Below are 57,479 nucleotides of genomic sequence, written 5' to 3'. Positions count from 1 at the left end.
CAGAAGCCGGTGCGGTACTTGACGTCGACGCCGTAGGCGGAGGTGTCCTGGCTGATGACGAGCAGCTCCTTCACGCCGCCCTCGAACAGCGCACGGGCCTCGTTCAGCACATCGCCGATCGGCCGCGAGACGAGGTCGCCGCGCATCGACGGGATGATGCAGAACGAGCAGCGGTGGTTGCAGCCCTCGCTGATCTTCAGGTAGGCGTAGTGCTTCGGGGTCAGCTTGATGCCGGCGGCGGGCACGAGATCGATGAAGGGGTCGTGCGGCTTGGGCACGTGCAGGTGGACGGCGTCCATCACTTCCTGCGTCGCGTGCGGGCCGGTGACGGCGAGCACGCTGGGGTGCATCTGGCGCACGAGGTTGCCGCCGTCGCCGCCGGTCTTGGCGCCGAGGCAGCCGGTGACGATGACCTTGCCGTTGGCCGCGAGCGCTTCGCCGATGGTGTCGAGGCTTTCGCGCACGGCATCGTCGATGAAGCCGCAGGTGTTGACGATCACCAGATCAGCGCCCTGGAAGGTCTTGCTGGTGGCGTAGCCTTCGGCGCTGAGCTGGGTCAGGATCAGCTCGGAGTCGGTGAGCGCCTTCGGGCAGCCGAGCGAGACGAAGCCGATGCGCGGAGCGTGGTCTTGCATGGGGGTGTTTTGCATGGGCGACATTGTGCCGCCACCACCGCCCTCGTGCGCCGCCGCAAGGAGCAGCCCGCCCCCTTATCGGGCCTGACTGGCGGCAGCTTCCGCCGCGGTCTTCGAATAGCGCTCGGCGCCGGTGAGCTAGCGCACCCAGCTCCTGAACGGAACGATGCTTTCCGCGGTGCGCTGCACGGCGCCGATGGCAGAGTTTTCTGCCGCCTCGGTGCCGCGGTCGCTCAGCGGAGACAGGGTGATCGGGCGACCTCGGGCGCCGTCCGGTGGACACCGCCGCCACGCCCACCCTCAGACGATATGATCAAACCACGCCTGCAGCGGTCTGACCGTCCGCTTCACGACTGATCCTCTATCAAGAATCTTGTTCCGCGCCATGCCCCAGCCGCCGGGCGTTTCGCCTCGCCGGGTGAACGCCTCCGCTCCCTCCAGATCCCGCTACAGCGCCACCCTGACCGGAGGCCCGCTGATGCTGCCCGAGAGCCGGCGCATCGCGGCGCTGCGGCTGCAGTCGCCCACGCTGGCCGAGTGGCGCCAGGCGATCGGGCCGGACAACCTGCTGCAGAAGAACAGTCCCGCCACGGCCGTGCGGCTGGCCGGTCTGATCCGTGACCGGCTGGACACCCTGCCCCGTGTCGCCTGGGACATCGTCGCCACCGGCTCGCAGGAGGCCGCGACCCAGACGCTGCTGGTGGCGGCACTTTTTCACAGTGCGTTGCTGGCCGATTTCATGCACGACGTGCTCCTCGCGCACCATCGACGCTTCGACAACACCTTGTCGCGGCGGGCGTGGGAGCCATTTCTGGCGGACTGCGCAGCGCGTGACACAGGCGTCGACGTCTGGACCTCCGCGACCCGCGCCAAGCTGTGGCAGGTGATCGTGCGGATCCTGGTCGAAGCGCGCTACCTCGACGCGCCTCGGACGTTGCGCTTGCGCACGCCCGGCGTCCATCCGGACCTCGCTCGCCTGCTCAAGTCCCTGGGAGAGAACAAGATGATTGACCTGCTGGAACTGCAGCCTCTGCATGCGCGCGCATGAGCATGACCTTTGACGAGCGGCTCAACCGCATCCTGCCCCGCATCACCTCCGACGACTTCCTGCTCAACCGCGGCATGGGCAATGAAATCGGCTTCTGGATCTTCGACTACCCGCCCGAGGACGAAGTCGCAATGCGCGCCTTCGTGCGCGAGGTGATCGAGCCGGCGCTGGCGCGGCAGTCACCGCCGCTGCGCTTCAAGACCATCGACCTGTTCGCGCTGATGATCGAGGTGCTGCGCGAGCGGGGTCTGCTGGACAAGGTGATCCAGATGCAGGCCGACAAAGGTGCCGAGGCCACGCTGCCGGGCCTGCGCTCGGTGCTGCGTGAAGACAAGGTGGCTCAGCGCATCGCGGCTGAAACCGATGTCGAGACGATCGACCTGCTGATGTTGACGGGCGTCGGTGCCGCCTATCCGGTGCTGCGCAGCCACACGCTGCTGTCGGCGCTGCATCCGCTGGTGGGCAACAAGCCGGTGCTGATGTTCTTTCCGGGCAGCTACAACGGGTTCTCGCTCAGCCTGTTCGACCGGCCGATCCACCAGGACGGCGACCACTACTACCGCGCCTTCCGGCTGGTGGATTGACGCCTCCTGCAGCGGCTGCCCGCTGCGCTGGTGCCGCCGCAACACCCACACACAACAACATCCCAGGGGAGTCCACACCCATGCAGATCCGCGACCTGTTCCTCAAGCCGATCGACCGCCCGATCAACGGCGTCATCAAGGCCGACCAGCGCGACGCCGCCAGCATCTGGCAGGAACTCGACGAATACGTCCTCACGACGCAGCTCGTCGGGTATTTCCGCAAGTTCTTCGACGCCTATCTGGCAGCAGCAGACAACCCCAATGACCCGGTGCTGGCAGCGCGCATGGGCGTGTGGGTGTCGGGCTTCTTCGGCTCGGGCAAGTCGCACTTCATCAAGATCCTGTCCTACCTGCTGGAGAACCTCGAAGCGCACGACCCTGTGACGGGCACCACCCGGCGTGCCGCCAGCTTCTTCGACGCGAACAAGATCAAGGATCCGATGCTGCTGGCCGACGTGCAGCGCGCCACGCGCGGCAGCGCCGACGTGATGCTGTTCAACATCGACGCGAAGGCCACCGGGAAGTCGGAACGCGACGTGATCCTGCAAGTCTTCCTGCGCGTGTTCAACGAGCGCCTGGGCTACTCGGAGGAGCCGCACATCGCCCAGCTCGAACGCCACCTCGTGGCACAGGGCGCCTACGACACCTTCCAGGCCGAATTCCTGGCACGCAAGGGTTCCGCATGGAGCAAAGAGCGGGACTCCGTCGATTTCCTCCGTGACGATGTCGTGGCGTCGCTGGCGGTTGCGCTGGGCATGCGCGAGGAGTCCGCGGCGGCCTGGTTCGACAACGCGCGCGACAACTACAAGATCAGCATCGAGGGGCTGGCCACGCTGATCCGCGACTACCTGGAGACCCGGCCGGCGGGGCACCGCGTGGTGTTCCTGGTGGACGAGATCGGGCAGTTCATCGGCGCCAACACGCAACTGATGCTGACGCTGCAGACCATCACGGAGCAGCTCGGCACCTTGTGCAAGGGCCGCGCCTGGGTCATCGTCACCAGCCAGGAGGACATCGACGCGGCCCTCGGTGACGCCAACAAGGCGCGCAGCCAGGACTTCTCGAAGATCCAGGGCCGCTTCCACACCCGGCTGTCGCTGGCCAGCTCCAACACCGACGAGGTGATCGGCGAGCGGCTGCTGGCCAAGACCGAGGACGCGCACCGGGCCTTGCGCGGCGTGTTCGAACGCCAGAGCGACATCATCAACAACCAACTCTCCTTCGTCGGCGCGACGATGAGCCTGCGCGGCTACCGGGACGCGGCCGAGTTCGTGGCGATGTACCCGTATGCGCCCTACCAGTTCGCGCTGCTGCAGAAGGTGTTCGAGTCGATCCGCCGGGTCGGCGCCACGGGCAAGCACCTGTCGCGGGGGGAGCGCTCCCTGCTCGACGCCTTCCAGTCGGCCACGCGGCGCAATGAACTTCGGGGCATCGACGCGCTGGTGCCGCTGCAGGACTTCTATCCGTCGATCGAGAGCTTCCTGGACACCTCCGTGAAGCGCGCCATCGACCAGGCTGGTGACAACCGCGCGCTGCAGTTGCCCGGTGATCTGGACCTGCTCAAGGCGCTGTTCCTGATCCGCTACGTGGCCGAGGTGCTCAAGCCGACGCTGGACAACCTCGCCACGCTGAGCCTGGACCGCATCGACGCCGACAAGCTCGCCTTGAAGCGGCGGCTGCAGGCCAGCCTGGAGCGGCTGGAGGCGGAAAAGCTCGTGAGCCGCAATGGCGACCAGTGGTTCTTCCTGACCAATGAGGAGCGCGATGTGGCCCGCGAGATCGGCCATGTCGAGGTGTCGGCGGCGGAGAAGGCACGGCTGCTGGGCGAGATGGTGTTCGACGAGGTGCTGGCCGGGCAGACCCGCGTGCGCCACCGCGACACCAAGGGCGACTACGACTTCAACCGATTGCTGGACGGGGCGCCGTACAAGGCGGCGCACCATGTCCTGAGCGTCGAGGTGCTGACGCCGCTGGGCGACGACTACGAGCGGCTGTCGGAGAGCTACTGCCTGCTGCGCAGCGGGGAAGGCGAAGGCCGGGCGCTGATCCGGCTCGACGAGGGGCAGCGGCTGGACGTGGAGCTGACGCTGTACCTGCAGATCGAGAAGTTCGTCGAAGGGCCGAAGGCGGGCACGGCGACGCCCTCGCTGCGCAAGATCATGGCTGAGCGCAAGGACGAGAACCGCGAGCGCCGCACCCGGCTGGTCGGTCAGCTCGCCGGGCTGATGACGGGCGGCACCTTCTACGCCAAGGGCCAGTCGCTCACCAGCCGCGCCGCCAGCCCCGGCACGCTGCTCGACGAGCTGGTGAACTACCTGATCACCAACACCTTCCATAAGCTGAAACTGCTGAAGGTGCGCCAGAACGACCCGGTGGCGGAGATCCGGGCGGTGCTGGCGGCCGACGACGTGACGCAGCGCGGTCTGGCGCTGGGCGGCGAGGCGGGCAATCCGCAGGCGCTGGCCGATGTGCGTGAGTACCTGACGCTCAAGGCCCGGGACACCCGTGTGCTGCTGGCCGATGTGGTGGACCGCTACAGCGGCGTGCCGTATGGGTGGAAGCCGGACTGGGAGACGGTGCTGATCGTGGCGCGGCTGTTCATGGCCGGCGAGGTGAAGCTGATGCTCGAAGGGGCGGACCTGACGCCGGCTGCGGCGGTCGAGGTGCTGACCAAGCCGGCGCGGTTCAAGCAGGTGAGCATCCTCAAGCGCAAGCAGGCGGACGCGGGCAGCGTCAAGCGGGCACGGGAGCTGTACAAGGAGCTGTTCGCCGAGCTGGCGCGGGAGGACGCCGACGCGCTGGTGGCGGACTGGCGCGGCCAGCTCGACGGCTGGGCGCTGCGGCTGCGGCAGTTCAAGGCGCTGGCGGCGCAGAAGCACCATCCGGGGCTGAAGACACTGGAGGCCCTGCTCGCGCAGGTGCAGGCGCAGCAGGCGATCCGCGATGCCTACGAGTTCATCGAGGCGCTGCACCGGGGTCGGGACGACTGGCGCGACGCGGGCGAGGACATGGCCGACCTGGGCGCCTTCTATGAGCAGCAGTTGCCGACCTGGCGCCGGCTGCTGGAGGCGCTGGCAACCTTCGAGGACAACCGCGAAGCGCTGGCGAAGGAGACCAAGGCGGGCGAGGCGCTGAAGGCGATGGAAGCCTTGCGCGACGACGCGGCGCCGTACAGCAAGATCGCCCGCATCGAGCCGCTGGTCGCCACGGTGCAGACGGTGAACGACGCGTTGGCCGGGGCGCAGCGCGAGGCGGCGCTGGGGTCGATCGACGCGCGGATTGCGGAGGTGCAGGAGGCGCTGAACCAGATCGGTGCGGCGCCTGCGCTGTGCAACCGGGCCTTGCAGCCGCTGCAGACGCTCAAGGTAAAGGTGGCCGGGCTGGTGAGCCTGCCGCAGATCGCGTATCTGCAGGGACAGGCGGGGGATCGGCTGGACGAGGCGATGGCGGTGATCCGGCTGTCGGTGGCACCGCCGCCGCCACCGCCGCCGCCCGTGCCGGGCAAGCCGCCCGTGGTCGTTCCACCGCCGCCGGCCGCGCCCAAGGAAAGCAAGACGGTGCAGGCGTCGGCGCTGCTCAAGCGCAGCTACCTGGAGTCCGAGGCGGAGATCGACGAGTACCTCGGGCGGCTGCGGGCGAGGCTGGTGGACGTGGTGAAGGCGGGGCAGCGGGTGCGGGTGCAGTGAGGTGGGGAGGTTGGCTGACCCCGAAGCCCCCCTCCCCAACCCTCCCCCCGCTGGGGGGAGGGAGCCGGACCGGTGATGGCTGAGGACCGGGCTTCTTGCTCCTCCCCCCAGCGGGGGGAGGTTGGGAGGGGGGCCTCGGGGTCAGCCGACCAGAACGACAAACGAGACGAAAGTAGAACGACCATGAACAAGACTTCCCTGAAGCGATACGCCCCGCAGGCACGGCGTGATTTCATCCAGGCGGTGACGACGCGCTCGCAGTTGCTGGGCATCCGGTTGAACCTGGGCCGGGTGGAGGCGGAGCCGTGCGAGGTGCGCGGGGACGTGGCGATGATCGGCGGGCGGGCGTGGCCGGCGGGGGTGAAGGGGCTGCGCGAGGCGCTGGTGGAGCGGATGCGGCGCGAGGGGTATTTCTCGACGCTGGAGGCGATTGCCTACACGTGGTTCAACCGGCTGGCCGCGCTGCGCTACATGGAGCTGCACGATTACCTGGGGCATGGTCGGCGGGTGTTGTCGAACCCCGAGGGCGGGCCGCCGGAGGTGCTGGCGCACGCGATGGAGCTGGCGGAGTCGGGGGAGTTGCCGGGCTTGCGGGCAGAGCTGGTGCGGGAGCTGAAGCTGGCGAACCAGGATGGCGAGCTGTACCGGCGGGTGCTGGTGGCGCAGTGCAATGCGCTGCATGCGGCGATGCCGTTCCTGTTCGAGGCGATCGACGACGAGACGGAGCTGCTGCTGCCCGACAACCTGCTGCACAGCGATTCGGTGGTCGCCAAGCTGGTGGGCGAGATCGCGGAGGAGGACTGGGCGGAGGTGGAGGTGATCGGCTGGCTGTACCAGTTCTTCATCAGCGAGAAGAAGGACGAGGTGATCGGCAAGGTCGTCAAGAGCGAGGACATTCCGGCGGCGACGCAGTTGTTCACGCCGAACTGGATCGTGCAGTACCTGGTGCAGAACAGCGTGGGGCGGCTGTGGCTGATGGCGAATCCGTCGTCGGGGCTGGCGGCGGAGTGGCCGTATTACATCGCGCCGGCGGAGCAGACGCCGGAGGTGCAGGCGCAACTGGATGCGCTGATCCAGACGCGGATTGCGGAGGATGGCGACACGCTGAATCCGGAGTCGCTGACGGTGCTGGATCCGGCTTGTGGGTCGGGGCACATCCTGGTGGTGGCCTATGACGTGCTGAAGGCGATCTATCTGGAGCGGGGGTATCGGCTGCGGGATGTGCCGCGGTTGATTCTGGAGAAGAACCTGTACGGGCTGGACATCGACGGGCGGGCGGCGCAGTTGGCGGGGTTTGCGCTGCTGATGAAGGCGCGGGCGGACGATCGGCGCTTGTTCAGTGGCGAGGCGCCGAAGTTGAATGTGATTGCCTTGCGCGAGAGTGCGGGGTTGCCGCTGGATGAATTCGAGCGGCATCTGGGGCCGCATGGGGTGGAGCGGGCGACGTTGCGGCGGCTGCTGAACACGTTTGCGCTGACGCACACGACGGGGTCGCTGACGCGGGTTTCCAAGGAGTTGGCTAAAGAGCTGAAAGCACTGACGGCGGGTTTGTCGAAGGCGCTGGACAGTGGGGATCTGTACGCGCACGAGGCGGCCAAGGAGTTGTTGCCGCTGGTGATGCAGACAGCGATGCTGGCGATGCAGGTCGATGCGGTGGTGGCCAATCCGCCTTACATGGGCGGCAAGGGCATGAACCCGGCGCTGAAGGAATTCGCCAAGTCGAATTTCCCGGACAGCAAGGCCGATCTGTTCGCCATGTTCATGGAGCGCGGGTTTGAATGGTGCAAACCTACAGGACTTAACAATATGATAACCATGCAAAATTGGTTATTTATTTCTTCATTTGAGTCTATGCGACAAATGATAGTGGACCGTCGAAGCATATCAACCCTAATTCAAATTGGTTACAACAGTTTTCCAGAAATGAACTCAAAAGTTGCGCAGGCATCGGCAACATCCATCTTTTTCGCAAAAATTAACTATCTAGCCGGGCGATACATAAATTTAAACCTAGCACCCGAGTCATCAGACAAAAATCAAATATTTCTTAATAGATCACCATCAATGGTGCATGATGTTGCACAAGAAAAATTCAAAGATATATCAGGCACACCAATCATATATTGGATTGATGATGACCTGAGAAAAATTTTCTCGGACGCACCCAACTTGAAGTCCATTGCAGACGTAAAACAGGGGCTAGCCACAGGCGACAATGATCGCTTCATCAGATTTTGGCCCGAGGTAGAAATATCGCGAACAGGCTTAGGCTTTGGCGCTCGCGAAAATGCCAAAAACTCCAATCGCAAATGGTTCCCATATTCAAAAGGAGGATCCTTCAGGAAATGGTATGGAAACAGGGAATGGCTAGTAAACTGGGAGAATGATGGGCAAGAAATACGTTCACTATGCGACAGCAATGGAAACATACTTTCCAGATATCGTGCAGGCGATTACTACTTTAAGGAGAATATCACCTGGACATTAATATCAAACACAACAACCGGATTCCGATACGAACCAGAGGGCAACATAGTAAGCCACAAGGGGCCAGGCATTTTCGGTAAAAAAGAAACAATACTGCAGTCACTCGCACTACTTAACTCGTGCGTCGCAGAAGAATTCTTAAAAATACTTTCGCCCAATATCGGGTTTGAAATAGGGCAAGTCGGGCAAATACCGATACTACAAGCCATCGAAGCAAATATTGAGCCCATCAATATATCAAAAAATGATTGGGACGCATTCGAGATATCATGGGACTTCGCAAAATCACCCCTTCTTGATTTCGATCAAATATCTCAAAGGATTTCCATCGAGTGGGAGAAATGGAAAATTAGTTGCGTCAATCGACTGCAAAAAATAAAGGCCATCGAAGAGGAAAACAATAAAATATTCATCAATGCGTACTCTCTTCAAAAATATTTATCCCCAGACGTCACTGAAAACCAGATAACTCTAGCCCGCGCCGACCGCGAAAAAGACTGCCAGCGCCTCGTGTCGTATGCCATCGGCTGCATGATGGGCCGCTACAGCCTGGACGAACCCGGCCTGATCTACGCCCACGCCGGCAACGAAGGCTTCGACCCCACCCGATACACCCAATTCCCCGCCGACGCCGACGGCATCCTCCCGCTGACGGACACGCATTGGTTCCCCGATGACACCGCCGCCCGCGTGCGCGAGTTCGTCCGCGCCGTCTGGGGCCCGGACACCCTCGAAGAAAACCTCGCCTGGCTCGCCGAAAGCCTCGGCCAGAAAACCGGCGAAACCCCCGACGAGACCCTGCGCCGCTACCTCGCCGACAAGTTCTTCAAGGACCACCTCCAGACCTACAAGAAGCGCCCCATCTACTGGCTCTTCTCCAGCGGCAAACAAGGCGCCTTCCAGTGCCTCGTCTACCTGCACCGCTACCACGCCGGCACCCTCGCCCGCCTGCGCGCCGACTACGTCCTGCCCCTGACCAGCAAGCTGGCCGCCCGCCTCGACAGCCTCGAAGCCGACATCCGCGCCGCCAGCTCCACAGCCGCCCGCACCCGCCTCACCAAGCAGCGCGACGCCCTGCGCAAACAGCAACACGAACTGCTCGCCTACGACGAGAAATTGCGACACTACGCCGACCAGCGCATCACCCTCGACCTCGACGACGGGGTGAAGGTGAACTACGGGAAGTTCGGGGATCTGCTGGCGGAGGTGAAGGCGGTGACTGGAGGAACGGGCGATGATTGAGCGGCTTATTTTCTCGAATTTTAAATCCCTGGCGAATGTCCAGTTTCCACTCGGAAACTTCAATTGCCTCATTGGGATGAATGGCGCGGGGAAAAGCACGCTGCTCCAGGCCATCGATTTTATGTCGCAACTGATGCACGGCCGCCTGGACGACTGGCTCGCCATGCGCGATTGGGAAATAAGCGATCTCAGCTCGAACCTTCGGCTCCGCCAACCGATCGGCCTTGGAATACGATATAAAACCCAGACTGGGGACAGTATTTTCTGGCATTCCGCCCTGAACAGAAATTCGCTTCACTGCGCGACTGAAAATATTGGCATCAACGGCCAACTGGCGTTGAGCGTCAAGACGGGAACTTTGACAACGCACGCGCCGTTCACAAGCAAAAACATCGACGGCCCCATCGGCTTCACCTACCAAGGCTCGATCCTGTCCCAACTGCGCGACGACGCCCTGCCCGCGCCCATCCTCGAAATGCGCGACGCGCTGCGCAACATCCGCTCCCTCGAACTGCTGGCCCCCAACCTGATGCGCCGCCCGACCAGCAAGGCCGACAGCGAAAAGGACATCGGTGCCGGCGGTGAAAAACTCTCCGCCTTCCTCCACGGCATCAAAGGCCCCCAGCGCGACCAGCTCCTGACCCTGATCCGCCAGTTCTACCCCCAGGTCACCGACTTCAAGATCACCAGCCAGAAATCCGGCTGGAAGAAACTCAGCGTCTTCGAACAATACGGCGACCACCGCATCGAAACCGAAGCCCGTCACCTCAACGACGGCCTGCTGCGCGTGCTCGCCATCCTCGCGCAGACGACCTCGGACAGATCCCTCGTCCTGCTCGATGAAATCGAGAACGGCATCAACCAGGAAATCGTCGAACCCCTCGTGGACGCCCTGGTCGCCAGCCCGCAGCAAACCATCGTCACGACCCACAGCCCGCTGATCCTGAACTACCTGAGCGACGACACCGCCCGGCAGGCCGTGCAGTTCATCTACAAGACTCCCCAGGGCGAAACCAAGGTGCGGCGTTTTTTCGACATCCCCCGCATCAACGAGAAACTGCGCTGCATGGGTCCGGGCGATGCCTTTGTAGACACTGACCTGCGCGCCCTGACCGAGGAATGCATCGCGCTTGATGCGGCAAAGCTCCCCTCCCCGCAAATACCGGGACTTGCCGCATGAAAATCCTGCTCAGCGGTGAAGGCCCGACCGACCTCGGCGCCTGCACCAACGCCCAAGGCCGTTGCAGCGGCGCCGACCTGCGCATCGGCCCGATGGCGGTGCTGCTGTCACAGCGCATGGCTGGCCGCCTCCGCTACGACGTGATCGACTACCCCGACACCCTGGACCTGATCACCGAAACGGCACTGTGCGACTACGCCAAAACCCACGCCACCGGCCGACTGCGCCCCGCACGCAGCCAGAAGCAGGCGGCGGAAACCGGCTACTACCGTGTCAATGCCCAGGCACTCGGCCATCTGGCCGGCTGCATGGAACGCGAAACCGACCAGCCCGTGCTGCCCGTGCTGTTCCGCGACAGTGATGGCACCCGCAGCAGCCCCTCTACCCTCTGGGACGACAAGTGGCACTCCATCCGCAGCGGGTTTGCCAGCGCGGGTTTCGTGGGCGGCGTACCGATGCTGCCGAAGCCGAAATCCGAGGCATGGCTCATCGCCGCCGCGTCGCCTGCCCTGCACGACTGCGCGCCCCTCGAATCCCTGCCGGGCAACGACCGCTCGCCCAACTCGGCCAAGGAACGGCTCGACGCCACCATGGGGCGGCACCTGGCGGGGGAAGAACTCGCCGACTGGCTCCGGGAACATCCCATCGACGACGCGCAAGCGACCCGCATGGACACCATGCCCAGCTTCCGCGCATTCTCCGACGCGCTGGACGAGGCGCTGTCCGGCGTCTTGTGTGACGACTGGCGAGCGCGCCACGCCAAGAGTTGAACCCCGAGAATGGCGCATGCAGCGACCGCCCGCCCATCCCACCCCGCGCAGGAGCCCGTGATGCTTGAATCCCTCGCCATCAAGAATTTCCGCTGCCTGCAGCACTTCGAGATCGACAAACTTGGCCGCGTCAACCTGATCGTCGGCAAGAACAACGCGGGCAAGAGCACGGTGCTGGAGGCGCTCAGGATCCACGCCGGCCACGCAAACAAGGCCGTGCTCGAAAGCATTGCTCAGGCGCATGACGAAACGCTTCAGGATCTGTTCACTGGGCGGCGCTTTCCGGCGGATGACGACTGGGAACACGCCATTCAGATTGGTGACCCGCTCAACCCGGCATCCAAGCTCTGCATCCTGCATGCGCATGTCTCGGACACCGAGGAACGCACGGAGGAAAACGGCGTCTCCACTGTCCGGCGTGTCACGAAAAGGGTTCCGAAAACAGACCTTGCCCATGTCGACGGACCGCTGGAGCAGGTGCTCTACGTCGTGCAGCAAGAGCGGGCCCTGCCAACCATTTTTCTGAACCCGGACCGATTCGTGCCGGACACCTTGCTCACCGTGCCCTGCGGTGTCGTCCAGACCCAATGGATGTCCATGGACGAGCTGGCCGGCGAGTGGGACCGGATCGTGTTCACCGAGCACGAGGACATCGTCCGCCGTGCCCTGAAGATCATCACGCCCGAGTTCGAGAACCTGACCTTCGTGCGCACGGATGAAGGTGTCTCCGATCGGCTTCCAGCCCGGCAAAAATTTCAGCGCAGCGCCAAGGTCAAGCTGTCGAACTCGCCCACCCCGGTAGCGCTGAAAAGCCTCGGCGACGGCATGCTGCGCATTCTTCAGATCGCGCTCAAACTGGTCGCGGCGCGAGGCGGCTTTCTGCTGATCGACGAGTTCGAAAATGGCCTGCACTACAGCGTGCAAGAAAAAGTCTGGACCTTGCTGTTCGAGATGGCCGCGCAACTCGACATCCAGATCTTTGCGACCACGCATAGCTGGGACTGCATCGACAGCTTTTCGAAGGTGGCCCTCGCCAAGCAGGACATCGACGGCGTGCTGTTCCGCGTGGGCCGCAGCGTGCGCACCAGCGACCGAGGCCGCGTCATCGCCACCGTGTTCGATGAAGAGGCGCTTTACAGCATCACGCAGTCCGACGTGGAGGTGCGCTGATGGCAGACCTCCCGAACATTCTGGTGGTTGAAGGCGAAGCGGATCAACGGTTCTTCAAATGCCTGTGCCACCGCCTCGATCTGGCCACCACCGTGAAAGTCGCATCACCCAGGTCATTCCAGCGCGGGGCCTACAACACCAAGCAAGGTGTTTTCAACTTCCTGCCGACCCTGCTGAAACAGCTCAGTGATGGCACGATTCTTCGCTTGGGCGTGGTGGTCGATGCCGACTCGCCACCCGACGGTGGCTTTGACCGCACCCAGGCGCTGGCCACCCGCACTCTGGCCCCGTTCGGCTACAGCCTGAAAACCGCTCAGCCCACAGGACTGGTGTACGCGCACGGCGACGGTCTGGCCGACATCGGCGTCTGGGTCATGCCGGACAACCAGAACACCGGCATGCTGGAAGACTGGGCGAAACAATGCCTGCACCCGCAGGAACTCGCGCTCTTCGCACACGCACTCGAATCCGTCCGGACCTTGCCTGCACCACCCAAGTTCAAGGAATTGCAGCGCAGCAAGGTGGAAGTGGCGACCTGGCTGGCCTGGCAGTCCCGGCCTGGACATGGCCTGGACCGCGCGATCGACGATGGCTTGCTCGATCCCGACAGCCACGGTTACCGACAACTGAGCGCCTGGCTGCAGCAGGTGTTTCCGGCAGAGGATCCGGCATGAAGATTCACGCGGACTTGCCGAGCCGGGCCCAACAGAAGACCTGACTGACTCGACAAGGGGAACCATGAGTTCAGAAAAACGCGTCGCGGACGCACTCTCGGCGGCGTTCAGCGCCTGCCCCAGTGTCTTCTGGCATGACACCGACGGCGAGTTCAGCGCCGTGCTGGACCAGCTCGCGCTGGGCGACCAGGTCCGCATCCTGCGGATCGACGAGCTGCCGGCCTTGCAGGTCAAGCTCGACCTTGAAGCCGACCTCGCGGCGCAGGGCGGCCAGCACTGGCTGCTCTACAGCAACCGCCCCGAGCCCCCGCTGGCCCAGGACTGGCTGCTGGACGTGCGCCTGCGCAGCAAGCCCTTCCACGCCGACGCGATCTCGATCGCCCGCGAAGACCTCGGCCTGAGCACGCTGTCGCTCATGCCGCACCTGAAGCTGCGCGCCAAGTTCCTGCGCTCGCGCGAGCGGCTAGAGCGCCTGAAGCGCCACGTCCTGCCCGACGACGATGCGGAGGCGATCGACCGCAAGATGATGGCGGTGCTGCTGCGCTGCGAGGAATCCGACGTGCTGGCGCTCGCGCTGCATCTGTTGATGGGCCTGTCGGTGCCGGGAGAAGCACGGCTGGCCGACGAGGTGCCGGGCTGGCAGGAACTGGTCGAGCAAGAACTGGCGCCCGCGTTCTGGCTGCTGATGGAGTTGAACCTCGGCTACAAGGAAGCAGAGCCGTCGCTGACCGATCTGCTGCGCCGCGTGCTGGTGACCGATTTCGCGCGCAACCTCGCCGTGCCCTGCCCAGCGGCGCTGGCTGCGCTGGTCCTGCCGAACCGGGTGCTGGCCGCCAACGCCTCGGTGCTGGCGGCCCGCTGGCGCAACGACCTGAACCGGCACCGGGCCTATGCCGACCTGTCAGACGCCGTGGCGGACGCGATCGACCTGCCCGCCCACCTGCACCTCCTGACGCCGGAGCATCTGGCCGACTGCACCACCTTCGCCGCCATCGAGCGCCATATCGTCCGGGTGCTCAAGGACCGGGTGACGGCCCAAGGTGGCGCCGTCCTCGACAACCTGCGGCCCCTGATCGCCCGCCGACGCGACGGGCCGTGGGTCAACCGCAACCTGGCCGGCACCCGCGAGGACACCCGCGCGCTGGCCGCGTGTTACGACGCGCTGGAAGCCGCGGCCGAGTTCTTCGCGCTGAAGGAGCGCCACGAGGCCGGCCTGAGCTTCACCGACGCCGCCGACGCCGTCGCCCGCTACCGGGGCGAGCTGTTCGGCTTCGACCAGCGTTACCGGCGCGTCCACCGCGCCGCAGCGCAAGTGGAGCCGATGGGCTGGGCGGTGCTGCATGGCCTGCGCGATGCCGTGGAGGCGGCCTACTCGGGCTGGTTCATGCCGCAGTTGTCGTCCGCCTGGGACCGGGTGATCGACGATCCCGCCACGGGGCTGCTGCAGCATTGGCAACTGGCCGAGCTGCCGCCGCAACAGCGCTTCTTCGACGACCGGGTGGCCGCTGCACTGGGCAACGGCGGGGTCAAGCGGGTGTTCGTGGTCATCTCGGACGCGCTGCGCTACGAAGCCGCCGAGGAACTGGCCCGCGAGATCAACGGCCGCAACCGCCTCACCGCCCGGCTGGACGCGATGCTCGGTGTGCTGCCGAGCTACACCTCGCTGGGCATGGCCGCGCTGCTGCCGCACACGACGCTCGACTACCGCGGCGCCAACGCCGAGGTGTACGCCGACGGCTTGCCGACGGCCACGCTGGAGGGCCGCCAGGCGGTGCTGGCGCGCTACAGCGGTCTGGCCATCAAGGCCGACGAGCTGCTCACGCTGGGCAAGGACAAGGGCCGCGAGCGGGTGAAAGAACACCGCGTGGTCTACGTCTACCACGACCGCATCGACATGCTCGGCGACAAGCAGGTCTCCGAGGGCCAGACCTTCGATGCCGTGGCCGACACGCTGGCGGAGCTGCAGGCCATCGTCGGCTTCATCGTCAACAATCTCAATGGCTCGACGGTGCTCATCACCGCCGACCACGGCTTCATCTACCAGGAGTCGGCACTGGATTCGGCGGACAAGGCGGCGCTGGGTGACAAGCCCGAGGGCACGCTCAAGGCCAAGAAGCGCTACCTGCTGGGCCGCGACCTGCCAGCCTCCGACAAGGCCTGGTGCGGCAACACGGCGGTGACGGCCGGCACAGTGCCGGGTGCAGGCAGTCTGGACTTCTGGGTGCCACGGGGCACGGCGCGGTTCCACTTCGCCGGGGGCGCCCGCTTCGTGCATGGCAGCGCGATGCCGCAGGAGGTCATCATCCCGGTGCTGACGGTGCGCGAGAACGAGTCCGCCAGCGGCAAGACACGCCCGGTCGATCTGACGATCCTGGGCGCATCGAACCGGGTGGTGAACAACTACCAGCGCTTCGAGTTCATCCAGATCGAGGCGGTGTCGGCACGGGTGCTGGCGCGCACGGTGCGGATCTCGCTGCGTGACGGGATGACGCCCATCAGCGACGAACCCTCGCTGACCTTCGACAGTGCCTCGGACCAAATGAACGAGCGCACCCGCTCCGTCTCGCTGACCGTGCGCTCGGGCCAGTACGACCGGCTGCGCGACTACCACCTGGTGGCGGTGGATGTGCAGACGAAGGTGGAGGTGCTGCGCCTGCCGGTGCGCATCGATCTGGCCTTCTCGAACGATTTCTGATCGCCTCCCCGACCGCCGCCCCGCTGGAACTCCATGACCGACCTCGACACGCTCCTCACCCAGCATTTCGCCGGCAAGGTGGTCCGCAAGGATCTGACCAAGCTGATCAAGGAAGGCGCCAACGTCCCGGTGTACGTGCTGGAGTACCTGCTCGGCATGTACTGCGCATCCAGCGACGAGGCCACGATCCGGCAGGGGCTGGACACCGTCAAGCGCATCCTGGCCGAGAACTACGTGCGCCCGGACGAGGCCGAGAAGGTCAAGTCCAAGATCCGCGAGCACGGCACCTACAAGGTGATCGACAAGGTCGGCGTGCGCCTCAATGAGAAGCGCGATGTCTACGAGGCGCTGCTGTCGAACTTGGGCGTCAAGAGCGCCGAGATCCCCGACCGCATCGTGCGCCAGTTCGAGAAGCTGCTGGTCGGTGGCATCTGGTGCATCGTGACGCTGCGCTACTCGTTCGAGGAGAACCAGAAGGGTTCGCCGTTCATCGTCGAGGATCTGAAGCCGATCCAGATGCCCAACATGGACATGCAGGCGCTGTTCGACGGGCGGCGGGCGTTCAGCGACGAGCAGTGGATCGACGCCCTGATCCGCTCCACCGGCATGGAGCCGACGGCGTTCAAGACCCGCGTCAAGTGGCACCTGCTGGCGCGCATGGTGCCGCTGGTCGAGAACAACTACAACTTCTGCGAACTCGGTCCCCGCGGAACCGGCAAGAGCCACATCTACAAGGAAATCAGCCCGAACAGCATCCTGGTCTCGGGCGGTCAGACGACGGTGGCCAACCTGTTCTACAACATGGCCGCCCGCAAGGTGGGGCTGGTCGGGCTGTGGGACTGCGTGGCGTTCGACGAGGTAGCCGGCATCCACTTCAAGGACTCGGACGGCGTCCAGATCATGAAAGACTACATGGCTTCGGGCTCGTTCAGCCGCGGACGGGAGTCGATCAACGCCAGCGCCTCGATGGTCTTCGTCGGCAACATCAACCAGAGCGTCGAGTCGCTGGTGAAGACCTCGCACCTGCTGGCCCCGTTCCCGGACGTGATGATCGACGCAGCTTTCTTCGACCGCTTCCACGCCTACGTGCCGGGCTGGGAGATCCCGAAGATGCGCCCGGAGTTCTTCACCGACCAGTTCGGCCTGATCGTCGACTACCTGGCCGAGGCCCTGCGTGAACTGCGAAAGACCAGCTTCGCCGATGCGGTGGACCGCTATTTCAAGCTCGGCAACAACCTGAACCAGCGCGACACGATCGCGGTGCGCCGCACGGTGTCCGGGCTGCTCAAGCTGCTGTGCCCGCACGGCGAGTACGGCAAGGAACAGGTGCGGGTGTGCCTGGAGTACGCGCTCGAAGCCCGCCGGCGGGTGAAGGAACAGCTCAAGAAGATCGGCGGCATGGAGTTCTATGACGTCCACTTCTCGTACATCGACCTCGAAGACCGGCAGGAGCGGTTCATCAGCGTGCCCGAGCAAGGTGGCGGAGCGCTGATTCCGGAGGGTCGCTTGAGTCCCGGCGTGCTGCACACGATCAGCCTGGGCGATGGCGGGATGCCGGGCACCTACCGCACCGAGATCCAGGCACTCGCAGGCACGGGCAAGCTCACCGTGTCGGGGGCACTGTCGCGCGAACCGGTCCGCATCGCCTTCGACTACTTCAAGGCGAATGCGTCACGGGTCAGCGCGTCGATCCGCCCGGCCGAGCGAGATCTGCATGTCCATCTGGTGGAACTGCAGAACAGCGGCGTGCCGGAGGCGATCACCCTGTCCAGCGTCATCGCGATGTGCTCGGCCGCGCTGGGCAAGCCGGTCCAGAGTCAGATGGTGGTGCTCGGCGACATGAGCCTAGGCGGCACCGTGACGCCGGCACGCAATCTGGCCGAAAGCCTGCAGGTCGCGTTCGACGCAGGGGCCAAACGCATCCTGTTGCCCATGTCGAGCGTGACCGACCTGCCGACCGTGCCGGGCGAGTTGTTCGCGAAGTTCCAGACCAGCTTTTACTCGGATGCCGTCGATGCGGTGTTCAAGGCGCTGGGGGTCGAGTAGGCGTGAGCTGTTCTTGCAGTTCGGCCACCTCATACCTGCAAGGGCCAGTGCTTTCAAGGTGACCCCAAAGCCCCAATGCATAACGTCGAGCCGAGCGGGCCGGAAGACTGAAATGGAGTCATGTCGTCAGCCCGCCGATGGACGATGCTTCGCGCCAACGGTGACTGAACGGTGACCAGGAACAGGTGTGAACCCCAGAAAGGCCAATGGGCTAGCTCCTTGTGAGAGCTAACCCATTGAATTCATTGGTCGGGACGGTGGGATTCGAACTCACGACCCCTTGCACCCCATGCAAGTGCGCTACCAGGCTGCGCTACGCCCCGACTGCTGAGAAAGAGATTGTATGCCGGAATTAATCAGTTCGTCCAGCCTCTGCGGCGGATATTTATCCGAGGACGATGTCCGGGACATGCGGCGACTCCGGATCGAGCAGCGCGCGGATCAGGAGCAGTTCCTCGCGCAGGCTGCGGGCGCCGCTGCGCACCAGCGCGTCGCGGGCGACCTGCGGCGTGGGGACGTCCGCATAGGTCACCCGGCCCGGCACCGGGGCAGCGAGCATCGGCGCTTGTGCTGTACCGGCCTGCGCCATCGGAGACGGCCCCCGCGTCGCCTCGACCCGGCCGCCGCCGAGGATCAGGTGCGGCGTGGAGAGGTCTTCTCCGGCCAGATCGTCGGCTTCGAGTGCGCGTGCGGCGGCCGGCCCCAGTTCGGCCAGCCGGTTGCGGGCGCCACTGATGGTGAAGCCCTGCTCGTACAGCAGGTCGCGGATGCGCCGGATCAGCAGCACTTCGTGGTGCTGGTAGTAGCGGCGGTTGCCGCGCCGCTTGACCGGGCGGAGCTGCGCGAACTCCTGCTCCCAGTAGCGCAGCACATGCGGCTTGACGCCACACAGCTCGCTCACCTCACCGATGGTGAAGTAGCGCTTGTCGGGGATCGCTGGAAGCAGGATTTCCATTGCAAATCAATGGGTTCGGAGAGTCGGACGGTTGATGCCGACTTTACTCGAAGTCACCTTCTGGCGGTATTTCGCCCTGCACCACCGCCTTGAGCTTGTGGCTGGCGTGGAAGGTGACGACGTTGCGGGCGCGGATCGGGATCGACTCGCCGGTGCGCGGGTTGCGGCCCGGCCGCGGGGCCTTGCGGCGCACCTGGAAGTTGCCGAAGCCCGACAGCTTCACGTCGTCCCCCTTGGCCAGCGACGCATGGACGAACTCGAAGAACGCCTCGACCATGTCCTTCGATTCGCGCTTGTTCAGGCCGAGCCGCTCGAAGAGCAGTTCGGCCAGTTCGGCCTTGGTGAGCGTGGGCGCATCGTCGTCGTCGGGCAGCAGGAAGTCGCGTTCTTCATCCATGGGCGGTGGCCGTGTGGTGGGTCAGGTCGTTCGATCGGTGCCGGGTCACGCGCCACGCAGGCGTGCGCCCAGGTCGCGCTGCACGGCGTCCAGGGCGGCCTTGACCGCCTCGTCGCTGCGGGCGTCGGTCAGCGGCGCGTCGTCGTCGAGCAGCTCCAGCCGGATCGCCAGACTGCGCTCCCCCGGCTCGAAACCGGCCGCACCCGCCGCCGGGCGGTAGACGTCGAACAGCTTCGCGCTGCGCAGCAGACCGCCGGTGGACGCCGCCAGCAGGCTGGCGATCACCGCGTCATGGCCGACCGCCTCGCCGACGATCACCGCGATGTCCCGCGTGACCGCCTGCTGGCGCGGCACCGCCTGGTAGGCCGGCACGTCGCGGGCCAGCAGCGCCGGCACGTCCAGCTCGAACAGCACCGGCGCGCCCTGCCCCGCCGGCAGCTCATACGCCTGGCGCCAGCGCGGATGCAGCTCGCCGACGAAGCCGATCGCCACGCCGTCCAGCTCGACGCGGGCACAGCGGCCCGGGTGCATCGCGGGATGCTCGGCGGCGACAAAACGGGCGGTGCGCGGGGCGACCAGCGCCTCGACATCGGCCTTCACGTCGAAGAAGTCGACCGAGCGCTCCTTCACGCCCCACTGCACCGGCTCCGCCGCGCCCCAGGCCAGACCGGCCACGCGCAGCGGCTGGTCGATGCCGACGACGCTCTGCTCGCTGGTCTGCACCGAGGCATCGCGCCGGAACACGCGGCCGAGTTCGAACACGCGGACCCGCGGCGCGCGGCGCGTCAGGTTGTGCCGGAGCACCTGCACGAGGCTGCCGATCAGGCTGGAGCGCATCACCGACAGGGGTGCTGCGATCGGGTTCAGCAGGCGGATCGGCTGGGTGTTGCCGGCGAGTTCGGTTTCCCAGCGCTCTTCGACGAAGGAGAAATTGATCGTTTCCTGGTAGTCGAGTGCGGCCACCGAACGGCGCAGCGCGTAGCTGCCGCGCTGGGCTTCCGGGCGCACGCGGGCGGTCACCGGGGCAACCGGCGCGGTCAGCGGGAGCTGGTCGAAGCCGATGACGCGGATGACTTCCTCGATCAGGTCTTCCTCGATCTCGATGTCGAAACGCCAGCTCGGCGGCGTCACCGTCAGCACGCCGTCCGACGCGGTGAACGACAGGCCCAGGCGCGTCAGCACCTCGCTGCACTGCGCTTGCGTGACTGGCATCCCGATCACCTTGGCGGCACGCGCCACGCGCAGCGCCACCGGCTTCTTCGCCGGCAGGTTCACGATGGCGTCCGTCACCGGGCCGCAGGCGGTGGCCTCGCCGCCACAGATCTGCTGGATCAGCGACGTGATGCGCTCGATGCGCTCGACGGTGTGGGCCGGATCGACGCCGCGCTCGTAGCGGTGGCCGGCGTCGGTGCTGAAGTTGTAGCGGCGCGAGCGGCCGGCGACGGCGTCCGGCCACCAGAAGGCGGCTTCGACATAGACGTTGGTCGTGTCGTCGCCCACCGAGGTCGCGTCACCGCCCATGATGCCGGCGAGCGATTCGACCGCCTGCGTGTCGGCGATGACCCCGACCTGCGCGTCGACCGTGATGGTGTTGCCGTTGAGCAGCTTGAGCGTTTCGCCCTGACCTTCCACGACTCGGCCCCAACGCACCGTCAGGCCGCCGTGGATCTTGTCGAGGTCGAAGATGTGCGTGGGCTGGCCGGTCTCGAACATGACGTAGTTCGAGATGTCCACCAGCGCGCTGACCGAGCGCTGGCCGCAGCGGGCCAGGCGGTCGACCATCCATGCGGGCGTCTTCGCCTTCGTGTCGATGCCGCGCACGATGCGGCCGGAGAAGCGGCCGCACAGATCGGGCGCATCGACGGTGACGGGCAGCGTCTCGTCCAGCGTCGGCACGACCGGCGTGGTCGGCAGCGGCTTCAGCGGCGCGCCGGTCAGCGCGGCGACTTCGCGGGCGACGCCGTAAACGCTCAGCGCGTGGCCGAGGTTGGGCGTGAGCTTGAGCGTGAACAGCGTGTCATCAAGGCTCAGGAACTGGCGGATGTCCTGGCCGACGGGGGCGTCGGCGGGGAGTTCCAGCAGGCCGCCGTGGTCCTCGGACAGCTTCAGCTCGCGCGCCGAGCACAGCATGCCCTGGCTCTCGACGCCGCGCAGCTTGCCCTTGCCGATCTTGAACGGCTTGCCGTCCTCGCCCGGGGGCAGTTCGGCGCCGACGGTGGCCAGCGGGATCTTGATGCCGGCGCGGGCGTTCGGCGCGCCGCAGACGATCTGCAGCGGGCCGTCCTTGCTGTGCGGGCCGGCGTCGACGGTGCAGACGCGCAGGCGGTCGGCGTTCGGGTGCTGTTCGGCGGTGAGGATCTCGGCGACGACGATGCCGGTGAACGGCGGCGCCACTGGCTGGAGTTCTTCCACTTCCATGCCGGACATGGTGAGCAGGTCGGCGAGCTGGGCGGTGGTCAGGTCAGGGTTGCAGTACGCGCGCAACCACGATTCGGGGAATTGCATCTCAGGAGTCCTTGTCCAGGCTTGGGCGGTGGCGACGGCGGATCAGCGGAACTGACCGAGGAAGCGCAGATCGCCCTCGAAGAACAGCCGCAGGTCGTTGACGCCGTAGCGCAGCATGGTCAGGCGGTCCGGCCCCATGCCGAAGGCGAAGCCGATGTAGCGCTCGGGGTCGAGCCCGTAGTTGCGTACCACGTTCGGATGCACCTGCCCGGAGCCGGCCACTTCCAGCCAGCGCCCCTTGAGCGGCCCGGACGAGAAGGCGATGTCCACCTCGGCCGACGGCTCGGTGAACGGGAAAAACGACGGACGGAAGCGCAGTTGCAGGTCGTCCGTCTCGAAGAAGGTGCGGAAGAAGTCGGTGAAGACAGCTTTCAGGTCCTTGAACGACACGTTCTCGCCGATCCACAGGCCTTCGCACTGGTGGAACATCGGCGAGTGGGTCGCGTCGCTGTCGACGCGGTAGGTGCGGCCCGGCGCGATGACGCGGATCTCGGGCATCGGGTCTTGCCCGGCGTGCGCGGCGGCATGCTGGCGGGCGTAGCGGACCTGCATCGGCGAGGTGTGCGGACGCAGGCAGAGCGGGCGGCCGGCCTCGTCGTTCATGTCGACGTAGAAGGTGTCCTGCATCGAACGCGCCGGGTGGTTTTCCGGGTTGTTCAGCGCGGTGAAGCTGTACCAGTCGGTCTCGATTTCCGGGCCATCGGCGACGTCGAAGCCCATGGAGCCGAAGATCTGCTCGATGCGCTCCAGCGTGCGCGACACCGGGTGCAGTCCGCCCACGCTGCGGCCACGGCCGGGCAGCGTCACGTCGAGCGCCTCGGCCTTCAACTGCGCCTGCAACTCCGCTTCGGCGAGCGCCTGGCGGCGGGCGGTGAGCGCGGCTTCGATGCGCTGCTTGGTCTCGTTGATCGCGGCGCCGCGGGTCTTCTTCTCTTCAGGCGACAGTTTCGCCATGCCCTTGAGCAGCTCGGTCACCTGGCCGGACTTGCCGGTGTAGCGCGCCTTGGCGTCTTCGAGCTGGGCGGGGGTGAGCGCGGCGGCAAAGTCGGCTTGCGCGGCCTGCACGAGTTGATCGAGATCGTTCATCGGGAGACTGGGGTAGACAGACAAGAAAAAAGGCCGAACGCAGTGTCGGCCTTTTTCGTGTGACGCGGGAGCCGGCTTGCACCGGCCCGACGCGTCAGGCTCAAGCGAGCTGGGCCTTCACCTTCTCGACGATGCTGCCGAATGCGGCAGGATCGTTGACAGCCAGATCGGCGAGCACCTTGCGGTCCACGTCGATGCGGGCCTTCTTCAGGCCGGCCATGAACTTGCTGTAGGTCAGGCCCAGTGCACGCGAACCGGCGTTGATACGCGCGATCCAGAGGCGGCGGAACACACGCTTCTTGGCACGGCGGTCACGGTACGCGTACTGACCCGCCTTCATCACCGCCTGTTTGGCGATCCGATAGACGTTCTTGCGGCGGCCGCGGAAACCCTTGGCAAGGGCGAGGACTTTCTTGTGACGAGCGCGGGCGGTAACACCACGTTTGACGCGAGGCATGTGATGACTCCTTCGTGTTGTGGTGGATTACAGACCGGCGAACGGCAGCATCTGTGCCATGTGACCCATATTGGTCTCATGCACAGCGGTCGTTCCACGCAGGTGGCGCTTGGTCTTGGTGGACTTCTTGGTCAGGATGTGACGCTTGAAGGCATGACCGCGCTTGACGGTGCCACCGGGACGGACGCGAAAACGCTTCTTCGCGCCACTCTTGGTCTTCATCTTGGGCATGACTGCTCCTTGGGGTAGTTCCTGCGAGGCGGCACGAAACGACTCGTGCTCTTCGGTGCCTGCGGGCACTGAGGGGCGCAGCGACCAAACCGCACCCTCTCAAATTGCTGACTTCTTGCTGCTTACTTCTTGCGCTTGGGCGCCAGCACCATGATCATCTGGCGGCCTTCGAGCTTGGGCATGTGCTCGACCAGCGACACATCGGTCAGCTCGTCGCGCACACGTTCCAGCAGGCGCATGCCGATGTCCTGGTGCGTGATCTCACGGCCACGGAACCGCAGGGTGACCTTGCCCTTGTCGCCATCTTCCAGGAAGCGGCGCAGGTTGCGCATCTTGATGTTGTAGTCGCCTTCGTCCGTACCGGGACGGAACTTGACTTCCTTGACATCGATGACGTGCTGCTTGGCCTTGGCCTCGGCCGCGCGCTTCTGTTCCTGGTACTTGAACTTGCCGTAGTCCATCAGGCGGCACACCGGCGGCTGGGCCGTCGGGGAGATTTCCACCAGATCGATGTCGCCCTCGGCCGCAAGACGCAGAGCTTCCTGGATGCTGACGATGCCCAGCGGCTCGTTCTCGGGTCCGTTCAGACGGACTTCCAGGGCGGTGATCTCGCGGTTCAGTCGATGCTTGCGTTCGGCATTCGGAGTACGGCGGTCAAGAAAGGTAGCGATGGTGAGATTCCTTCAGGGGCATGCAGCCCGACAACCAAAGATTCGCGCCCCGACAAAGGGAAAGAAGTCCGTCAACACCGAACCCGTCACCCGAGGGTGGAGAGATCGGCTGCGATCTTCTGGGAGAAGGCCTCCAGGGCCATCACCCCGAGGTCCTGATTGCCCCGGGCGCGCACTGCGACGGTTCCTGAGGCCCTTTCCTTGTCACCGACAACGAGCAGGTACGGAACCTTCTGCAAAGAATGCTCGCGGATTTTATACGTGATCTTTTCATTGCGCAAATCCAGTGACACCCTAAGTCCTTGTTTTTGCAGCGCTTTGACGACGTCGCGGGCGTAATCGGCCTGTGCATCGGTGATGTTGAGCACCGACACCTGCACCGGCGCCAGCCAGGCCGGCAGCGCGCCGGCGTGTTCCTCGATCAGGATGCCGATGAAACGCTCCAGGCTGCCCAGGATCGCGCGGTGCAGCATCACCGGGTAGTGGCGCTCGCCAGACTCGGCCACGTACTCCGCGCCCAGCCGCTCCGGCAACGAAAAATCGACCTGGATCGTGCCGCACTGCCAGTGACGGCCCAGCGCATCCTTCAGCGTGTACTCGATCTTCGGGCCGTAGAAGGCACCGTCGCCCGGCGAGATCTGGAAGTCGCAACCCGTGCGCTTCAGGCTGTCGATCAGCGCGGCCTCGGCCTTGTCCCACAGATCGTCGGAGCCGATGCGCTTCTCGGGCCGCGTCGCGACCTTGTAGAGAATCTCGGTGAACCCGAAATCAGCGTAGACCTTCTGCAGCAGCGCCGTGAAGTCGTCGCACTCGGCCAGGATCTGGTCCTCGGTGCAGAAGACGTGGCCATCGTCCTGCGTGAAGCCGCGCACGCGCATGATGCCGTGCAGCCCGCCGGTCGGCTCATTGCGGTGGCACTGGCCGAACTCGCCGTAGCGCAGCGGCAGGTCGCGGTAGCTCTTGATGCCCTGCTTGAAGATCAGGATGTGGCCGGGGCAGTTCATCGGCTTGAGCGCGTACTCGCGCTTCTCCGACTCGGTCACGAACATGTTGTCGCGGTACTTGTCCCAGTGGCCCGTCTTCTCCCACAGGCTCTTGTCGAGGATCTGCGGACCCTTGACTTCCTGGTAGCCGTTGTCGCGGTAGACCTGGCGCATGTACTGCTCGACCTGCTGCCACACCGTCCAGCCCTTGGGGTGCCAGAAGACCGTGCCGGGCGAGTGCTCGTCGAGGTGGAACAGGTCCAGCTCGCGGCCGAGGCGGCGGTGGTCGCGCTTCTCGGCTTCTTCCAGGCGCGTCAGGTACTTCTGCAGGTCGTCCTTGGTCGCCCAGGCCGTGCCGTAGATGCGCTGCAGCATCTCGTTGCGGTGGTCGCCGCGCCAGTAGGCGCCGGCCACCTTCATCAGCTTGAAGAACTTCAGCTTGCCCGTGGACGGCACGTGCGGGCCGCGGCACAGGTCGGTGAAGGCGCCTTCGGCATACAGCGACACGTCCTGATCGGCCGGGATGCTCTCGATGATCTCGGCCTTGTAGGCTTCACCGATCGACTTGAAATAGGCCACGGCCTCGTCACGCGCCAGCACGCTGCGCGTGACCGGCTCGTCCTTGGCGGCCAACTCGCCCATCTTCTTCTCGATGGCGACGAGGTCCTCGGGCGTGAACGGGCGCTTGTACGAGAAGTCGTAATAGAAGCCGTTCTCGATCACCGGGCCGATGGTGACCTGCGCCTCGGGGAACAGCGACTTGACGGCGTAGGCCAGCAGGTGGGCGGTCGAATGGCGGATGACCTCCAGACCGGCATCGTCCTTGGCGGTGATGATGGCGAGCGATGCGTCGGCCTCGATGCGGTGGCTGGTGTCGACCACGCGGGCGGCGTCGCCCGTGCCGATGCGGCCGGCGAGTGCCGCCTTGGCCAGACCGGCGCCGATGGAGGCGGCCACTTCGGCCACCGTCACCGGGCCGGGGAATTCACGTCGGGAACCGTCGGGGAGCTGGATGGAAATCATCGCGGGAAACCTTGAAAAACAAAAAGCGCGGGGACGCCGCGCTTTCCTTTGGGGGACTCGGTGGAAGAGCCGCGGCTGGCCTGTCAGACCTCGAAGGTCGGGGAGGTGGTAGTTCGCGGTGTCATAACCAGAGTGCCTTTCCCGTGTCTTGTACTGTCGATGAGGGGGCCAAGTTTAACCGATCGTTTCCCCGGCCATCCGCCGCCAATGCGCGAAAAAAATGCCCCGGAGTTTGCACTGCGGGGCATCTGAAGCATAAAACAGAACAGAACTCGAACTCCGTGACCGGAGCGGGCCGGGCTCACGCCCCCGGCCCCCGGCGATTCAGCTCAGCAGCTCAGTGGAACTGCTCTTCTTCGGTCGAGCCGGTCAGCGCCTTGACCGAGGACGAGCCGCCCTGGATCACGGTGGTGACGTCGTCGAAGTAGCCAGCGCCGACTTCCTGCTGGTGCGACACGAAGGTGTAGCCTTGTTCGCGGGCCTGGAATTCCGGCTCTTGCACCATGTTGACGTAGTGCTTCATGCCTTCGCCCTGGGCATAGGCGTGGGCGAACTGGAACGTGTTGTACCAGTTGATGTGGATGCCGGCCAGCGTGATGAACTGGTACTTGTAGCCCAGCGCGCTCAGCTCTTCCTGGAACGCAGCGATCTGGACGTCGTTCAGGTTCTTGCGCCAGTTGAACGACGGCGAGCAGTTGTACGACAGCAGCTTGCCCGGGCAGGCGCCGTGCACGGCTTGCGCGAATTCACGGGCGAAGCCGATGTCCGGCACGCCGGTTTCGCACCACACCAGGTCGGCGTAGGGGGCGTAGGCGATGCCGCGGCTGATGGCTTGTTCCAGACCGTTCTTGACGCGGTAGAAGCCTTCTTGCGTGCGCTCGCCGGTGACGAACGGCTGGTCGTTGGCGTCGCAGTCGCTGGTCAGCAGGTTGGCGGCTTCAGCGTCGGTGCGGGCCAGAACGATGGTGGGCACGCCCATCACGTCGGCGGCGAAACGCGCGGCGATCAGCTTTTCAACGGCTTCGCGGGTCGGGACCAGCACCTTGCCACCCATGTGACCGCACTTCTTGACCGCGGCGAGCTGGTCTTCGAAGTGAACGCCAGCGGCGCCCGAAGCGATCATGTTCTTCATCAGTTCGAACGCGTTCAGCACGCCGCCGAAACCGGCTTCCGCGTCAGCGACGATCGGCAGGAAGTAGTCGACGAAGCCTTCGTCGCCCGGGTTGATGCCACGGCCCCACTGGATTTCGTCGGCACGCTTGAACGTGTTGTTGATGCGGCGAACCATCGTCGGCACCGAGTCGTAGGCGTACAGCGACTGGTCCGGGTACATCGTTTCCGACGTGTTGCCGTCAGCGGCGACCTGCCAGCCCGACAGGTACACGGCTTCCAGACCGGCCTTGGCCTGCTGCATCGCCTGACCGGCGGTGATCGCGCCGAACGCGTTCACGTAGCCCTTCTTGGCGCCGCCGTTGACCTTGTCCCACAGCTTTTCGGCGCCGTTCTTGGCCAGCGTGTACTCGGGCTGCATGGAGCCGCGCAGACGCACGACGTCAGCCGCGCTGTAGCCGCGCTTCACCAGCTTCCAGCGGGGATTTTCAGCCCAGTCTTTTTCGAGGGCGGCGATTTGTTGTTCGCGGGTCAGTTTCGTCATGAAGCGCTCCGGTCTGCGGTGTTTGAAGAAGGTTCAACGGGGTCGTTGGATGCCTCCAGCTTAGTCGCTGTTGGTGGAAACGAGAAGACTTATGTCTTATATAAGACATCTTGCCGATACCAATTAAATCAATGACTTAGCGCACGTTCGCCACGATATGGAATTTGTTTTCTCACAATGGAAAATATTGCCGCAACGCAGCATGACAAAATTCCACAATGTGAAATCAACTTCAGGGTGATGAAAAACCGTCGCGGCCAGCCCTGCGGCACACTGCGGTCCCTGCCCGATCCGACTTCGCCGCGCAGCCGCGCCACGCCATGACCGACTTCGCCTTCCTCAGCGCCCACAGTTTCCTCAAGGTTCCGATGGGGCCGCAGGACCCCGTCGACCGCCCGTTCGGGCTGGCCGGCATCGCCTGGGACGGCAGCGTCACCAACCGCCCCGGCGCCCGCATGGCCCCGCGCGCCATCCGCGCAGCCAGCCACATGCTGTGCGATGGCACGCACCCGCTGTTCGACGTCTCGCCCGCCGACACCCTGTGCGACCTCGGCGACCTGCCCTTGCCCAACACCAGCCTGGAACGGATGCGCGCAGCGATGCAGCCGCAGGTCGCCGCCCTGCTCGCGCAGCAGCGCCACATGGTCTGGCTCGGCGGTGACCACTCGGTGACGCTGCCGCTGCTACGCGCCTACCGGCAGCACTTCGGCCAGCCGCTGGGCGTGCTGCACTTCGATGCGCACTGCGACACCTGGGAAGACCACTTCGGCGAGCCCAGCGGCCACGGCACCTGGGTGTACGAGGCCATCCAGGAAGGGCTGGTGCTGCCGCAAGCCTTCGCGCAGATCGGCATCCGCAGCGCCGGCCTGCGCGCAGCGCGCGAGTACGTGCGCGACCAGGGCGGCCTGATCTGGACCGCCCGCGAGCTGCGCGGACTGGAAAGCCCCGCGCAGCTCGACACCGTCCTGCAGACCCTGCGCCTGCGCTGGGCCTCCTGCGGCAACCCGCCGCTCTACCTGAGTTTCGACATCGACGCGCTCGATCCCGCCTTCGCCCCCGGCACCGGCACGCCCGAGCCGGGTGGCTTGACCACGAACCAGGCGCTGACCCTGATCGAGGAACTCGCGGGCGAGCGCTGGGTCGGCATGGACTGCGTCGAGGTGGCGCCGCCCTACGACCACGCGGAGCTGTCGAGCAACGTCGCCGCGAACCTTGTCTGGACCTACCTGTGCGGACAGGTGGCGCGCCGGCAGCGCCAGGCGACGGCCTCGTGATGCCCGCCGCTCACTGGCTGCTGCTGATCGCCGCGGCGTTCGGCGCGGGGGTGCTCAACGCCATTGCTGGCGGTGGCAGCTTCCTCACCTTCCCGGCGCTGGTCTTCACCGGTCTGCCGCCGATCATGGCCAACGCGACCAGTGCGGTGGCGGTGAGTCCGGGCTATCTGGGCAGCGCGCTGGGATTCCGGACCGAACTGGCCGCCCTGCCCCGCGAGCGTCTGGTGCGCGAGGGGCTGGTCTGCGCCTTGGGCGGCGTCTGCGGCGCGCTGCTCCTGCTGGTGACGCCGGCGAAGGTGTTCTCGGCCGCGGTACCGTGGCTGCTGCTGTTCGCCACGGTGCTGTTCGCGGTCGGGCCACGGCTGGTGGCTGCGCGGGCCCGGCGCGGGGCTGGCGAGGTGCATCCGGTGGCCCAGGGCCTCGGGCTGTTCGTGGTCGCCGTCTATGGCGGCTACTTCAATGGTGGCCTCGGCATCCTGCTGATGGCGCTCTACACGCTGACCGGCGAGAGCCGCGTCCACACCGCCAACGCGCTGAAGAACCTGAACTCGCTGGTGCTGTCGCTGCTGTCGGTGGCGGCATTCGCCTGGGCTGGCGCGATCCACTGGCCCAGCGCGCTGGTGATGATGGTGGCGGCCACGGTCGGCGGATTTGCCGGCGCCCGGCTCGCGCGGCGCCTGCCGGCCGCGACCGTGCGCGCCACGGTGGTGGTCACCGGGCTGGTGATGGCCGCGGTCTTCTTCCTGCGCCAGTGAGGCCGCGGCGGGTCGGCGGTAGCATGCGGGCATGACTTTCTCCGACACGCTCAAGACCCTTCCCGCCATCGACCACCTGGCGGGCCTGCAACTGCTGGATGCGGACAGCGCCGTCGTCGCCACGCTGGACAACCGCCCCGGACAGGCCGGCTCGGTCGCCGTCTACCACGCCCTCGCCCAGCGCCACGGCACGCTCAACGCCGCCGCGGCCCTCGACGGCCTGGCGCTCTACGCCGAACACACCGCGGATGCCCACGCCTTCCCCGGCAAACACCCGAACATCGACCGCCTCGTGGCGGTCGCGTCCGGCGCCCTCGGTCCGCTGACCGTCCAAGCTGTGCCCAAGGCCTGAGGGCTGGCGGCGGAAAGTATCCCCATGAAAACGTTCGTGCTGGTCCTGCTGGGTCTCGTGGCTGCCGTGTTGACCGGCGCGCGCTTCGGCCTGCTGAACGGCCAGCGGCCGAACGACCTCGGTGTCACCAACGGCCGCCTCAAGCCGCCCTCGCTGACACGCAACAGCGTCAGCAGCCAGGCGCGCCTGTTTCCCGGCCATCCGCAGCAGGCTTATGCGTCGATCGAGCCGCTGCCGCTGCGGAACGGCAGTGCGGCCGCGTCGATGCAGACGCTGGCCACCGTGCTGCAGGCCATGCCGGGGGTGGCCATCGTCGAGCAGCGCCCGGACTACCTCTACGCGCAGGCGCAGACCCGCTGGCTGCGCTTCGTGGACGATGTGGAGTTCTGGGTCGACCCGGCGGCCGGCGTCATCGAGCTGCGCAGCGCCAGCCGGCTCGGACGGGAAGACTTCGGCGTGAACCGGCAGCGGATCGACGCGGTGCGCGCCGCCTATCTCGCCGCGGCGGTGGCACTCAAATGACGAAGGCGTTCGGCGAGGCTTCGCCGACACGCCCGGCGACGCTGCCGCTCGTGCGCTGGCTGACGAAGGACACGAAGGTGTCGAAGGGCAGCGGCCGCCCGTAGCCGAAACCCTGCACCACGTCGCAGTGCATGCGGCGCAGCATGGCCATCTCGGCGTCGGTCTCGGCGCCTTCGGCCACCACGTCCATCGACAGGGCATGCGCCAAGCTCACCAAGCTGCGCACGATGGTCTTGCTGGCCGCCTTGGTGCACATGTCGCGCACGAAGGAGCGGTCGATCTTCAGCGTGCTCACCGGAAAACGGGCCAGGTAGGCGAACGAGGAATAGCCGGTGCCGAAGTCGTCGATGCTGATGCGCACGCCCAGCGCCGACAGCTCCGCCAGGACCCGGCCGCTCACCTCCACGTCGCGCATCAGCGCACCCTCGGGAATCTCGATCTCCAGCAGCGAGGACGGCACGCCCCAGCGCAGCAGCGCCGCCGACACATTGCCGGCCAGCTGCACATCCGCCAGCCCCTCGACCGACAGGTTGATGCTCATCGGCAGCTGGTGGCCGAGGTTCATCAGGTTGCGCTGCAGGCGCAGGGCCTCGTCGAGCACCCAGCGGTCCAGCTCCACCATCAGGCCGCATTCCTGCGCCATCGGCAGGAAGTCCGCTGGCGACAGCGGCCCGCGCTCGGCGTGGCGCCAGCGGATCAGCGCTTCGGCGCCCACCACATGGCCGTCCTTCAGGCGACCCTTCGGCTGCAATGCCAGCGCCAGCCCGTCGCTGTCGCCATGGCGCTGCAGGGCGGCGCGGAAGTCCCCTTCCAGCGCCATGCGCAGCCGGCCGGCCGCTTCCAGCCGGTCATCGAAGTGGACGATCTGCTCGCCCGCGCTGCGCTTGGCACAGCGCAGCGCCAGCGCGGCGCGGCGCAGCAGCACCTCGGGCGCATCGCCATGGTCCGGCGCACCGACCACACCAAAGGCCGCACCGAGCCGGAAATTCTGACCGCGCATCGTGATCGACTCGCCCAGCCGGGCCGCCAGCGCATCGGTGCGCTCCTGCAGCGCCTCGCCCGTCGCCGGGGTCAGCAGCACGAACTCCACGCCGTTGAGCCGGTACAGATGCTCCTGGTCCCGCGTGACCGACTGCAGGCGCGAGGCGATTTCCATCAGCGCCAGATCACCCTGGGAGTGGCCCAGCGAGTCGTTGATCGTGTTGAAGCGGCGCAGGCCGAACAGCACCAGCGAGAAGGACTCGTTGCGGTCGACCCGCGCCTTGATGTCCTGCTCCATGGCGCGCTGGTTGCCCACGCGGGTGAGCGGATCGCGCAGCGCTTCCTGCGCCAGCTGGAACTGGCGCACCACCGATTCGGTCGCATCGTTGGCCAGCGACATCATCCCGCCCTCGTGCGGGTAGACGCGGATCATCAGCCAGCGCTGCACCGCGGTCGAATAGCCGATGGCCATGCGCGGCTGGCCGTCGCGGCGGCAGGCCTCGATGGTCTCGAAGAAGATCGACCGGCGAAAACCAGGGTGGTAGTCGAAGGGCGTCTTGCCGATCACCTGCTCGGCGCGCAGACCCATGCCACGCAGGTAGACCTCGTTGCAGTACTTCACCACCCACTGCGCATCGACATGGACGATCGATTCGCCGACACCCTCCAGAAGTTGGGTCAGCTGACATCCCTTAGATACAAAATCACACAAACGCCGACTCGATTTCATCAATTCCAGCTCCTGCACAAGTCCAGCACACCCCACCCGGTCGGACATCGCGGACCGTGGTGTAGAACCCGGGCGTGTCCTCAACCCGGTGAGTCATCCACCCATGCCAACCGATTTCCATGACCTGACCGCCCGCCTGATCTCGGTCTACAGCAAGCGTCTGGCCTTGCGCCCGGTGTGTCTGTCCGACACCTGGCCCCTGTTCGACGCCACCCGGAATCCGGCTTTCAACCAGCACCTGCTCTGGGATCAACCGGGCAGTGAATGGGAGGTATATCGACGCGTGGAAGCCGTCATTGAAGCGACCCGTACGGGCAAGATGGCCTCGGTTTCGGCCGTACTCAAGGAGACCGGGGCGTGGGTTTCCCTGTTCCGGTTCCAGCCGGCGGGTGCGGGCGAGGCGGAAGGGACGCTGGAGATGGGCCTGTGGACCCATGCCCGCTACTGGCACGGGCGCATCAGCCTGGAGCTGGGGCGGATGTGTGTGGACGCGGCCTTCCAGCAGCCGGGGGTGGATCGGCTGATCGGGATCACCTCGACCGACAACCGCGCCTCGCAGCAGCTGATGGAGCTGGTCGGGCTGCACCTGCGTGGCGAGGCGCTGCGCGACAGCGAGTGCGGCACCACCCGCCCCTCGCTGGTGTTCGAGGTGGACCGCGCGACCTGGCAGCGCCAGCGGCGCGGTCAGGCCTTCGCCGCCTACGAGGACGCGGAGCCGTCGCCGGGCAGATCGACCAGCGTGGCCAGCGGCACGCCGTCCAGCGCCGCGTGGTGGGCGACGATGACGACGCGGCCGGTGGAGTCGGCGCAGTCGTCGAGCCTGTCGAGCACGTAGTCCGCCGAGCGGAGGTCCAGCGCGGCGAGCGGATCGTCGAACAGGGTCAGCGGCGCTCCGCTGGCCAGCCCGGCCGCCAGCCGCAGCTTGCGCCGCGTGCCGGTGGACAGCGCGTAAAGCGGCTTGTCCAGGTGCGGCAGCAGGCCGAGTGCCTCCAGATCCTCCGCCAGCACCGCCGCCTCCCAGGCCGGGTGCTGCGACTGGCGCAGGGCCAGATAGTCCCGCGCCCCCAGACCGTCCAGCGCCTCGTCCGCCGGGTCGCACCAGAAGACCTGCGCCCGGTAGGCCAGCGGGTCCAGCGCCAGATCGGCACCATTCAGCACCAGCCGCCCCGATTGCGGGGCCAGCGCCCCCGCCAGCAGCCGCAGCAGGGTCGACTTGCCGCTGCCGTCGCCGCCGCGCACGAGGCCCACGCCAGGGCCGAACTGCGCGGTCCAGTCCGTGAACAGCGCGTGGTGCGGAAAATGGAAGGTCAGGCGCTCGGCCTGCAGCAGCCCCTCGGTCATGCGGGTCATGGTCATCGTCACACCTCCAGCGCGGTGGTCTTCTTGACCGTGCGCAGCACCAGCATCGAGTTCAGCCGCATCACGCCCGGCAGCCGCGTCAGCACCTCGGCGTGGAAGCGCTCCAGATCGTCCGCGTCGCGGTAGGTGAAGCGCAGCAGGTAGTCGTTGCCCCCGGCGACGTAGAAACAGTCGAGGATCGACGACTCCAGCCGGACGGCCTCCTCGAAGCGCCGCAGCGCCTCGGTGGTCGTGCGCTCGACGTTGACGACGGTGTAGGAAATGCCGCTCTGCCCGACCGCGCGCGGATCCAGCAGCGCCACATAGCGGGCGATGACGCCGCCCTCCTCCAGCCGCCGCACCCGCCGCAGGCAGGCCGAGGGCGACAGGTGCACCTGCTCGGCGAGTTCGACATTCGACTGCCGCGCGTCCATCTGCAGTTGGCGCAGGAGGGCGCGGTCCGTGGCATCGAGTTGCACAGGCGTGACGGGGTCGGTCATGTTGTTGCGCTGAAAGTTCAATGCGCGCAATTCTAGAGCGTAGCTTCCGTGTCACCACCCCCAATTGGCAACCCTGTTGCGCGTGTCCCTGCCTAGACTGGAGCCTTCACGCTGCCTCCCGCTGCCAACCCGCCGACCGCCATGACCACTGCCGCCCACGACCCCAGCCTCGACGCCTACTGGATGCCCTTCACCGCCAACCGCCAGTTCAAGCAGGCGCCGCGGATGCTCGCCCGCGCCGAGGGGATGCACTACTGGACCGACGACGGCCGCCAGATCCTCGACGGCGTGGCGGGACTCTGGTGCGTCAACGCTGGCCACGCACGGCCGAAGATCGTGCAGGCCATCCAGCAGCAGGCCGGCGAGATGGACTACGCGCCGCCCTTCCAGATGGGCCACCCCAAGGCCTTCGAACTAGCCGACCAGCTGGCCAGGCTGACCCCGCCGGGGCTGAACCGCGTGTTCTTCACCAACTCCGGCTCGGAGTCGGTCGAGACGGCGCTGAAGATGGCGCTGGCCTACCACCGCGTGCGCGGCGAAGGCAGCCGCACCCGTCTGATCGGCCGCGAGCGTGGTTACCACGGCGTCAACTTCGGCGGCATCTCGGTCGGCGGCATCGTCACCAACCGCAAGATGTTCGGCACGCTGCTGTCCGGCGTCGACCACATCCGCCACACCCACGACCCGGCTCGCAACGCCTTCAGCGTCGGCCAGCCCGAACACGGTGCCGACCTCGCCGATGACCTGGAGCGCCTGGTCGCACTGCACGATGCCTCGACCATCGCCGCCGTCATCGTCGAGCCGATCGCCGGCTCGACGGGCGTGCTGATCCCGCCGCAGGGCTACCTGCAGCGCCTGCGCAAGATCTGCGACCAGCACGGCATCCTGCTGATCTTCGACGAGGTCATCACCGGCTTCGGGCGCACCGGCCAGCCCTTCGCGTCGCAGACCTTCGGCGTGGTGCCGGACATGATCACCGCGGCCAAGGGCATCACCAACGGCAGCGTGCCGATGGGTGCGGTCTTCGTGCAGCAGGCGATCCACGACACCTTCATGAACGGCCCGGCGCACCTGATCGAGTTCTTCCACGGCTACACCTACTCGGCCCACCCGCTGGCCTGCGCCGCCGGCCTGGGCACGCTGGCAACCTATGCCGACGAGGGTCTGCTCACGCGCGCCGCCACGATGGCCGGCACCTTCGCCGACGCGCTGCATGGGTTGCGCGACCTGCCGCATGTCGTGGACATCCGCAACTTCGGGCTGGTCGGCGGGATCGAGCTGGCGCCACGTCCGGGCGAGCCGGGCAAGCGGGCCTTCGACGTCTTCCTCGACTGCTTCGCGCAGGGCGTGATGATCCGCACCACCGGCGACACCATCGCGCTGTCGCCGCCGCTGATCATCTCGGCCGAGCAGATCGGGCAGATCGTCGAGACCGTGGCCACGGCCATCCGCCGCGTCGTGTGACTTTCTTGGCAAGCTCGGCCACAATGGGCCGAACCCACTGCCCGCGGAGTCCCGCCTGAGTCGCTCGCTGCTGACCACCGATCTGGCCCTGTCCCGGCGTTCCTGGTACGCCGAAGGGGTCACGCGCCCGCCGGCCCACCCGCCGCTGCAAGGCGAAGTGCGGGCCGACGTGGCCGTGGTGGGTGGCGGTCTGGCGGGCTTGTCGGCGGCGCTGGAACTGGCACAGCGTGGCCGCTCGGTGGTGTTGCTCGAAGGCCAGCAGCTCGGCTGGGCTGCATCAGGCCGCAACGGTGGGCAGGCGCTGCCGGGCCTGGCCTGCGACATGGCCGAGATCGAGTCGCAGCTCGGCCTCGGCGACGCGCGCCGTGTCTGGGCCATGACGGTCGAGGCGCTGACCCTGATCCACGCCCGCCGCGACCAGCACCGCATCGCTTGCGACTGGCAGTCCGGCGCGCTGACCGTGTCCGCCAGTCCACGCAAGACCCGCGCGCTGCGCAGCTGGGTCGACCGCATGGCCGAGGTCTACGACTACCGCCAGCAGTGGCTCGACCGGGCCGCGCTGCCGCTGCACATCCGCAGTGCCCGCTACGACAGCGGCGTCTACGACCGCCGCAGCGGCCACCTGCACCCGCTGAAGTACGCACTCGGGCTGGCCAACGCGGTGTGGCAGACCGGCGCCCGGCTGTACGAGTCCTCCCCGGTCACCGCGCTGGAGCGGCACCGCGGCGTGACGCTGCTGCGCACGGCGCACGGACAGGTGCTGGCCGAACAGGTGCTGCTGGCGGGCAATGTGCACCTGCCCGGCCTGCCCGGGCTCCCCACGACCGAGGGCGCCCGCATCATGCCGGTCGGCACCTATGTGGCCGTGACGGAGCCGCTGAGCCCGGCGCAGATGGATGCACTCCTGCCCACCCGCGCGGCGGTGTGCGACAACAACTTCTCGCTCGACTACTTCCGCCCCACCGCCGACCAGCGCCTGCTCTACGGCGGCAAGGTCAGCTACAGCACGGTGACGCCGCCGAACCTCGCCGCCCGGATGCGCTCGCACATCGTCCGGACCTTCCCGAGCCTGGCGCGCACCCCCGTCACCCATGCCTGGGGCGGCTTCGTCGACATCACGATGAACCGCGCGCCCGAATTCGTGCGCCTGCCCGCGGACGGGGCGGCCACGGCGCCGATCTACCTGGTGCAAGGCTTCTCCGGCCACGGCCTGGCGCTGACCGGGCTGGCCGGCAAGCTGGCCGCCGAAGCGATGTGCGGCGACGCCGGCCGCTTCGACGTGTTCAGCCGCTTGCGCCACCGCTCCTTCCCCGGCGGGGCGCGCCTGCGTACCCCGACGCTCGTGCTGGGCATGCTCTGGCACCGGCTGAGGGACCAGTTGTGACCACCCGCCTTCCTCGACCCGGCATCAGGGGGAACCCGGTGGCCAGCACCGAAATGGTGCTGGCACACTGCATGCAATGGTTTCATTTCCAATGACCCAAGCACTCCCGTCCCGTTCAAGACCCCCCGTGGTCCTCGTCCCGGCCTGCAACCGGATGCTGGGACAGCATCCCTTCCACATCGCAGGCAAGAAGTACCTCGATGCCGTGCGGCTCGCCGGCGCCTTGCCGCTGATCGTCCCGTCGGCCAGCCCCGAGGAACTCGACACCCTGCTCGATCTGGCCGATGGCGTGCTGCTGACCGGCTCGCCCTCGAACGTGCACCCGAGCCACTTCGGCGAGGCCGTGCACGACCCCGCGCTGCCGCTGGACGCCGTGCGCGATGCCTGGACGCTGCCGCTGATCCCCAAGGTGATCGCCCGCGGGATGCCGCTGCTGGCGATCTGCCGCGGCTTCCAGGAGACCAATGTGGCGCTGGGCGGCACGCTGCACCAGGCGGTGCAGGAGGTGGCAGGCCTGCACGACCACCGCGCGCGCAGTGAAGATGCGGTCGAGGTGCAATACGGTTTCTCGCACCCGGTGCAGGTGCAGCCCGGCGGCGTGCTGGCGCGCGTGCTCGCCAGCGACGAGGTGATGGTCAACAGTGTCCACGGCCAGGGCGTGCACCGCCTGGCCGAAGGACTGCGCGTCGAGGCCCTCGCGCCCGACGGTCTGGTCGAGGCCTTCTCGGTGGCAAACAGCCCCGGATTCGCCCTCGGCGTTCAATGGCATCCGGAGTGGCAGGCGGCTGACAACCCGGTCTCCCTGGCGATGCTGCGCGCCTTCGGCGCCGCGTGCCAGGACTACCGCGACCTGCACCGGCCACCGAGCCGCTGATCCGTCCTCCTCCCCGGGCGGGACCGACAGCACGACGCCCGGCAGCGACCGGCGTCGCGATCGGTGCCGCCTGTCCCCAGAGACGAACACGGAACAGACCATGAACAAGCGCGAACACTTCAATTTCAGCGACCTCGAACACTGGCTCAACGAACGCCGCGTGACCGAGATCGAATGCCTGGTGCCCGACCTGACCGGCGTGGCCCGCGGCAAGATCCTGCCCCGCCAGAAGTTCACCGAGGACCGCGGGATGCGGCTGCCGGAAGCGGTGGTGGCGATGGGCGTGACGGGCGAATTCCCCGAAGAAGGCCCGTACTACGACGTCATCAACCCCACCGACCGCGACATGCACCTGCGCCCCGACCCGGCCACGGTGCGCATCGTGCCGTGGGCGACCGACCCGACCGCGCAGGTCATCCACGACTGCTACGACAAGGACGGCAAGATGGTGCCGTTCGCGCCGCGCTCGGTGCTGCGCCGGGTCTGCGACCTGTTCGCCGCCGAGGGATGGAACCCGGTCGTGGCGCCCGAGCTGGAGTTCTACCTGGTCGCCCGCAACACCGACCCCGACATGCCGCTGAAGCCGCCGATCGGCCGCAGCGGCCGCGCCGAGACCTCGCGCCAGGCGTATTCGATCGACGCCGTGAACGAGTTCGACCCGCTGTTCGAGGACGTGTATTCCTACTGCGAGAAGATGGAGCTGAACGTGGACACGCTGATCCACGAGATCGGCGCGGGCCAGATGGAGATCAACTTCTTCCACGACCACCCGCTGCAGCTCGCCGACGAGGTTTTCTTCTTCAAGCGCACGCTGCGCGAAGCGGCCATGCGCCACAACATGTTCGCCACCTTCATGGCCAAGCCGATCGCCGGCGAGCCGGGCAGCGCCATGCACATCCACCAGAGCCTCGTCAACAAGGACGGGCAGAACATCTTCAGCAACCCGGACGGCACGGCGAGCAAGGAGTTCTACTGGTACATCGGCGGCCTGCAGAAGTACATCCCGTCGGCGATGGCGCTGTTTGCCCCGTACGTGAACAGCTACCGCCGCCTCTCGCGCTTCACCGCAGCCCCCATCAACATCCAGTGGGGCACCGACAACCGCACCGTCGGCATCCGCTCGCCAGTGGCCTCGCCCGCGGCGCGGCGCATCGAGAACCGCGTGATCGGCGCCGACGCGAACCCCTACGTCGCGCTGGCCGCGACGCTGGCCTGCGGCTACCTCGGCATCAAGAACCGGATCGAGCCGACGCCCGAGTGCAAGGGCGACGCCTACCTCGGCGACTACCAGCTGCCGCGCAGCCTGGGCGAGGCGCTGGAGAAGCTGCGCAACGAGAAGGCGCTGGCGGAGGTGCTCGGCGAGTCCTTCATCACCGTCTACACCGAGATCAAGGAAATCGAGTACGCCGAGTTCATGAAGGTGATCTCGCCGTGGGAGCGCGAGCACCTGCTGCTGCACGTCTGACCACCCTCTCGACCGTTTCACCCCACGCACACAACCCCGTCATGCCCGCGAACGCGGGCACCCACGCCGGCCACCGACCGCCCCGCACCGTGGGTCCCCGCTTGCGCGGGGATGACGCCGTCAACAGGACAGGACCATGACCAGCACCCCGACCACCCACGACACCGCCTCCTGGCAAGCCGCCGACGCCGCCCACTTCCTGCACCCCTTCACCGACTTCCAGCAGCTCGCGCAGAAGGGCTCGCGCATCATCACCAAGGCCGACAACCTCTACCTCACCGACAGCGAAGGCCACCGGCTCTTCGACGCGATGAGCGGCCTGTGGTGCGTGAACGTCGGCTATGGGCAGCAGTCGCTGATTGACGCTGCGGCGCACCAGATGAAGGAGCTGCCCTTCTACAACAGCTTCTTCCAGACCACGACGCCGCCCGCCGTCGAACTCGCGCAACTGCTCGCCGAGGTCACGCCGCCGCAGTTCCAGCACGTCTTCTACGCCGGCTCCGGCTCGGAGGGCAACGACACCGTGGTGCGCATGGTCCGCCGCTACTGGGATCTGCAAGGCCAGCCCGAGCGCCAGGCCATCATCAGCCGCTGGAACGGCTACCACGGCTCGACGATGGCGGGCGCCTCGCTCGGCGGGATGAAGTACATGCACGCCCAGGGCGGCCTGCCCATCCCCGGCATCACCCACATCGACCAGCCTCACTGGCTCGAACACGGCGCCGGGATGACACGCGACGAGTTCGGCGTGGTGGCCGCGGGCTGGCTGGAGCAGAAGATCCTCGAAGTCGGCCCGGACAAGGTCGCCGCCTTCATCGGCGAGCCGGTGCAAGGTGCGGGCGGCGTGATCGTGCCGCCGGCCACCTACTGGCCGGAGATCCAGCGCATCTGCGACCAGTACGGCATCCTGCTGGTCAGCGACGAGGTGATCTGCGGCTTCGGGCGCACGGGGAACTGGTTCGGCTGCGAGACGATGGGCACGAAGCCGGACCTGATGACCTTCGCCAAGGGCGTGACCTCGGGCTACATCCCGCTGGGCGGCGTGATGGTCGGTGACCGCGTCGCCAAGGCGCTGATCGAGCAAGGCGGCGAGTTCGAGCACGGCTACACCTACAGCGGCCACCCGGTCGCCTGCGCCGTGGCGATCGCCAACATCCAGCTGATCCAGTCGCTGAAGCTGGTCGAGCGGGTGCGCGACGAGACCGGGCCGTATCTGGCGGCGCAGTTCGCCAAGCTGAACGACCACCCGCTGATCGGCGAGACGCAGACCTGCGGGCTGATGGCGTCGATGCAGCTCGTCAAGGCCAAGGACCGCGGGGATGGGCACCCGGCGATGTTCGATTCCGAACTGGGCGTTGGCATGATCTGCCGCGGCCACTGCTTCGCCAACGGGCTGGTGATGCGCGCGGTCGGGGACCGGATGATCATTGCGCCGCCGCTGGTGATGACGATTGAGCAGGTGGATGAGTTGATGGGATTGATCCACAAGTGTCTGGATCTGACGCTGGCGGATGTGCGGGCGCGGGGGTGGGTGTGATGCACGAACTCGACGCCCTGCACAGATCAGGCGTAAAACAGGGGAGCCATCATTGCCTACCATTTCAATGTTCTACGGCATCCTTATCCGGATGTTCTTCTACGACACGGACAAGCACAACGTGCCGCATATTCATGCAGACTATCAAGGTGAAGTAGCGGTCTACTCAATTCAGGACGGCACGGTCTTGGCAGGCAAGCTCCCTCCGAAAAAGCATAAGCTGGTCGTCGCATGGATTGCGATACACGAAGATGATCTACTTGCCGATTGGGCGCTGGCCGTCAATGGTAAAAAACCTTTCCCCATTCGAGGACTTGACCAATGAATATTGTAGAAATCATTCCCCAGGAAGATTTTGTGCTGTACATCAAGGCCGATGACGGGAAAGCTGGCTTGTTCGATGTAAAACCACTTCTTGAATCAGAAGCCTTTTTGCCACTAAAAGAACAGAGTGAATTCAGGCGGATCCACAACGGAAAATACTTCGTCGAGTGGGACTGCGGCGCAGACCTGTCCGCCGACACGATTCAAGCTCGATGGAAAACGTCGAACGAGAGCACCCAATAGCGGCAGGCATCGCAGTGCATGTTTTGGTGGTCTATTCAGGAGGACGATTTATGCGTCACGCAGCAGGGGAAAATCAATGGCGACAAGGGCTTGGGCGGATTTTTCGCGCTGAGTTAGATGTCAAGGGCAAAGTTAGACAGCAAGGCCGCAAGGTCTAAATTAGTTAAGCATTCGAAAGCCACTGTGCAGCGCTCCGCAAAAATGCCCGCTGTGGCGTAAGTAGCAATCAAGCGAGCGTCGAGGATTTGCTCTATCAAAACTAATGGGTAACCACAGAGAGACCGAACTTCATGCAGCAGGCACAAAAACCATTTGAAGCGACAAGTTCATGGTGCTACCACTTTGCTCGATACGAGGTCTTGCCAGCCATCCTCGCAAAGCCCGAAGTAGCGGCCGGCGAGGTGATCCTGCTGCGAGACTACACACAGAGTGTCTTAGATGAGTATCTGACGCCGGAGCAACAGAACCTCACATATAAACGTGCAAACAGCGAAGGCGGGGTCAAGCTCAAAAGCTCGGTAAAGTATTTTGTCGCATTTATGGCCGCCGAAACCGGGGAGATGACGAACCTCGGTAAGGGTAACTTTCAGAGGATTCTGGCAACGCCGCAAGCAGTAGTGGACGCCGCTGAAGATGCTGCTATCGACGACGCGGAGCCGGACGCGGTCGAGGATGCCGACGATTTGAAAGGATGGGTCTACGCGTTCACTTTTCCACTTATCCAAAAACAGGGCACACCCTTCCCGATCAAGATTGGCAAGGCACGATTGGATGTTGTTGCACGAGTCGCAGCCCAGTGCAAAGGAAGCGCAACATTTGAACAGCCTACGATTCTCGGCCAGTGGGAAGTTTCAAGAATGAGCCATGCCGAGTCAGCTATACATGCTGTACTCAAGGCAAAGGGAAAGTGGCGGGAAGGAGTTCCGGGTATAGAGTGGTTCGATACGACACTTCAAGAAGTCGACTCGATAGTGAAGTTCCTTCAATCGTGAATAAATAGATTCTCCTTCGGCGTACTTTAAAAACCGAAGAACCGTTACAGCCGGCTTTGGGTACTGCCGGAATCCAAATACAATCCGTTCGCTAATCGCGCGCTGATGCCTAACGTTGAGCATCGCAAGGAAAACCCAATGCCAAGCAACTGGAGTCCCGCAGAAAAGAAAATTGCACGCCGCGCTTTTGATGCGGCGCTGCAGCGCGAACTCGCAGAAGTCATGCGGGCATTGAAATCCATGATTGCGACGAAACCCCAATGAGCACCGACCGTTTCCAACAACGCGCCAACGACCTGCGCCGCGCCGTGGCCCGGCTGGTCGAAGCCTGCGAACAACCTTTCAACACTTTTGTGCGCGACTCGGCCATCCAGCGCTTCGAGTTCTGCTGGGAGCTGGCGTGGAAAACGCTCAAGCTGCGGCTGGAGGTGGTGGGCATCGACGCCCTGACGCCCCGCGATGTCTTTCAGGCGTCCCTCCAGAACGGCCTGATCCACGACGGCAACCTCTGGAGCGACGCGCAGAAGATGCGCAACCTGACCAGCCACACCTACGACGAATTGCTGGCCCAGAAGGTCTACGAATTCCTGCTCGAATCCGGACAAGGCATCTTCAAGCAACTGGCTGTGGACGTGGCGCAATGGCAGACCGAGACCCCTTGACCTTCGGCATCGCGCAGCGGCACCTCGACGCACTGCGTCAGGTGTTCGCCCGGCACGCCACGATCGACCAGGTGCTGATCTTCGGCTCGCGCGCGCGTGGCACCGCACGGCCCGGGTCCGACATCGACCTGGCCGTCGTGGCGCCACAGATGACCGATGCGGAGTTCTCGACGCTCTGGAACGAGATCGACGCCCTGCCGATCCTGTTCAAGATCGACCTGCTGCACTGGGACCGGATCACCAATCCGGCGCTGAAAGACAACGCCTTGCGCGACGGACGCCCGCTCGGCTCCCCCGCGCCCTTGCAGACCAAGACGACGGAACATTCATGAACCCAACGCAGTCCTGGCACGACCGTGCCGCCGCCCTCACCCTCGACGGCCGCGCTGTCATCAACGGCCAGCGCGTCACCAGCGCCAGCGGCGAGACCTTCGACAAGCACTCGCCGATCGACGGCCGCCACCTCGCCCCCATCGCCCGCGGGCAGACGGCCGACATCGACGCCGCCGTGGCCTCGGCCCGCGCCGCGTTCGAGGACGGCCGCTGGGCGCACCAGCCGCCCGCCGCGCGCAAGAAGGTGCTGCAGCGCTTCGCCGAGGGGATCCTGGCGCACCGCGACGAACTCGCGCTGCTGGAGACGCTCGACATGGGCAAGCCGATCCAGTTCTCGCGCAGCGTCGATGTGCCCGCCGCCGCGCGCACCATCGCGTGGTACGCCGAGGCGATCGACAAGGTCTACGACGAGATCGCCCCGACCGGCCGCAACGCGCTGGCGCTCATCACCCGCGAGGCGATGGGCGTGGTCGGCGTGATCGTGCCGTGGAACTACCCGATGATCATGGCCGCCTGGAAGCTCGGGCCGGCGCTGGCCACGGGCAACTCGGTGGTGATGAAGCCGAGCGAGAAATCGCCGCTGACCGCGCTGCGGCTGGCCGAGATCGCGCTCGAAGCGGGATTGCCGCCGGGGGTGTTCAACGTCGTGCCGGGCTTCGGCCACGAGGCGGGCGAGGCGCTCGCGCTGCACATGGACGTGGACGCGATCGGCTTCACTGGCTCGACGCGCACCGGCCGCCGGATGCTCGACTACGCCGGGCGCTCCAACCTCAAGCGGGTCTACAACGAACTGGGCGGCAAGTCGGCCTTCCTGGTCTTCCCCGACCACCGCGACCCGGCCAAGGCGGCGCGCACCGTCGCCAGCAGCCTGTTCTTCAACCAGGGCGAGTCGTGCAACGCACCGTCGCGGGTGCTGGTTCACGCGGCCATCGCCGACGAGTTCGTGGCCAACGTCACCGCGCAGATGCCCGGCTGGCAGCCCGCCGACCCGCTCGACCCGGCGACCGTGATGGGCGCGCTGGTCGATGAAGGGCAGATGCGCACCGTGCTGGGCTACATCGACGCCGGTCGGGCGGAAGGCGCGGTCTGCCATGGCGGCGAGCGGGTGCGCACCGAGTCGGGCGGCTTCTATGTCCAGCCAACCGTGTTCGACCGCGCGACCAACGACATGCGCATCGCCCGCGAGGAAATCTTCGGGCCGGTGCTGTCGGTGATCCGCTTCGAGACGGAGGAAGAAGCCGTGCGCATCGCCAACGCCACGCCCTACGGCCTGCAGGCCAGCGTCTGGAGCCACGACCTCAACCGCGCACACCGCGTGGCACGCGCCTTGCGAGCTGGTACCGTGCATGTGAACCAGTACGACGAGGACGACATCACCGTGCCTTTCGGCGGCTACAAGCAGAGCGGCAACGGCCGTGACAAGTCCCTGCACGCGCTGGAGAAGTACACCGAACTGAAGACCACCTGGCTGCGGCTGGATGACGCCTGAAGGTCCGGCGCGCGGCGTGACGAATTGGCGAATCCTCGGGCCATAATCCCGCCGCGTGCAGGGTCTTTCCAGCATCGGAAACATCCGTTACCACTGATCCGATGGCTTCGTTTCCCACTCGATCCCTACTTCAACCCTCTACTGGAGCGCTCATGAACCTGTTGTCCTCCCGGCCCGCCAAGGCCCTGAATGTCCTGGTCGCCGCTGTTGCGGTGCTGTGCTCGGCAGGCGTGCGCGCCGAGGAAGAGAAGGTCCTGAACATCTACAACTGGTCGGACTACATCGCTGAAGACACGATCAAGAACTTCGAGAAGGAAACGGGCATCAAGGTCCGCTATGACCTCTTCGACAGCAACGAATCCCTGCACGCCAAGCTGATCGCCGGCAAGACGGGCTACGACATCGTGGTGCCGGGCTCGAACTGGGCCAAGTCGCAGATCGATGCCGGCCTGCTGCTGAAGCTCGACAAGAGCAAGATCCCGAACCTCGCCAACCTCGACCCCGCCATCCAGGCGCAGCTCGCCAAGATGGACCCGGGCAACGAGCACATCGTCGACTGGCTCTGGGGCTACACGACGGTCGGCATCAACGTCGACAAGGTCAAGGCCGCGCTGGGTGGCAAGCCGATGCCCGAGAACTCGTGGGACCTCGTGTTCAACCCGGAGTACGCCAGCAAGCTCAAGGGCTGCGGCGTGGCCGTGCTCGACACCCCGTCGGAAATCATGCCGCTGGCGCTGAACTACATCGGCAAGAGCCCGGCGAGCACCAACGCCGACGACTACAAGGCCGCTGGCGAGATGCTCAAGAAGATCCGTCCTTCGGTGACGCGCTTCGTCGGTTCGGGCTCGGACTACATCGACCAGATGGCGAAGGGACAGATCTGCGCCGTGGTGGGCTGGTCGGGCGACGTGATGATCGCCAAGGACAAGTCGGCCAAGGCCAAGAAGCCGCAGAACCTGCAGGTACTGCTGCCCAAGCAGGGCGGCTTGCTGTTCTTCGACACGATGGCGATCCCCAAGGACGCCAAGCATCCGGACAACGCGCACAAGTTCATCAACTACATCCTCAAGCCCGAGGTGCATGCGTCGCTGACCAACACGGTGTTCTACGCCAACCCGAACAAGGCGTCACTGAAGTTCGTGAAGCAGGAACTGGCCAAGGATCCGGCGGTGTTCCCGGACGAAGCGTCGATGGCCAAGATGATCCCGCCCGGCACGCCCGACCAGGCCACCCGCAAGCTGATCACCCGGACCTTCACCAACTTCAAGGCGGGCCGCTGACGCGGGTCCCGCACTGTCACAGGGATACACGCACATGGCCAAGACACTGGAGGACAGCGCCTTCCTGCGGATCGACTCCGTGGTGAAGGAGTTCGGGGATTTCCGGGCGGTGGACCAGGTGAGCCTGGACATCGCCAAGGGGGAAATCTTCGCCCTGCTCGGCTCGTCGGGCTGCGGCAAGAGCACGCTCTTGCGCATGCTCGCCGGCTTCGAGTCGCCGACCTCCGGCCGCATCGTGCTCAACGGGCAGGACCTCGCGGGCAAGCCGCCCTACGAGCGCCCGGTGAACATGATGTTCCAGTCGTATGCGCTGTTTCCCCACATGACGGTGTGGGACAACATCGCCTTCGGGCTGCGCCGCGACGGCCTGCCCTCGGCCGAGATCACGGCGCGCGTCGACGAGATGCTGCGCCTGACCCAGCTCGGCAAGCTGGCCAAGCGCAAGCCGCACCAGCTTTCGGGTGGCCAGCAGCAGCGGGTCGCGCTGGCGCGCAGTCTGGCCAAGCGGCCGCAGTTGCTGCTGCTGGACGAGCCGCTGGGCGCGCTCGACAAGAAGCTGCGCGAGGCCACGCAGATCGAGCTGGTCAACATCATCGAGACGGTCGGCGTGACCTGCGTGATGGTGACGCACGACCAGGAAGAGGCGATGACCATGGCCTCGCGCATCGCGGTGATGAGCGAGGGGCGCTTCCTGCAGGTCGGCAGCCCCTCCGACATCTACGAGACGCCGACCACCCGCTTCGTCGCCGACTTCATCGGCAACGTCAACCTCACCGACGGCACCATCACCGTCGACGAGCCCGACCACGTGCACGTGCAGTGCGCGGACTTCACCCACTACATCGGCCACGGCATCTCGGGCTACCTCGGTCAGCCGGTGACGGTGGCCGTGCGCCCGGAGAAGATCTCGGTCAGCAAGGACAAGCCCGAGGGCGCGATGAACCAGGTGCGCGGCGTCGTCAAGGAGATGTCCTACTTCGGCGACAGCACGCTCTACCACCTGGAGCTGGCCAGCGGCGCACGCTTCAAGGTCACGGTCGAGAACGACAGCCGCGACCGCTCCGGCGCGCCGACCTGGGGCGATGCGGTCTGGGCCTACTGGCAGCCATCCGCCCAGGTCGTGCTGACGCAATGACAGGCCGGCAACCATGACCCCGGCCACCACCCCGCTCCAGCGCCTGCGCTCCGTGTTCAGCGGCCGCAGCCTTGTCATCGGCACACCCTATGTCTGGCTGCTGGTGTTCTTCCTGCTGCCCTTCCTCATCGTGCTGCGCATCAGCTTCGCGGAGATGGACGGCGCCAAGGTCAGCGACCTGTTCACCTTCTCGAACAACGAGCTGTTCATGAAGCTCAAGCTTCAGAACTTCCTCACCATCTTCCAGGACGACCTCTACCTGGCGACCTACGGCCAGTCGCTGCTGTACGCCGGCATCACGACCCTGGTCTGCCTGGCCATCGGCTACCCGTTTGCCTACTTCATGGCCCGCGCGCCCGGCACCGTGCAGCCCCTGCTGCTGATGGGCGTGATGCTGCCGTTCTGGACCAGCTTCCTGCTGCGCGTCTACGCGTGGAAGGGCCTGCTCGACGCCGACACCGGCTGGGTCGGCACCTTCCTGAAGACCATCCACGCCGACCAGGTGCTGCTGCCGCTCGGGCTGATCTCGGCGGAGGGGCAGTTCATGTACACGCCGTTCTCGCTGTTGCTCGGCATGGTCTACACCTACCTGCCCTTCATGATCCTGCCGCTGTACGGCACGCTGTCCAAGCTGGACCTGCGCCTGCTCGAAGCCGCGCAGGACCTGGGCGCAACACCGTGGCAGGCCTTCTGGCGCATCACGGTGCCGCTGTCCAAGGGCGGCATCGTCGCGGGGGCCATGCTGGTGTTCATCCCGTGTGTCGGTGAATACGTGATCCCCGAACTGCTCGGCGGGCCGGAGACGCTGATGATCGGCCGCGTGCTGTGGGACGAGTTCTTCAGCAACAACGACTGGCCGATGGCGTCGAGTGTCGCGGTGACGATGGTGCTGCTGATCCTTGTGCCGCTGGCGATCTTCAACCGCAACCAGTCGCAGGGAGCCTCCAAGTGATCGTCACCCCCGCCGGACGCTGGACCAGCCGGATCTGGTTGACCGCTGGATTCGTTTTCCTGTACCTGCCCATCATCGCGCTGGTGGTCTACAGCTTCACCGACTCACCGGTGCCGAACGTCTGGGCCGGCTTCTCGCTGCGCTGGTACGAGAAGCTGGTCGGTGACGAGGACATCCGCAACGGGCTGTTCCTGTCGCTGCAGATCGCCACCGCCACCGCCACCGGCTCGGTGATCCTCGGGACACTGGCCGCCTTCACGCTGGAGCGCTACCCGCGCTTCAAGGGCCGCACGCTGTTCTCCGGCATGGTGAACGCGCCGCTGGTGATGCCCGAGGTGATCGTCGGGCTGTCGCTGCTGCTGATGCTGGTGTCGATGCAGCGGCTGTTCGGCGTGCCCGAGCGCGGCATCATCACCATCTGGCTCGGCCACATGCTGGTCGGCATGGCGTATGCGACGGTGGTGATCGCCGCGCGTCTGCGCGATCTGAACCCGCAGTTCGAGGAAGCGGCGCAGGACCTGGGCGCCCGGCCGTTGCAGGTCTTCTTCCTGGTGACGCTGCCGATGATCGCGCAGTCGATGCTGGCCGCCTGGCTGCTGACCTTCACGCTGTCGCTGGACGATGTGGTGATGTCGGCCTTCCTGTCCGGCCCGGGTTCGACCACGCTGCCGCTGGTGATCTTCTCGCGCGCCCGGCTGGGTCTGGACCCCACCGTGAACGCGCTGGCCACGGTCGTGATCGTGGTGGTGGCGGTGTTCGTCGTGGTGTCGAGTTACATGATTGCGCTGCGCGAGCGGCGTCTGCAGCAGGAACAGCAAGCTGCGCTGAAGGGTGGCTGAAGGGTGATCGAACGGGTGGAACGAATCTGCAAGAGCATCAGTCTGGTCATTCCCTGCTACAACGAGGCCGGCAATCTGGACGCGCTGCTCGAACGCTGCATGGCCACGCTGAACACGCTCGGACTGACCTGGGAAATCGTGCTCGTCGATGACGGCAGCCGGGACAACACCGCGCTGCAACTGGCGCACTGGTCGGCGCGGGAGCCACGGGTGCGTGCGCTGCTGCTGTCGCGCAACTTCGGCAAGGAAGCGGCCCTGAGCGCCGGCATCGACGCGGCACGCGGCCAGACCGTGGTGCTGATGGACGCCGACCTCCAGCACGAACCCGAGCTGATCCCGACCATGCTGCAGCGCTGGAGACACGGCATCGACGTGGTCTACGCGCGCCGCAAGGACCGCAGCGACGAGCCCTGGTTCAAGCGCACCTTCACGCGCCTGTTCTACCGGATGCTCAACGCGACGCACCCGCGGGTGACGATTCCGCCGGATGCGGGGGATTTCCGGCTGCTCGACCGCCATGTGGTCGACGCGCTCAAGTCGCTGCCGGAGCACAACCGCTTCATGAAGGGCATGTACGCCTGGGTCGGTTTCCACTCGGAAGAGCTGCCCTACACGCCCAAGGCGCGCGCCAGCGGCCAGAGCCACTACAACCTGCACAGCCTCGTCAGCCTGTCGCTGAGTGGCATGACGGCCTTCACGACCTGGCCGCTGCGGGCCTCCAGCGTGCTCGGCGTGAACCTGGCGCTGCTGGCGTTCTGCTATGGCGGCTATCTGGTGCTGGACTACTGGCTGTTCGGCGCCGAGATCTCGGGCTGGACCACCATCGTGGTGAGCACGATGCTGTTCTCGGGGGTGCAACTGCTCAGCCTGGGCGTGCTCGGCGAGTACATCGCGCGCATCTACGAGGAGGTCAAGGGGCGCCCGCTCTACATCGTGCACCGCAGCCTGGGCGCAGGTCTGCCGCAGGACGGTGGCCTCACCCCGCTGGTGCTGCCCGAAACACCCAGAGCCGGCTGACCACGAAGGTCCCCACCGCCAGCCCGACCAGCACCACGCCCAGCGCCAGGTCGTAGCGCAGGCCGCCGGTGCGCAGCACGGCGGCGTAACAGGCCTCGTTGACCACGAAGCCGGCGCCGGATACCAGGGCAAAGCGCCACAGGCTCTGCCCGGTGCCGACCCCGGTGGTCGCGCCGAAGGTCCAGAGCCGGTGTCCGCTGAAGGACACGACAAATGCGATCATCCAGCCCACCACGTTGGCGCTCAGCGGCGCCAGCCCCATGGACTCCACGGCCAGGCGCACGACCCCCCAATGCACCGCAGCCGCGGTGGTCCCCACGGCGATGAAACGCACGCCTTGCCAACGATCTTTCGACATGCCCGACATCCTAGCCTCCCCCCGACCCTGCCGGCGCCTGGCGGTCTGTGTCGATGATTACGGCCTGCACGCCGGCATCGACGAGGCCAGCGTCCAGCTTGCACGCGCCGGCCGCATCAGCGCCGTCAGCGTGATGAGCGACGGCCCGACCTGGCCCGCCAGCGCCGCAGCCCTGCGCGAGGCCGCCGACACCCACCCGGTGGACGTCGGTCTGCACCTGAACCTGACCGAGGCCCTGCCCGGTGTCACGGGCGAGCCGCTGCAGCGGGTGATCCTGCGCGCCGGTCTGCACCTGTTCGATGCTCGTGCCCTGCGGCGCCGGATCGAGCAGCAGCTGGACCGGTTCGAAGACGGCTGGGGCGCGGCGCCGGACCATGTGGACGGCCACCAGCATGTGCACCAGCTGGCGCAGGTCCGCGGTGTGTTGCTGGCGGCACTGGAGGCGCGCTACCCGGACACCGCGCACCGGCCGTGGCTGCGCGCGAGTCGGGCGCCGGCCGGCGCCGACCTGCCGCTGCGGCGCAAGGCCGACGTGATCTCGTGGCTGGGTGCGGCGGAACTGCAGCGCGGCGCGGCCCGGCGTGGCTGGCAATCCAATGCGCACCTGCTCGGCGTCTACGGCTTCGACACCGATGCGGCGGGTTACCGGGCCTTGCTGCAACGCTGGTTCGCCCTGGCGCAGGACGGCGATCTGCTGATGTGCCACCCGGCCAGTCAGGCGCCGGCCTGTGATGTCATCGGCGCTGCCCGCCAGGTCGAGTGGAGCGTCTGGCAGTCCGACGCCCTGCTGGACGACCTCGCCGAGGCCGGGCTGCAAATCACGGCGCTGCGCAACGTGCTGGCGGAACGATCATCCAGTGCAGCGTCTGGTGCGGCGCCTGCTGCTGCGCCGGCACGTCGAAACTGAACTCCCCTCGCAGCACCGGGCCGGACGACCATTCGTCCAGCTCCGGCGGCGCACCCAGCCGCACCGCCACGTGGCCGGCCTCGGCAAACACCGATGGCTCCAGCCACGGCGTGTGCAGCAGGTTGTCATCGACCACCGCCGGATGGTCCGCGGCATACATCCCCACGATGCCGGCCTCGAAGCCGGGGCCGCGCACGAAGCGCAGCGTGCAGCCGGCCGGCACCGCCTCGGCCCAGCGCTGGCGCACTGCGTCGGCCATGGCCTGCGCCGGGTACATCTCGTCAAGACGTGTGCGCGAAGAGCGGGCCAGGTCGGTCCAGCGCGGCGCGGTGTAAGACAGCGCAAACAGGCCATGCAGCACCAGCGCCACGGCCACCCAGCGGCGCCACTCCGGCCGCACGGGCCTGGGCCAGAGCGCGGCCGCCACGATGCCCACGAACTGGAAGGTCTGAATGCCCCAGTGGTCCTGCAGCCGCAAGCCACCCAGCATCGCCGCGATCAGCACGCCCGCCACCGGCACACCAAGCAGGCTGCTCAGCCAGATCCACTGCGGTGCATGGCCGGCAACACCGCTCCCCTGCGGCATGGCGGCATCCGGGACGGCAGCGACCGGGCGGCGCCTCGACCACCACGCCATCGCCATGAGCATCAGCAAGGCCGGTGTGAGCACACGGACCTGGATCACCAGAAACTTGACCACCCCGGCCAGCCGCTCGCCCGCAGTCTGCGAAACACCCGACTGCGTCGCATAGGCGACCGTGCTCCAGCCGTGCGTGGCCACCCAGGCCACGTGCGGCGCCAGCATCAGCAGCGCGAGCGCCACCGCCAGCGCCAGCCCCTGGCGATTCGCGGGACGCGCCAGCGCGCCCGTGCGCCACATCGCCACCACCACGCCGATCAGCGGCAGCGCGGCCTGGTACTTCGACAGCATCGCCAGTCCGGACATCACGCCGACCAGCACCCAGCGCAGCGTCTGCTGCCGCGCCGGACGCGTCGCTTCCAGCTGGGTCGCGCGCAAGGCCAGCAGCACGACCGCCGACACGCACACCACCAGCACCGAGTTGTGGTTGAACAGCTGCGCCTTGCTCATGAAGCCCTGCTGCAGGCCGGCGAACAGCACGGCCAGCCCCGCACGGTCCTCGCCGATCAGCCAGCAGGCGATGCGCCAGGTCAGCACCAGGTTCAAGGCAATGCAGCCAGCGGCGAGCACGGACGGCCACCATGCCTGCAGCCCCCCCACGCGGATCGCGGCCGCCAGCAGCCAGCTCGGCAGCGGCGGATGCTTGTGGTAGCCCCACTCGATCGACTGCGCCCAGGACAGCTGCTCGAAGTGGTCGCCGTACTGCGCCGTGTTGGTCCACCACGCGACCAGCACCCAGAGCAGCACCAGCGCGGCGGCCAGCAGCGGCGGATGGTCCAGGCCACGGCCCGACACCAGCCAGCGCAAACCGCCCTCCGGGAGCCATGGAACAGGCCGGCGAGCGGGTCCGGCCACCAGACCCGGCACGTTCACGTCACCCGCACGGGTACCATCCCCACGACTGTTCATCATTTCCACAACGGCTTCACGGCTGCTCTGCTTCACAAATAGACACATTGGAAGCGCGGAATTGTGAAGTATCAACATGACATCTCCTACCGAGAACTTCCCGACCTCGACGTTGCGCTGGTCCTATACCTGCCTGGCGGCCAGCATGGCGCTGGTCGGCAGCTACGTCGGGCTCTCCAAGCTGCTGGTCGCTGTCTTTCCGATCTTCCTGCTGGCCTGGCTGCGTTTCGGCATCGCCGCGGTGGCCATGGCCGGCTGGGTGCGTCGCCCGGCCAGCGAGGCGCCGATCTCCCGCCACGACCGCGTGCTGCTCTTCTTCGAGAGCTTCCTCGGCAACTTCCTGTTCTCGATCTGCATGCTCTATGGCGTCGCCATGAGCACCGCCCTCGCGGCCGGCGTGATCATGGCGGCGCTGCCGGGCGTGGTGGCCATCCTGTCGCGGCTCTTCCTGGGTGAACGGCTCACCGGGCGCGTCCTCGCCGGCATCGCCTGTGCCGTGGCGGGCATCGCGCTGGTGTCCTGGAGTCGGCACGGTGTCGCCGATGTGCCCGGCGCCGCCAGCGCACTGCCGGGCAATCTGCTGCTCGTGGGCGCGGTGGTCTGCGAAGCCAGCTATGTCGTGATCGGCAAGCGGCTGTCTGGCCGCATCGGCCCGCGCCGCATCAGCGCGCTGGTCAACCTGTGGGGCCTCGCGCTGGTCACGCCGTTCGGCCTGTGGCAGGCGCTGTCGTTCGACTTCACCACGGTCACACAGCCGACCTGGGTGCTGCTGCTGTTCTATGCCCTGGCCGCCAGCGTGGTGACGGTGTGGCTGTGGATGACCGGCCTGCGCCACGTGCCCGCTGCGCGGGCGGGGGTGTTCACGGTGATGCTGCCGGTGTCGGCCGCTGCCGTGGGCGTACTGCTGCTGGGCGAGTCGTTCAGTGCAGCGCAGGCCCAGGCCTTCGCGCTGGCCATGCTCGGCGTGGTGCTGGCCACCTGGCCTGAATCACCCGCCCGCTGAGCAGGTGTTGAACTAGGCAGAATCAGGCAAGACCACATTTCGAGCAATTTTATTGTGTGCAATTAAACTGCACACACCATGCATACCAAGCCCAGCAACCGCGACCTCCACGAGGCACCCGACCGACCGACCAGCGACTGGCTCGCCCTCGACCGGCAGTTGTGCTTTGCGCTGTACGCGGCCTCGCTGGCGATGACCAAGCGTTACCGGCCGCTGCTGGAGCCGCTCGGGCTGACCTACCCGCAATACCTGGTGATGCTGGCGATGTGGCAGCGCGACGGCCGCAGCGTCGGCGAGTTGGGCGAAGCCGTGTCGCTCGACTCCGGCACGCTCACACCGCTGCTCAAGCGCCTGGAGAGCGCAGGTCTGGTCCGGCGGCAGCGCAGCCGCGAGGACGAACGGCGTGTCCAAGTCCAGCTCACCGAGGCCGGTGTCGCGCTGCGCCAGCAGGCACTGGCCATCCCCCCGCAATTGGCGTCTGCCGTCGGCTGCTCGCTCGACGAGATCGGCGCCCTCACCGGCGAGCTGCACCGCCTGCGCCAGGCACTCGCGCAGGCGGAAGGCCAGACCACCGTTGCCACCCAATGCCCCCGCCCCGCCCTGAAACCCTGAATCCCTGAATCCCTGAAAGGTTCCACCATGTCCCTCGACAAAGTGCTCTACACCGCCCGCGCCACCGCCACCGGAGGCCGTGACGGCGGCGCCACCACCGACGACAACCGCCTGAGCGTCAAGCTGTCCGTGCCGAAGGGCCTGGGCGGTGACGACGGCGCCGGCACCAACCCCGAACAGCTGTTCGCGGCCGGCTATGCCGCGTGCTTCATCGGCGCGATGAAGTTCGTCGCCGGCAAGAAGAAGGTTGCCCTGCCCGCGACCACCTCGATCGCCTCGGAAGTCGGCATCGGCCCGATCCCGACCGGCTTCGGCATCCAGGTGACGCTCAACGTCAGCATCCCGGGCGTCGACCGTGAAACCGCCGAAGCCATCGTCCAGGCCGCCCACATCGTCTGTCCGTACTCGAACGCCACCCGCGGCAACATCGACGTCACGCTGAACGTGCTCTGATCAAGCCGGGACCTGCCCGACCGCCACGCTTCACGCCCGGCGTGACAGCAGCCGGAGCAGGATCTCCACGCGGGCCTGCACCGCGGTGAGCGCGCCGGCGTCAGGCACCAGATCGTGCCCGGTCGGCACGATGCAGCCCGAGCCGCCGCGCAAGGCCCGCACCACGGCCACGCCAGCGGACTGCGCCCGCAACAGCGCGGACTGCAGTTCCTGGTGCACCGTGCCATTGCCGGTGGCGGCCACCACCAGCCCCTGCACACCCGCCTCCATCAGCAGATCCACCACCCGCCCATCGGCGCCGGCGTGGCTCACGACGATCTGCACTTCCGGCCAGATGTCCGCCGCCAGCACCTGCAGGCCGAGCGCCGTGCCGGACGGCCAGTCGCGCAGCTGTCGCACCCGGCCTTCCTCGATGTGGCCGAGCGGCCCGGCATCACCGGCATCGAAGGCATCCGGCCGGTACGGATGCACCTTGCGCACCTCTTCCCCCCGCCAGACCTTGCCGGCCAGCACCGCCACCACACCACGCGCACCGGCCAGACCAGCCACCGTGACAGCATCCGCCAGATTCTGCGGACCATCGGGCTGGCTCGCGCTGGCCGGGCGCATTGCAGCCGTCAGCACGACCGGCTTGGACGGCGCCAGTACGCGCTGCAACAGGTAGGCCGTCTCCTCCAGCGTGTCGGTGCCATGGGTGACGACGATGCCGTCGACTTCGGGGCGGTCCAGGTGGAGCTGCACCCGCTCGGCCAGCCGACGCCAGACGGCGTGGCTCATGTCCTTGCTGTCGATCTGGGCGACCTGCTCCGACTCGATCGACCAGCCTTCTTCGCTGCGCCGGCGCAGCGCCGGCACGGCGTCCAGCAACTGCGCCACCGCGACCTGCCCGGCCGTGTACCCCACGTTGTCGTCCGCGCTCGCCGCCTTGCCGGCGATGGTGCCGCCCGTGCCCAGCACGACGATGCGCCGCGGCAGGAAGCTCGTATTCGAATCAGTGCTTGTCATTTGCAAATGGCTGGATAAAAATACAGGTACTGGACATTTTCTCAGTCTACGCACCGCCAACGTCACCACCTAGCGAGGAACCCGTGGACGACAGCCCCAAGCTCACCGACCGACAGCAGCAGATTCTGGAGCTGATCCAGCGCACGATCGAACGCTCCGGCGCCCCGCCGACACGTGCCGAGATCGCCTCCGAACTGGGCTTCCGCTCGCCGAACGCCGCCGAGGAACACCTCAAGGCGCTGGCGCGCAAGGGGGTCATCGACCTCGTCAGCGGCACCTCGCGGGGCATCCGCGTCAAGTCTGACACATTGCGCCGCCTCAACGCGTCCCGGATGCGCGGCATCGACGAGATGCCTTTCGATGCCGTTCCGGCCGGGCTGCTGTCACTGAATCTGCCGCTGGTGGGCCGGGTCGCAGCAGGCATTCCAATCCTGGCGCAGGAGCACATCGAACGCACCTTCACGGTCGAGTCCTACCTGTTCGCCCGCAAGCCGGACTACCTGCTCAAGGTCCGCGGCATGAGCATGCGCGACGCCGGCATCCTCGACGGCGATCTGCTGGCGGTCCAGAAGGCCAGCGACGCCAAGAACGGCCAGATCGTCGTGGCCCGCCTGGGCGACGAGGTGACGGTCAAGCGGTTCCGACGCACGGCGTCCGGGGTCGAGCTGATCCCCGAGAACCCGGATTTCCAGACCATCCAGGTGCCCACGGGCAGCGCCGATTTCAGCCTCGAGGGGCTGGCGGTCGGCCTGATCCGGAACACGCTGCTGAGTTAACGGGCCGTTCGAGCCCCTTTCACGAGGCCAGGCCTCGGGCCGCGCGTCCGAGCGGTTGACATCCTCCCCGCCCTAAAGGACGGGGATTCCTCCTGCGAGACGCGCATGCCCGCGCGCGGCGATGTTCTTGGCTGCGTTCACGTCGCGGTGGTGTTTCGCCCCGCACTCGCAGCAAGTCCACCGCCTCATTCCAAG

Annotated in this window: 52 protein-coding genes, 1 tRNA gene and 2 pseudogenes (1 of these 55 running past the window's edge); 37 read left to right on the top strand and 18 right to left on the bottom strand. The window is 66.2% G+C overall.

Features of this window, described 5'->3' with window-relative positions; all coding sequences use genetic code 11:
• On the bottom strand, window positions 1–650 hold the start of the coding sequence (rimO, locus tag AABN02_RS12235) for a 30S ribosomal protein S12 methylthiotransferase RimO (protein WP_338415210.1). The gene continues 730 nt to the left of window position 1, outside the view; 650 of the gene's 1,380 nt are visible here — the first part of the coding sequence; its start codon is at window positions 648–650; its stop codon lies beyond the left edge, outside the window.
• Window positions 651–1,053: 403 nt separating this feature from the next.
• On the opposite strand from rimO, the gene AABN02_RS12230 reads away from it, so the two are divergent.
• The 10 genes from AABN02_RS12230 to brxL all read left to right on the top strand — a co-directional run bounded on the left by AABN02_RS12230 (window position 1,054) and on the right by brxL (window position 18,217).
• Complete coding sequence (locus AABN02_RS12230; RefSeq protein WP_338415209.1) at window positions 1,054–1,683, top strand: DUF1819 family protein; 630 nt, start codon at window positions 1,054–1,056, stop codon at window positions 1,681–1,683.
• Window positions 1,680–2,267, top strand: a complete 588-nt coding sequence (locus AABN02_RS12225; RefSeq protein WP_338415208.1) for a DUF1788 domain-containing protein — start codon at window positions 1,680–1,682, stop codon at window positions 2,265–2,267. Before AABN02_RS12230 ends, AABN02_RS12225 begins: the two co-directional genes overlap by 4 nt.
• A gap of 80 nt (window positions 2,268–2,347) precedes the next feature.
• Window positions 2,348–5,953 (top strand): BREX system P-loop protein BrxC, encoded by a 3,606-nt coding sequence (brxC, locus tag AABN02_RS12220; RefSeq protein WP_338415207.1) that lies wholly within the window; start codon window positions 2,348–2,350, stop codon window positions 5,951–5,953.
• A 183-nt stretch (window positions 5,954–6,136) separates the two neighbouring features.
• On the top strand, window positions 6,137–9,682 hold the full coding sequence (gene pglX, locus AABN02_RS12215; RefSeq protein WP_338415206.1) for a BREX-1 system adenine-specific DNA-methyltransferase PglX: 3,546 nt from the start codon (window positions 6,137–6,139) through the stop codon (window positions 9,680–9,682).
• A complete protein-coding gene (locus AABN02_RS12210; protein ID WP_338415205.1) occupies window positions 9,675–10,862 on the top strand; it encodes an AAA family ATPase in 1,188 nt (395 codons plus the stop codon). Before pglX ends, AABN02_RS12210 begins: the two co-directional genes overlap by 8 nt.
• Window positions 10,859–11,632 (top strand): hypothetical protein, encoded by a 774-nt coding sequence (locus tag AABN02_RS12205; RefSeq protein ID WP_338415204.1) that lies wholly within the window; start codon window positions 10,859–10,861, stop codon window positions 11,630–11,632. Before AABN02_RS12210 ends, AABN02_RS12205 begins: the two co-directional genes overlap by 4 nt.
• Window positions 11,633–11,692: 60 nt before the next feature.
• Entirely contained in the window at window positions 11,693–12,802 is a 1,110-nt protein-coding gene (locus tag AABN02_RS12200; RefSeq protein WP_338415203.1) for an ATP-binding protein, read from the top strand.
• Window positions 12,802–13,476, top strand: a complete 675-nt coding sequence (locus AABN02_RS12195; protein WP_338415202.1) for a DUF3226 domain-containing protein — start codon at window positions 12,802–12,804, stop codon at window positions 13,474–13,476. The genes AABN02_RS12200 and AABN02_RS12195 overlap by 1 nt, the downstream gene beginning before the upstream one ends.
• A 64-nt stretch (window positions 13,477–13,540) precedes the next feature.
• Window positions 13,541–16,171 (top strand): BREX-1 system phosphatase PglZ type A, encoded by a 2,631-nt coding sequence (gene pglZ, locus AABN02_RS12190; protein WP_338415201.1) that lies wholly within the window; start codon window positions 13,541–13,543, stop codon window positions 16,169–16,171.
• A 33-nt stretch (window positions 16,172–16,204) separates the two neighbouring features.
• The gene (brxL, locus tag AABN02_RS12185; protein WP_338415200.1) at window positions 16,205–18,217 is read left to right on the top strand and encodes a protease Lon-related BREX system protein BrxL; all 2,013 of its coding nucleotides are present in this window, start codon (window positions 16,205–16,207) and stop codon (window positions 18,215–18,217) included.
• Between the two features lie 246 nt (window positions 18,218–18,463).
• On the opposite strand, the gene AABN02_RS12180 is transcribed toward brxL, so the two are convergent.
• The 10 genes and pseudogenes from AABN02_RS12180 to aceA form a co-directional block, all read right to left on the bottom strand.
• Window positions 18,464–18,540, bottom strand: a tRNA-Pro gene (locus tag AABN02_RS12180).
• Between the two features lie 389 nt (window positions 18,541–18,929).
• Window positions 18,930–19,172: pseudogene (locus tag AABN02_RS12175) on the bottom strand (MerR family transcriptional regulator); the annotation flags it as partial.
• 43 nt (window positions 19,173–19,215) lie between these two features.
• Window positions 19,216–19,569 (bottom strand): integration host factor subunit alpha, encoded by a 354-nt coding sequence (locus AABN02_RS12170; protein ID WP_338415199.1) that lies wholly within the window; start codon window positions 19,567–19,569, stop codon window positions 19,216–19,218.
• Window positions 19,570–19,614: 45 nt separating this feature from the next.
• A complete protein-coding gene (gene pheT, locus AABN02_RS12165; RefSeq protein ID WP_338415198.1) occupies window positions 19,615–22,074 on the bottom strand; it encodes a phenylalanine--tRNA ligase subunit beta in 2,460 nt (819 codons plus the stop codon).
• Window positions 22,075–22,116: 42 nt separating this feature from the next.
• The gene (gene pheS / locus AABN02_RS12160; protein WP_338415197.1) at window positions 22,117–23,160 is read right to left on the bottom strand and encodes a phenylalanine--tRNA ligase subunit alpha; all 1,044 of its coding nucleotides are present in this window, start codon (window positions 23,158–23,160) and stop codon (window positions 22,117–22,119) included.
• Between the two features lie 100 nt (window positions 23,161–23,260).
• Window positions 23,261–23,617, bottom strand: coding sequence for a 50S ribosomal protein L20 (gene rplT / locus AABN02_RS12155; protein ID WP_338415196.1), 357 nt, complete (start codon window positions 23,615–23,617; stop codon window positions 23,261–23,263).
• A gap of 27 nt (window positions 23,618–23,644) precedes the next feature.
• The gene (gene rpmI, locus AABN02_RS12150; protein WP_293995415.1) at window positions 23,645–23,848 is read right to left on the bottom strand and encodes a 50S ribosomal protein L35; all 204 of its coding nucleotides are present in this window, start codon (window positions 23,846–23,848) and stop codon (window positions 23,645–23,647) included.
• Between the two features lie 122 nt (window positions 23,849–23,970).
• Window positions 23,971–24,519, bottom strand: a complete 549-nt coding sequence (gene infC / locus AABN02_RS12145; RefSeq protein WP_179636228.1) for a translation initiation factor IF-3 — start codon at window positions 24,517–24,519, stop codon at window positions 23,971–23,973.
• An 86-nt stretch (window positions 24,520–24,605) separates the two neighbouring features.
• Window positions 24,606–26,525, bottom strand: coding sequence for a threonine--tRNA ligase (thrS, locus tag AABN02_RS12140; protein WP_338415195.1), 1,920 nt, complete (start codon window positions 26,523–26,525; stop codon window positions 24,606–24,608).
• 337 nt (window positions 26,526–26,862) lie between these two features.
• Window positions 26,863–28,179, bottom strand: a complete 1,317-nt coding sequence (gene aceA / locus AABN02_RS12135) for an isocitrate lyase (protein ID WP_338415194.1) — start codon at window positions 28,177–28,179, stop codon at window positions 26,863–26,865.
• 320 nt (window positions 28,180–28,499) lie between these two features.
• On the opposite strand from aceA, the gene speB reads away from it, so the two are divergent.
• Genes speB through AABN02_RS12115 form a run of 4 tightly spaced genes read left to right on the top strand, consistent with a single transcriptional unit; the run spans window position 28,500 to window position 31,082 of the window.
• Complete coding sequence (gene speB, locus AABN02_RS12130) at window positions 28,500–29,453, top strand: agmatinase (protein WP_338415193.1); 954 nt, start codon at window positions 28,500–28,502, stop codon at window positions 29,451–29,453.
• Window positions 29,453–30,208, top strand: coding sequence for a sulfite exporter TauE/SafE family protein (locus AABN02_RS12125; RefSeq protein ID WP_338415192.1), 756 nt, complete (start codon window positions 29,453–29,455; stop codon window positions 30,206–30,208). Before speB ends, AABN02_RS12125 begins: the two co-directional genes overlap by 1 nt.
• Before the next feature lie 31 nt (window positions 30,209–30,239).
• Entirely contained in the window at window positions 30,240–30,560 is a 321-nt protein-coding gene (locus AABN02_RS12120; RefSeq protein ID WP_338415191.1) for a DUF2322 family protein, read from the top strand.
• Between the two features lie 24 nt (window positions 30,561–30,584).
• Complete coding sequence (locus AABN02_RS12115) at window positions 30,585–31,082, top strand: DUF1499 domain-containing protein (RefSeq protein WP_338415190.1); 498 nt, start codon at window positions 30,585–30,587, stop codon at window positions 31,080–31,082.
• On the opposite strand, the gene AABN02_RS12110 is transcribed toward AABN02_RS12115, so the two are convergent.
• Window positions 31,075–32,685: an EAL domain-containing protein gene (locus AABN02_RS12110; protein WP_338415189.1), complete on the bottom strand. Its 1,611-nt coding sequence runs from the start codon at window positions 32,683–32,685 to the stop codon at window positions 31,075–31,077. The two genes, AABN02_RS12115 and AABN02_RS12110, sit on opposite strands and share 8 nt — an antisense overlap.
• 211 nt (window positions 32,686–32,896) lie before the next feature.
• Here AABN02_RS12110 and AABN02_RS12105 point away from each other — a divergent pair.
• Window positions 32,897–33,364, top strand: a pseudogene (locus tag AABN02_RS12105) (GNAT family N-acetyltransferase); the annotation flags it as partial.
• Window positions 33,365–33,492: 128 nt separating this feature from the next.
• On the opposite strand, the gene AABN02_RS12100 reads toward AABN02_RS12105, so the two are convergent.
• Window positions 33,493–34,149 carry an ATP-binding cassette domain-containing protein gene (locus AABN02_RS12100; RefSeq protein ID WP_338415188.1) on the bottom strand — a complete coding sequence of 219 codons (657 nt, stop codon included), beginning with the start codon at window positions 34,147–34,149 and terminating at the stop codon, window positions 33,493–33,495.
• A 2-nt stretch (window positions 34,150–34,151) separates the two neighbouring features.
• Window positions 34,152–34,631: an Lrp/AsnC family transcriptional regulator gene (locus tag AABN02_RS12095; protein WP_338415187.1), complete on the bottom strand. Its 480-nt coding sequence runs from the start codon at window positions 34,629–34,631 to the stop codon at window positions 34,152–34,154.
• A 141-nt stretch (window positions 34,632–34,772) separates the two neighbouring features.
• Between AABN02_RS12095 and AABN02_RS12090 the strand changes: the two genes are divergently transcribed.
• The 17 genes from AABN02_RS12090 to AABN02_RS12010 all read left to right on the top strand — a co-directional run bounded on the left by AABN02_RS12090 (window position 34,773) and on the right by AABN02_RS12010 (window position 50,621).
• Entirely contained in the window at window positions 34,773–36,095 is a 1,323-nt protein-coding gene (locus AABN02_RS12090) for an aspartate aminotransferase family protein (RefSeq protein WP_338415186.1), read from the top strand.
• Between the two features lie 157 nt (window positions 36,096–36,252).
• Complete coding sequence (locus AABN02_RS12085) at window positions 36,253–37,479, top strand: FAD-binding oxidoreductase (protein WP_338415185.1); 1,227 nt, start codon at window positions 36,253–36,255, stop codon at window positions 37,477–37,479.
• Between the two features lie 91 nt (window positions 37,480–37,570).
• Window positions 37,571–38,353, top strand: a complete 783-nt coding sequence (locus AABN02_RS12080; protein WP_338415184.1) for a gamma-glutamyl-gamma-aminobutyrate hydrolase family protein — start codon at window positions 37,571–37,573, stop codon at window positions 38,351–38,353.
• Between the two features lie 100 nt (window positions 38,354–38,453).
• Entirely contained in the window at window positions 38,454–39,818 is a 1,365-nt protein-coding gene (locus AABN02_RS12075; protein WP_338415183.1) for a glutamine synthetase family protein, read from the top strand.
• Between the two features lie 136 nt (window positions 39,819–39,954).
• The gene (locus AABN02_RS12070) at window positions 39,955–41,355 is read left to right on the top strand and encodes an aspartate aminotransferase family protein (RefSeq protein WP_338415182.1); all 1,401 of its coding nucleotides are present in this window, start codon (window positions 39,955–39,957) and stop codon (window positions 41,353–41,355) included.
• 67 nt (window positions 41,356–41,422) lie between these two features.
• Entirely contained in the window at window positions 41,423–41,680 is a 258-nt protein-coding gene (locus AABN02_RS12065) for a DUF4160 domain-containing protein (protein ID WP_259373201.1), read from the top strand.
• Window positions 41,677–41,922 (top strand): DUF2442 domain-containing protein, encoded by a 246-nt coding sequence (locus AABN02_RS12060; RefSeq protein WP_338415181.1) that lies wholly within the window; start codon window positions 41,677–41,679, stop codon window positions 41,920–41,922. The genes AABN02_RS12065 and AABN02_RS12060 overlap by 4 nt, the downstream gene beginning before the upstream one ends.
• A 290-nt stretch (window positions 41,923–42,212) precedes the next feature.
• Window positions 42,213–42,914 (top strand): GIY-YIG nuclease family protein, encoded by a 702-nt coding sequence (locus AABN02_RS12055; protein ID WP_338415180.1) that lies wholly within the window; start codon window positions 42,213–42,215, stop codon window positions 42,912–42,914.
• Between the two features lie 105 nt (window positions 42,915–43,019).
• Complete coding sequence (locus AABN02_RS12050; protein WP_338415179.1) at window positions 43,020–43,178, top strand: hypothetical protein; 159 nt, start codon at window positions 43,020–43,022, stop codon at window positions 43,176–43,178.
• Window positions 43,175–43,576: an HI0074 family nucleotidyltransferase substrate-binding subunit gene (locus tag AABN02_RS12045; RefSeq protein ID WP_338415178.1), complete on the top strand. Its 402-nt coding sequence runs from the start codon at window positions 43,175–43,177 to the stop codon at window positions 43,574–43,576. The genes AABN02_RS12050 and AABN02_RS12045 overlap by 4 nt, the downstream gene beginning before the upstream one ends.
• Window positions 43,555–43,908, top strand: coding sequence for a nucleotidyltransferase domain-containing protein (locus tag AABN02_RS12040; protein WP_179635150.1), 354 nt, complete (start codon window positions 43,555–43,557; stop codon window positions 43,906–43,908). Before AABN02_RS12045 ends, AABN02_RS12040 begins: the two co-directional genes overlap by 22 nt.
• Entirely contained in the window at window positions 43,905–45,398 is a 1,494-nt protein-coding gene (locus AABN02_RS12035) for an aldehyde dehydrogenase (protein WP_338415177.1), read from the top strand. The genes AABN02_RS12040 and AABN02_RS12035 overlap by 4 nt, the downstream gene beginning before the upstream one ends.
• A 152-nt stretch (window positions 45,399–45,550) precedes the next feature.
• Complete coding sequence (locus AABN02_RS12030) at window positions 45,551–46,678, top strand: polyamine ABC transporter substrate-binding protein (protein WP_338415176.1); 1,128 nt, start codon at window positions 45,551–45,553, stop codon at window positions 46,676–46,678.
• 34 nt (window positions 46,679–46,712) lie between these two features.
• Window positions 46,713–47,813, top strand: a complete 1,101-nt coding sequence (gene potA / locus AABN02_RS12025; protein ID WP_338415175.1) for a polyamine ABC transporter ATP-binding protein — start codon at window positions 46,713–46,715, stop codon at window positions 47,811–47,813.
• 13 nt (window positions 47,814–47,826) lie between these two features.
• Window positions 47,827–48,765, top strand: a complete 939-nt coding sequence (locus AABN02_RS12020) for an ABC transporter permease subunit (protein ID WP_338415174.1) — start codon at window positions 47,827–47,829, stop codon at window positions 48,763–48,765.
• Window positions 48,762–49,604 carry an ABC transporter permease subunit gene (locus AABN02_RS12015; protein WP_338415173.1) on the top strand — a complete coding sequence of 281 codons (843 nt, stop codon included), beginning with the start codon at window positions 48,762–48,764 and terminating at the stop codon, window positions 49,602–49,604. Before AABN02_RS12020 ends, AABN02_RS12015 begins: the two co-directional genes overlap by 4 nt.
• A gap of 15 nt (window positions 49,605–49,619) precedes the next feature.
• Complete coding sequence (locus AABN02_RS12010) at window positions 49,620–50,621, top strand: glycosyltransferase family 2 protein (RefSeq protein WP_338415172.1); 1,002 nt, start codon at window positions 49,620–49,622, stop codon at window positions 50,619–50,621.
• Here the strand turns inward: AABN02_RS12010 and AABN02_RS12005 are convergent.
• Window positions 50,581–50,979, bottom strand: a complete 399-nt coding sequence (locus tag AABN02_RS12005) for a GtrA family protein (protein ID WP_338415171.1) — start codon at window positions 50,977–50,979, stop codon at window positions 50,581–50,583. The genes AABN02_RS12010 and AABN02_RS12005 overlap by 41 nt on opposite strands.
• On the opposite strand from AABN02_RS12005, the gene AABN02_RS12000 reads away from it, so the two are divergent.
• On the top strand, window positions 50,978–51,886 hold the full coding sequence (locus AABN02_RS12000) for a ChbG/HpnK family deacetylase (RefSeq protein ID WP_338415170.1): 909 nt from the start codon (window positions 50,978–50,980) through the stop codon (window positions 51,884–51,886). The two genes, AABN02_RS12005 and AABN02_RS12000, sit on opposite strands and share 2 nt — an antisense overlap.
• On the opposite strand, the gene AABN02_RS11995 is transcribed toward AABN02_RS12000, so the two are convergent.
• Window positions 51,798–53,333, bottom strand: coding sequence for a glycosyltransferase family 39 protein (locus AABN02_RS11995; protein WP_338415169.1), 1,536 nt, complete (start codon window positions 53,331–53,333; stop codon window positions 51,798–51,800). The genes AABN02_RS12000 and AABN02_RS11995 overlap by 89 nt on opposite strands.
• 178 nt (window positions 53,334–53,511) lie before the next feature.
• Here AABN02_RS11995 and AABN02_RS11990 point away from each other — a divergent pair, with 178 nt between their 5' ends.
• From AABN02_RS11990 to AABN02_RS11980, 3 genes are all read left to right on the top strand, one after another.
• Entirely contained in the window at window positions 53,512–54,438 is a 927-nt protein-coding gene (locus AABN02_RS11990) for a DMT family transporter (protein WP_338415168.1), read from the top strand.
• Between the two features lie 78 nt (window positions 54,439–54,516).
• The gene (locus AABN02_RS11985; RefSeq protein ID WP_338415167.1) at window positions 54,517–55,050 is read left to right on the top strand and encodes a MarR family transcriptional regulator; all 534 of its coding nucleotides are present in this window, start codon (window positions 54,517–54,519) and stop codon (window positions 55,048–55,050) included.
• A gap of 27 nt (window positions 55,051–55,077) precedes the next feature.
• Complete coding sequence (locus tag AABN02_RS11980) at window positions 55,078–55,503, top strand: organic hydroperoxide resistance protein (RefSeq protein ID WP_338415166.1); 426 nt, start codon at window positions 55,078–55,080, stop codon at window positions 55,501–55,503.
• Window positions 55,504–55,533: 30 nt separating this feature from the next.
• Here AABN02_RS11980 and AABN02_RS11975 read toward each other — a convergent pair whose 3' ends face one another.
• Window positions 55,534–56,508, bottom strand: a complete 975-nt coding sequence (locus AABN02_RS11975; RefSeq protein WP_338415165.1) for an asparaginase — start codon at window positions 56,506–56,508, stop codon at window positions 55,534–55,536.
• A gap of 83 nt (window positions 56,509–56,591) precedes the next feature.
• On the opposite strand from AABN02_RS11975, the gene lexA reads away from it, so the two are divergent.
• Entirely contained in the window at window positions 56,592–57,284 is a 693-nt protein-coding gene (lexA, locus tag AABN02_RS11970; protein ID WP_338415164.1) for a transcriptional repressor LexA, read from the top strand.
• A gap of 72 nt (window positions 57,285–57,356) precedes the next feature.
• Here the strand turns inward: lexA and AABN02_RS11965 are convergent, their stop codons facing one another.
• Window positions 57,357–57,473 (bottom strand): zinc ribbon domain-containing protein, encoded by a 117-nt coding sequence (locus AABN02_RS11965; protein WP_338413229.1) that lies wholly within the window; start codon window positions 57,471–57,473, stop codon window positions 57,357–57,359.
• Window positions 57,474–57,479: the final 6 nt, after the last annotated feature.

Origin of the sequence: uncultured Sphaerotilus sp. (genome assembly GCF_963924895.1) — a bacterium.
Taxonomy (GTDB): domain Bacteria; phylum Pseudomonadota; class Gammaproteobacteria; order Burkholderiales; family Burkholderiaceae_C; genus Sphaerotilus.
Note: the sequence above shows the minus strand (reverse complement) of the source record. Positions and strands in the feature narration are given on the sequence as shown.

Coding starts and splice junctions, on each gene's coding strand:
- AABN02_RS12080 (WP_338415184.1), top strand. CDS start 37,571: ATGACCCAAGCACTCCCGTCCCGTTCAAGACCCCCCGTGGTCCTCGTC.
- rpmI (WP_293995415.1), bottom strand. CDS start 23,848: ATGCCCAAGATGAAGACCAAGAGTGGCGCGAAGAAGCGTTTTCGCGTC.
- rplT (WP_338415196.1), bottom strand. CDS start 23,617: ATGCCTCGCGTCAAACGTGGTGTTACCGCCCGCGCTCGTCACAAGAAA.
- AABN02_RS12005 (WP_338415171.1), bottom strand. CDS start 50,979: ATGTCGAAAGATCGTTGGCAAGGCGTGCGTTTCATCGCCGTGGGGACC.
- AABN02_RS12045 (WP_338415178.1), top strand. CDS start 43,175: ATGAGCACCGACCGTTTCCAACAACGCGCCAACGACCTGCGCCGCGCC.
- AABN02_RS12055 (WP_338415180.1), top strand. CDS start 42,213: ATGCAGCAGGCACAAAAACCATTTGAAGCGACAAGTTCATGGTGCTAC.
- AABN02_RS12115 (WP_338415190.1), top strand. CDS start 30,585: ATGAAAACGTTCGTGCTGGTCCTGCTGGGTCTCGTGGCTGCCGTGTTG.
- AABN02_RS12195 (WP_338415202.1), top strand. CDS start 12,802: ATGGCAGACCTCCCGAACATTCTGGTGGTTGAAGGCGAAGCGGATCAA.
- AABN02_RS11985 (WP_338415167.1), top strand. CDS start 54,517: ATGCATACCAAGCCCAGCAACCGCGACCTCCACGAGGCACCCGACCGA.
- brxC (WP_338415207.1), top strand. CDS start 2,348: ATGCAGATCCGCGACCTGTTCCTCAAGCCGATCGACCGCCCGATCAAC.
- AABN02_RS12065 (WP_259373201.1), top strand. CDS start 41,423: ATGTTCTACGGCATCCTTATCCGGATGTTCTTCTACGACACGGACAAG.
- AABN02_RS12000 (WP_338415170.1), top strand. CDS start 50,978: ATGCCCGACATCCTAGCCTCCCCCCGACCCTGCCGGCGCCTGGCGGTC.
- AABN02_RS12225 (WP_338415208.1), top strand. CDS start 1,680: ATGAGCATGACCTTTGACGAGCGGCTCAACCGCATCCTGCCCCGCATC.
- AABN02_RS12095 (WP_338415187.1), bottom strand. CDS start 34,631: ATGACCGACCCCGTCACGCCTGTGCAACTCGATGCCACGGACCGCGCC.
- AABN02_RS11975 (WP_338415165.1), bottom strand. CDS start 56,508: ATGACAAGCACTGATTCGAATACGAGCTTCCTGCCGCGGCGCATCGTC.
- AABN02_RS12090 (WP_338415186.1), top strand. CDS start 34,773: ATGACCACTGCCGCCCACGACCCCAGCCTCGACGCCTACTGGATGCCC.
- AABN02_RS12120 (WP_338415191.1), top strand. CDS start 30,240: ATGACTTTCTCCGACACGCTCAAGACCCTTCCCGCCATCGACCACCTG.
- AABN02_RS12030 (WP_338415176.1), top strand. CDS start 45,551: ATGAACCTGTTGTCCTCCCGGCCCGCCAAGGCCCTGAATGTCCTGGTC.
- AABN02_RS12070 (WP_338415182.1), top strand. CDS start 39,955: ATGACCAGCACCCCGACCACCCACGACACCGCCTCCTGGCAAGCCGCC.
- AABN02_RS11980 (WP_338415166.1), top strand. CDS start 55,078: ATGTCCCTCGACAAAGTGCTCTACACCGCCCGCGCCACCGCCACCGGA.
- potA (WP_338415175.1), top strand. CDS start 46,713: ATGGCCAAGACACTGGAGGACAGCGCCTTCCTGCGGATCGACTCCGTG.
- AABN02_RS12020 (WP_338415174.1), top strand. CDS start 47,827: ATGACCCCGGCCACCACCCCGCTCCAGCGCCTGCGCTCCGTGTTCAGC.
- AABN02_RS12205 (WP_338415204.1), top strand. CDS start 10,859: ATGAAAATCCTGCTCAGCGGTGAAGGCCCGACCGACCTCGGCGCCTGC.
- AABN02_RS12075 (WP_338415183.1), top strand. CDS start 38,454: ATGAACAAGCGCGAACACTTCAATTTCAGCGACCTCGAACACTGGCTC.
- brxL (WP_338415200.1), top strand. CDS start 16,205: ATGACCGACCTCGACACGCTCCTCACCCAGCATTTCGCCGGCAAGGTG.
- AABN02_RS12035 (WP_338415177.1), top strand. CDS start 43,905: ATGAACCCAACGCAGTCCTGGCACGACCGTGCCGCCGCCCTCACCCTC.
- AABN02_RS11990 (WP_338415168.1), top strand. CDS start 53,512: ATGACATCTCCTACCGAGAACTTCCCGACCTCGACGTTGCGCTGGTCC.
- AABN02_RS12050 (WP_338415179.1), top strand. CDS start 43,020: ATGCCTAACGTTGAGCATCGCAAGGAAAACCCAATGCCAAGCAACTGG.
- aceA (WP_338415194.1), bottom strand. CDS start 28,179: ATGACGAAACTGACCCGCGAACAACAAATCGCCGCCCTCGAAAAAGAC.
- AABN02_RS12125 (WP_338415192.1), top strand. CDS start 29,453: ATGCCCGCCGCTCACTGGCTGCTGCTGATCGCCGCGGCGTTCGGCGCG.
- AABN02_RS11965 (WP_338413229.1), bottom strand. CDS start 57,473: ATGAGGCGGTGGACTTGCTGCGAGTGCGGGGCGAAACACCACCGCGAC.
- pglZ (WP_338415201.1), top strand. CDS start 13,541: ATGAGTTCAGAAAAACGCGTCGCGGACGCACTCTCGGCGGCGTTCAGC.
- thrS (WP_338415195.1), bottom strand. CDS start 26,525: ATGATTTCCATCCAGCTCCCCGACGGTTCCCGACGTGAATTCCCCGGC.
- AABN02_RS12170 (WP_338415199.1), bottom strand. CDS start 19,569: ATGGATGAAGAACGCGACTTCCTGCTGCCCGACGACGACGATGCGCCC.
- speB (WP_338415193.1), top strand. CDS start 28,500: ATGACCGACTTCGCCTTCCTCAGCGCCCACAGTTTCCTCAAGGTTCCG.
- AABN02_RS12040 (WP_179635150.1), top strand. CDS start 43,555: ATGGCAGACCGAGACCCCTTGACCTTCGGCATCGCGCAGCGGCACCTC.
- AABN02_RS12060 (WP_338415181.1), top strand. CDS start 41,677: ATGAATATTGTAGAAATCATTCCCCAGGAAGATTTTGTGCTGTACATC.
- AABN02_RS12210 (WP_338415205.1), top strand. CDS start 9,675: ATGATTGAGCGGCTTATTTTCTCGAATTTTAAATCCCTGGCGAATGTC.
- pheS (WP_338415197.1), bottom strand. CDS start 23,160: ATGAACGATCTCGATCAACTCGTGCAGGCCGCGCAAGCCGACTTTGCC.
- pglX (WP_338415206.1), top strand. CDS start 6,137: ATGAACAAGACTTCCCTGAAGCGATACGCCCCGCAGGCACGGCGTGAT.
- AABN02_RS12200 (WP_338415203.1), top strand. CDS start 11,693: ATGCTTGAATCCCTCGCCATCAAGAATTTCCGCTGCCTGCAGCACTTC.
- AABN02_RS12100 (WP_338415188.1), bottom strand. CDS start 34,149: ATGACCATGACCCGCATGACCGAGGGGCTGCTGCAGGCCGAGCGCCTG.
- pheT (WP_338415198.1), bottom strand. CDS start 22,074: ATGCAATTCCCCGAATCGTGGTTGCGCGCGTACTGCAACCCTGACCTG.